General features: G+C 64.8%; 33 protein-coding genes. 12 read left to right on the forward strand and 21 right to left on the reverse strand.

Translation table 11 applies throughout. The annotated features are described in order from the left end of the window. From F812_RS25380 to F812_RS0108175, 3 genes are all read right to left on the reverse strand, one after another. On the reverse strand, positions 1 to 4,642 hold a 4,642-nt coding region (locus F812_RS25380; RefSeq protein ID WP_020085477.1), incomplete at its 3' end, for an O-linked N-acetylglucosamine transferase family protein. 75 nt (positions 4,643 to 4,717) lie between these two features. Further along, positions 4,718 to 5,479, reverse strand: a complete 762-nt coding sequence (locus F812_RS0108170; RefSeq protein WP_020085478.1) for a cephalosporin hydroxylase family protein — start codon at positions 5,477 to 5,479, stop codon at positions 4,718 to 4,720. A 211-nt stretch (positions 5,480 to 5,690) separates the two neighbouring features. Next, positions 5,691 to 23,618, reverse strand: a complete 17,928-nt coding sequence (locus F812_RS0108175; protein ID WP_020085479.1) for a beta strand repeat-containing protein — start codon at positions 23,616 to 23,618, stop codon at positions 5,691 to 5,693. 541 nt (positions 23,619 to 24,159) lie between these two features. On the opposite strand from F812_RS0108175, the gene F812_RS23115 reads away from it, so the two are divergent. The 7 genes from F812_RS23115 to F812_RS23125 are packed head-to-tail and all read left to right on the forward strand — an operon-like array spanning position 24,160 to position 31,826. After that, positions 24,160 to 25,869, forward strand: a complete 1,710-nt coding sequence (locus tag F812_RS23115) for a type I secretion system permease/ATPase (RefSeq protein ID WP_020085480.1) — start codon at positions 24,160 to 24,162, stop codon at positions 25,867 to 25,869. After that, positions 25,866 to 27,308, forward strand: a complete 1,443-nt coding sequence (locus F812_RS0108185; protein ID WP_083929126.1) for an HlyD family type I secretion periplasmic adaptor subunit — start codon at positions 25,866 to 25,868, stop codon at positions 27,306 to 27,308. Before F812_RS23115 ends, F812_RS0108185 begins: the two co-directional genes overlap by 4 nt. Positions 27,309 to 27,351: 43 nt before the next feature. Beyond that, positions 27,352 to 28,134 carry a sugar phosphate nucleotidyltransferase gene (locus F812_RS0108190; RefSeq protein ID WP_020085482.1) on the forward strand — a complete coding sequence of 261 codons (783 nt, stop codon included), beginning with the start codon at positions 27,352 to 27,354 and terminating at the stop codon, positions 28,132 to 28,134. Between the two features lie 4 nt (positions 28,135 to 28,138). Next, the gene (gene rfbG / locus F812_RS0108195) at positions 28,139 to 29,215 is read left to right on the forward strand and encodes a CDP-glucose 4,6-dehydratase (protein WP_020085483.1); all 1,077 of its coding nucleotides are present in this window, start codon (positions 28,139 to 28,141) and stop codon (positions 29,213 to 29,215) included. Beyond that, positions 29,208 to 30,455 carry a class I SAM-dependent methyltransferase gene (locus F812_RS0108200; RefSeq protein ID WP_026867952.1) on the forward strand — a complete coding sequence of 416 codons (1,248 nt, stop codon included), beginning with the start codon at positions 29,208 to 29,210 and terminating at the stop codon, positions 30,453 to 30,455. The genes rfbG and F812_RS0108200 overlap by 8 nt, the downstream gene beginning before the upstream one ends. Then, a complete protein-coding gene (gene rfbC / locus F812_RS23120) occupies positions 30,452 to 31,012 on the forward strand; it encodes a dTDP-4-dehydrorhamnose 3,5-epimerase (RefSeq protein ID WP_020085485.1) in 561 nt (186 codons plus the stop codon). Before F812_RS0108200 ends, rfbC begins: the two co-directional genes overlap by 4 nt. Next, positions 31,005 to 31,826, forward strand: a complete 822-nt coding sequence (locus F812_RS23125) for an NAD-dependent epimerase/dehydratase family protein (RefSeq protein ID WP_020085486.1) — start codon at positions 31,005 to 31,007, stop codon at positions 31,824 to 31,826. The genes rfbC and F812_RS23125 overlap by 8 nt, the downstream gene beginning before the upstream one ends. A 17-nt stretch (positions 31,827 to 31,843) precedes the next feature. Here F812_RS23125 and F812_RS0108215 read toward each other — a convergent pair whose 3' ends face one another. From F812_RS0108215 to F812_RS0108230, 4 genes are all read right to left on the reverse strand, one after another. Next, positions 31,844 to 32,302, reverse strand: a complete 459-nt coding sequence (locus tag F812_RS0108215; protein ID WP_020085487.1) for a DUF1178 family protein — start codon at positions 32,300 to 32,302, stop codon at positions 31,844 to 31,846. Beyond that, positions 32,299 to 33,171 (reverse strand): carbon-nitrogen hydrolase family protein, encoded by an 873-nt coding sequence (locus F812_RS0108220; RefSeq protein ID WP_040498113.1) that lies wholly within the window; start codon positions 33,169 to 33,171, stop codon positions 32,299 to 32,301. Before F812_RS0108220 ends, F812_RS0108215 begins: the two co-directional genes overlap by 4 nt. 39 nt (positions 33,172 to 33,210) lie before the next feature. Beyond that, complete coding sequence (gene grxC, locus F812_RS0108225; protein ID WP_020085489.1) at positions 33,211 to 33,474, reverse strand: glutaredoxin 3; 264 nt, start codon at positions 33,472 to 33,474, stop codon at positions 33,211 to 33,213. A gap of 130 nt (positions 33,475 to 33,604) precedes the next feature. Continuing rightward, on the reverse strand, positions 33,605 to 34,414 hold the full coding sequence (locus tag F812_RS0108230; RefSeq protein ID WP_020085490.1) for a ComF family protein: 810 nt from the start codon (positions 34,412 to 34,414) through the stop codon (positions 33,605 to 33,607). A 131-nt stretch (positions 34,415 to 34,545) separates the two neighbouring features. Here F812_RS0108230 and F812_RS0108235 point away from each other — a divergent pair, with 131 nt between their 5' ends. Beyond that, positions 34,546 to 35,433: a methyltransferase domain-containing protein gene (locus F812_RS0108235; RefSeq protein WP_020085491.1), complete on the forward strand. Its 888-nt coding sequence runs from the start codon at positions 34,546 to 34,548 to the stop codon at positions 35,431 to 35,433. On the opposite strand, the gene F812_RS0108240 is transcribed toward F812_RS0108235, so the two are convergent. Together F812_RS0108240 and mutT are read right to left on the reverse strand one after the other, a co-directional pair. Further along, a complete protein-coding gene (locus tag F812_RS0108240; protein ID WP_020085492.1) occupies positions 35,430 to 35,939 on the reverse strand; it encodes a GNAT family N-acetyltransferase in 510 nt (169 codons plus the stop codon). The two genes, F812_RS0108235 and F812_RS0108240, sit on opposite strands and share 4 nt — an antisense overlap. A gap of 10 nt (positions 35,940 to 35,949) precedes the next feature. Next, positions 35,950 to 36,357, reverse strand: coding sequence for an 8-oxo-dGTP diphosphatase MutT (gene mutT / locus F812_RS0108245; protein ID WP_020085493.1), 408 nt, complete (start codon positions 36,355 to 36,357; stop codon positions 35,950 to 35,952). A 50-nt stretch (positions 36,358 to 36,407) separates the two neighbouring features. Between mutT and F812_RS0108250 the strand changes: the two genes are divergently transcribed. Beyond that, positions 36,408 to 37,385: a beta-ketoacyl-ACP synthase III gene (locus F812_RS0108250; protein WP_020085494.1), complete on the forward strand. Its 978-nt coding sequence runs from the start codon at positions 36,408 to 36,410 to the stop codon at positions 37,383 to 37,385. 218 nt (positions 37,386 to 37,603) lie between these two features. On the opposite strand, the gene F812_RS0108255 is transcribed toward F812_RS0108250, so the two are convergent. The 3 genes from F812_RS0108255 to F812_RS23130 form a co-directional block, all read right to left on the reverse strand. Continuing rightward, positions 37,604 to 40,081, reverse strand: coding sequence for a transglycosylase domain-containing protein (locus F812_RS0108255; RefSeq protein ID WP_020085495.1), 2,478 nt, complete (start codon positions 40,079 to 40,081; stop codon positions 37,604 to 37,606). 707 nt (positions 40,082 to 40,788) lie between these two features. After that, complete coding sequence (locus tag F812_RS0108260) at positions 40,789 to 44,166, reverse strand: helicase HerA-like domain-containing protein (protein WP_020085496.1); 3,378 nt, start codon at positions 44,164 to 44,166, stop codon at positions 40,789 to 40,791. A gap of 40 nt (positions 44,167 to 44,206) precedes the next feature. Then, positions 44,207 to 45,379, reverse strand: a complete 1,173-nt coding sequence (locus F812_RS23130) for a hypothetical protein (protein ID WP_020085497.1) — start codon at positions 45,377 to 45,379, stop codon at positions 44,207 to 44,209. A 483-nt stretch (positions 45,380 to 45,862) separates the two neighbouring features. Here F812_RS23130 and F812_RS0108270 point away from each other — a divergent pair, with 483 nt between their 5' ends. Beyond that, a complete protein-coding gene (locus F812_RS0108270) occupies positions 45,863 to 46,546 on the forward strand; it encodes a CAP domain-containing protein (protein WP_020085498.1) in 684 nt (227 codons plus the stop codon). 561 nt (positions 46,547 to 47,107) lie between these two features. Here F812_RS0108270 and F812_RS23135 read toward each other — a convergent pair. The 5 genes from F812_RS23135 to F812_RS0108295 all read right to left on the reverse strand — a co-directional run bounded on the left by F812_RS23135 (position 47,108) and on the right by F812_RS0108295 (position 52,290). After that, positions 47,108 to 48,163, reverse strand: a complete 1,056-nt coding sequence (locus tag F812_RS23135) for an esterase-like activity of phytase family protein (RefSeq protein WP_020085499.1) — start codon at positions 48,161 to 48,163, stop codon at positions 47,108 to 47,110. Positions 48,164 to 48,247: 84 nt separating this feature from the next. Next, the gene (gene cobT / locus F812_RS0108280; protein ID WP_020085500.1) at positions 48,248 to 50,137 is read right to left on the reverse strand and encodes a cobaltochelatase subunit CobT; all 1,890 of its coding nucleotides are present in this window, start codon (positions 50,135 to 50,137) and stop codon (positions 48,248 to 48,250) included. Between the two features lie 6 nt (positions 50,138 to 50,143). Further along, positions 50,144 to 50,458, reverse strand: coding sequence for a hypothetical protein (locus tag F812_RS0108285; RefSeq protein WP_156827327.1), 315 nt, complete (start codon positions 50,456 to 50,458; stop codon positions 50,144 to 50,146). A gap of 25 nt (positions 50,459 to 50,483) precedes the next feature. Continuing rightward, a complete protein-coding gene (gene cobS / locus F812_RS0108290; RefSeq protein WP_020085502.1) occupies positions 50,484 to 51,485 on the reverse strand; it encodes a cobaltochelatase subunit CobS in 1,002 nt (333 codons plus the stop codon). A 169-nt stretch (positions 51,486 to 51,654) separates the two neighbouring features. Beyond that, positions 51,655 to 52,290, reverse strand: a complete 636-nt coding sequence (locus tag F812_RS0108295; RefSeq protein ID WP_020085503.1) for a J domain-containing protein — start codon at positions 52,288 to 52,290, stop codon at positions 51,655 to 51,657. Positions 52,291 to 52,394: 104 nt separating this feature from the next. Here F812_RS0108295 and F812_RS0108300 point away from each other — a divergent pair, with 104 nt between their 5' ends. Beyond that, positions 52,395 to 52,670 carry a BolA family protein gene (locus F812_RS0108300; RefSeq protein ID WP_020085504.1) on the forward strand — a complete coding sequence of 92 codons (276 nt, stop codon included), beginning with the start codon at positions 52,395 to 52,397 and terminating at the stop codon, positions 52,668 to 52,670. Here F812_RS0108300 and F812_RS0108305 read toward each other — a convergent pair. From F812_RS0108305 to F812_RS27215, 4 genes are all read right to left on the reverse strand, one after another. Continuing rightward, entirely contained in the window at positions 52,643 to 53,806 is a 1,164-nt protein-coding gene (locus tag F812_RS0108305) for an NAD(P)/FAD-dependent oxidoreductase (protein ID WP_020085505.1), read from the reverse strand. The genes F812_RS0108300 and F812_RS0108305 overlap by 28 nt on opposite strands. 101 nt (positions 53,807 to 53,907) lie before the next feature. Then, positions 53,908 to 55,221 (reverse strand): HlyC/CorC family transporter, encoded by a 1,314-nt coding sequence (locus tag F812_RS0108310; protein ID WP_020085506.1) that lies wholly within the window; start codon positions 55,219 to 55,221, stop codon positions 53,908 to 53,910. Between the two features lie 96 nt (positions 55,222 to 55,317). Then, the gene (gene aroB, locus F812_RS27210) at positions 55,318 to 56,469 is read right to left on the reverse strand and encodes a 3-dehydroquinate synthase (protein ID WP_020085507.1); all 1,152 of its coding nucleotides are present in this window, start codon (positions 56,467 to 56,469) and stop codon (positions 55,318 to 55,320) included. A 48-nt stretch (positions 56,470 to 56,517) separates the two neighbouring features. Beyond that, positions 56,518 to 57,099, reverse strand: coding sequence for a shikimate kinase (locus tag F812_RS27215; protein WP_020085508.1), 582 nt, complete (start codon positions 57,097 to 57,099; stop codon positions 56,518 to 56,520). 302 nt (positions 57,100 to 57,401) lie between these two features. On the opposite strand from F812_RS27215, the gene F812_RS26795 reads away from it, so the two are divergent. Further along, positions 57,402 to 57,551: a hypothetical protein gene (locus F812_RS26795; protein WP_020085509.1), complete on the forward strand. Its 150-nt coding sequence runs from the start codon at positions 57,402 to 57,404 to the stop codon at positions 57,549 to 57,551. Positions 57,552 to 57,671: the final 120 nt, after the last annotated feature.

The following is a 57,671-nucleotide window of genomic DNA, read 5'->3' on the forward strand; positions in this document are numbered from 1 at the left end:
TCACCTCACGCGGCATATGCGGACGGGCATGGGCCGCGTCGAACCGCTCGTACTCCGCGAAGATCTCCTCAGCGCTCCGGTCAGGATGGTAGTTCAGGCAGAACAACAGGTTCGCATGAGCCAACGCGTAATCAGGCTTCAAAGACAAAGCCCGACGGAACAAAGACTCGGATTCGCTGTACAATGAGAGGTCTTGCAACAGCAGGGCCTGATTGCCGAGCGCGCGCCAATTGTTGGCGATGGCGTCCTTCACACCGAGATAGACCTTCACCGCCGCGACGGGCTCTCCCTTCTGACGGAGGAGCTGGGCGAGATTATCGTGAATGTCGCCGTCGTTCGGCATCAACTCGGCGGCCTTGCGCAGCACCACCTCGGCCTCCGAGGCCTTGAGCTGGCGCATAAGGCAGAGCCCGAGATTGCGGAGGATCTGCGGATCGTTCGGCGCGGCGGTACAGGCTTTGCGCAGCTCGCTCTCGGCTTCCGCCAGCCTGCCGCGGCCAGCGAGAAGGTTACCGAGATTTCCATGCGCGTTGGCAAATCCAGGCGCGCGGGCGATGGCCTCGCGATAGGCGGCTTCGGCTTCCGCATTGCGGCCCGCCGCGCGGTAGGCCGCGCCGAGGTTCGACATCGTATCCGCGCGGTGGCTGCGTTTCGCCGCTTCCTGGAACAGCTCGATGGCGCGCTCTATGTTGCCGCGCCCATAAGCCCAGCCCGCTGCGCGCTGCAGCGTTTCGACAGCCTCCTCGCGGTCCACATAGCGCAGCCACAGGCGCTCGTACACGCGCTCGAGCTCGGTGGCGAGACCGCGCGCATCGCAGAGCGGGGACGCGGCCATGCGCGCGCGAAGTCCGGCGCGCAGGGCGGCGAGCGCTTCGATATCGGTCGCGCGGGCGATAGCCTTGGCGATGTATTCCTCACGCGAGATCGCGACCCAGTCCGAGAGGCCCAGCGAGCCCATGATGGTGGCGCCGAAGCAGCCGACGGAGGGCCGCGTCTTGAGGCAGATGGACGGCACGCCGAGCCAGGCCGCTTCGATGGTGGTGGTGCCGCCGTTGTGCGGGAACGGATCGAGCGCGATGTCGATGGTGCCGTAAGCTTCCCATGTCTTGGGCTGTGGCGTCGTGAAGACGAGGTCGATGCGATCTGCCGAAATGCCGTGGCCGGCAAAGAGGTCTCGGTAGCGGCGGCAGACCTCCTCGTCGACGAATGCCACGGTGTTGAGCACGAGGCGCGACCTCGGCACCCTCTTCAGGATCTCGCTCCAGGTGGCGATGACCTCGTCGTTGAGGCGTACCGCGCGGCCGAAGTTGCCGAAGGTGACATAGCCGTTGGCGAGCGCGGGCAGCGCCGTGACGTCCGGCATACCTTGCGGCGGCTGATAGGCCACCGGCATGCGGGGCAGGCGCTCGACGGGCTCGGAGAAAAGGTGATCGGAGCCCGGCGGGGCCAGCTCGTCGTCCGCCAGGAACGCATCCATCACCGAGAGGCCGGACGTATATCCATGCCCCAGGAAATGCGCGACCTGCACGGGCGCGGGCTTGCGGGCGAAAGTGAGCAGGCGGTTGCGCGCCGTATGACCGCCGAGATCGACCAGCACGTCGATGGCATCGCGGCGAATGAGATTGGCCAGCTCGTCGTCCGACAATCCGACTGTGCCGCGCCAATGCTCCGCGAGCGCCTTCAGGCGATGCGTTTCGGCGTCGGGGGCCGGTACTTCCGCATAGCAGAAGATCTCGACCTTGCTGCGGTCATGCCCCACCAGGATCGGCTCGATGAAGTGGCGCGAGGACTTGGTGGCGAAATCGGGGGAGACGTAGCCGACGCGCAGCCTTCGGCCCGGCGTCCGGTCATTCGGCCAGACGCAGTTCTTGGGCGCGTGACGATCGGCGTGCACCTCGCTCCAGCGGCGGAACTCCGCGAAGATCTGATCGCCGGTGAGGCCCGGGTGATAGGTCACCGCGAACAGCATCATGCCGTGGCCCTTGGGATGGCCGGGCGCTTTCGCGAGCGTTGCCTGGAAAATCTCGATGGCTTCGGCGACACGCCCCTGATCCTGAAGCGAGTTGGCCAGATTGAAGCCGATCTCAGTCAGATCCGGTCTAAGCGCGAGGGCCTGGCGCAGATCGCGCTCGGCGGCGACGAGCTGGCCGCGGCGCATGAGGACGAGCGCGCGGTTGTTGAAGGCCTCGGCGTGATCGGGCTTGGCCGCGATCGCCTCGCTGAAGGCATCCTCTGCCTCGCGCAATCGCTGCTGGGCGGAAAGAGCGTTGCCGAGCGCATTGTTGGCTGCGGCGTGCCTGGGCTTTGCTTTGAGGACAGCGCGTGCGGTCGCTTCCGCATCGGTGAGGCGCCCAAGGCGGCGCTGGACATCGGAGAGATAGCAGCCGCTGTCGATGTCCGCAGGATCTTCGGACAAATGCTTGACGATGCAGGCCGCCGCATCGGCGAGACGTCCGGCGGCCTCGAGGCGAGCGATCTCACGGGTGGCCGCGGCGCGGCGCTGGAGAACGGGCTCGCGGTTCGTCTGAGGCGCCTTGGGAGCCGCTTCCCCGCACCATTCTTTCCAGAGTTTACGGAATGCGGTCTCGAGGTCCCGGGCGAGGCCGGGGCCGTCGGCGAGCGGAGAGGCTTCCACGCGCGCCCGCAGGCCCGCTCGCAGCGCCGCCAGCGACGCGACGTCGGACGCCTTCGCAGCCGCCAGAGCCACGTACGACGCGACGTCTCCCGCAACCCAGTCGCGAAGGCCCACCGCGCCCAGGTTGCTCGCCCCGAACCGGCCAACCGAAGGACGGTCCGCAACCGACACAACCGGAACACCCAGCCACAGCGCCTCGATCGTCGTCGTCCCCGCATTGTGCGGGAACGGATCCAGCGCGATGTCCACTTCTCCGTACGCCGCCCACGTTTTGGGCTGTGGGCTCGTGTAAACAAGCACAAGCCGATCCCGGCCCACTCCGTGCACCGCGAACCGCGACGCCATCAGATCCGAGAACGCAGCCTCTGAGAACGCCTTCGAGTTCAGCATCAGGCGGCTGTTCGGCACCCGTAGCAGGATCTCCGACCACGCCTTCACAACCCGGTCGTTGATCCGCTCAGGACGGCCGAAGTAGCCGAACGTCACGTACCCGTTCCGCAACGCAGGCAGTGGCCCCACCTCCGGCATTCCCTCGGGCGGCTGATAGGCCACCGGGATGCGGGACAGGCGGACGATCTTCTCCGAGAACAGGTGCTCGCTGCCGACCGGTGCCATCTCGCCATCCGACAGGAACACGTCGATCGCCGACATGCCCGACGTGTAACCATGCCCAAGATGATGGGCCACCTGGATCGGGGCCGGCTTCCGCGCCATCGCCAGGATGCGGCTCGACGACGTGTGGCCGCCGAAGTCCACCAGGATGTCGATCTTGTCGGCCCTAATCTGGGCTGCCACCTCGTCGTCCGTGAGACCCACCGTCGAGCGCCAGGCGTTCGACATGGCCTTGAAGCTCTGGGTGACGTGGTCCTCGTTGGTCACCTCGGCGTAGCAGACGATCTCGAGCTTCTCCCGGTCCAGGTGCCGCAGCAGGGGATCGAGGAAGTGACGGGCGGCATGCTCGCGGAAGTCGGGCGATAGGAAGCCGACGCGCAGCTTGCGGTCCGGCGTCCGGTCGTTCGAAAAGGTCACCTCACGCGGCATATGCGGACGGGCATGGGCCACGTCGAACCGCTGGTACTCCGCGAAGATCTCCTCAGCGCTCCGGTCAGGATGGTAGTTCAAGCAGAACAACAGGTTCGCGTGAGCCAACGCGTAGTCCGGCTTCAAAGACAAAGCCCGGCGGAAGAGAGATTCGGATTCCGCGAATTGGGACAGATCTTTGCGGATGACGCCGAGATTGCTCACCCAACGCTGCTCATTGGGCGCAAGCTCCATGGCGCGCGCTGTCGCGTTCCCCGCGGCGACCATGTGCCCGATGCGAAGCTTCAAGGCGCCGAGATTGCCGAATGCGATTGCGGAGTTGGGATCGGTCGCGACGGCTTTGTCGAGGAGGGCCGAGGCTTCATTGAACTTCTGAAGCGCCATCGCGGTCGCGGCGAGATCGGACAGAATGTCCGCACGGTCCGGGCGCAACTCCGCCGCGCGTTCCAGTGCCTTCTCGGCTTCGGCCGGCTTGTTCTGGCGCTGGAGCGCGACGCCGAGGCCGTGCCAGGCTTCCGCATAGGACGGGTTCGACGCGACGGCGTTGCGATAGCTTGCCTCCGCCGCCACAAACTGCCCCGCATCGCGTGCGATGTTGCCGAGGTTGTTGTGGGCCGGCGCAAATTTGGGATCGGCTGCGAGCGCGGCGCGATAGGCTGCCGCGGCTTCGTCCGTTCGTCCTGCGGCGCGCAACACGACACCGAGATTGGCCTGGAAATCCGCCGCATCGGGTTTCAGCGCAACGGCGCGGCGCCCCGCAACGATGGCGGGCTCGATGGCGCCGCCGCGATGCAGGGCAAGGCTCAGGATTTCCCAGGCGAGCGCTTCATCCGGTGCGATCTCCGCCGCGCGCTGCGCATCAACGGCAGCGGACCTCACATCCCCGCGGTCGAGCGCTTCCATGGCACGCTGCAGCAGCGCCTGGCCGTCGCTCGTTTCTCGATTGGTGACCGGCTGGCGCTGCATGCGAGCCCTTTTGCCCTATCGTGCCTCGCGCGGACACGGGATGTCCGCAGCTCCGAAACCACGCAAAACACGTGATCAAACGCGCCTCAGGAATCCTTTCGGCCAGTACGTGACACGCTCCGTGACGACGCCCTCGTTGAAGGGGAACGCCGGCTCCTCGAGCACGAACTCGGGATGGCCCGCGGCAAATTCTGCCGCGGCATCGAGGGGATTGTTCCAGCTCCAGTCCGGCGCGGTGCGCGGCGCCCCCACGACCTCTTTCATGATGCCGTCGGTCGCGACGATGTAGGACCCCGGCGTCACCATCGGGCCGTACGCCTCGAGCTCGGCGAGCACATGGGCCTTGGTGTGGTTACTGTCGAGCAGCACCAGCACCGTCTCGCCCGGAGAGAGGAGGCCGCGAACCTGATCGACGACCTCGGGCGCAACCGAGCTGCCCTCGACGAGCGTGATCAGCGGCTTCATCTCGTGAGCTTCGATCGCCTGCCGATTGTGCGGGCGGATCTCGATGTCGATACCGATCACGCGGCCCTTGCCCATGGCCTTGAACAGGCTGGCGTAGAATATCAGCGAGCCGCCATGCGCCACGCCCGTCTCGATGATCACGTCGGGCTTTACCCGGTAGATCACCTCCTGGATGCGCAGCATATCCTCGGGAAGCTGGATGACGGGGCGGCCCATCCAACTGAAAGAATAGACATATTTTGTATCCCAGCCGCAGCGGACCCAGGCTTTCGAGATCAGACGAAACGCCTCCGGACTGTCCAGCTTGTGGACCGTCTCACCGTTCGCTCCCTCGGCGATCACGACGCCATTGACCTCATCGATTTTAAGCATGGAGATGAGCAGCCTTTCGCGCGGGACCCTTCGGATAAGACTCGAATGCGCGCGCCGGACTGACCAATCCAGCGCGATCACGGAGTCTCACTTGAGCTCCCATCTCCATGCGATTTGGCTTGCCCCAACCTGAACGCTGGGTTCGCCATTCGAACGCGAAACGGCCGCATCCCTGGGACGCGGCCGTTCGACTTGTATGTGGCGACGCTGACTAGACGTCGATGAACTTGGTGAAGTCGTAGGTCCAGGGCGTCGAGCCGTCGGTGGTGATCACACCGATCAGCGTGCCGCCAGAGGTGAAGTCGCCGTTCGTGCTGAAGTACAGCTGGCCGGTATCCTGCTGGTAGACGAAGCCACCCTTGCCGCCCGTCGCCAGGGTCGTCGAGAGGAGCGCCGCGCTGTTGGCAACAGCCTTGATGTTGCCGTTGTTGGTGAGCGAGCCGGTGGTGTCGTAGGTGTTGGTGTTCACCGTCGAGTTGGCGTCGGTGTCGAGGCCGATCCGGTCTGCGCCCGTGCCCATGTTCATGACGACCATGTGGCTGCCGGCCGAGTTCTGATCGAACACGAAGGTGTCCGCGCCGCTGCCGCCCGTCACGTGGTCGATGCCGCCGCCGCCGCGGATGTGGCTCGTGCCTGCCGTGACCGTGATAGTATCTGCACCCGCTCCGCCGATCACCGTCTCAACGTTCGCAACCGAGACCGTGTTGGCGAAGTCGCCGAGCGTGAGCTTGTCGGACGCGCCGCCAAGGTCGATCGAAGCGTTGGAGGCCTGGGCGCCAAGCGTGATCGTATCGACACCCGAGCCGCCGGCGATGGTTTCGACGTTGGAAACCGTCGCGGTGTTCGAGAAGTTGCCGAACGTCAGCTTGTCGCTGCCGCCGAGCAGATCGATGGAGCCGCCCGCCACCTGGGTGGTGTAGGTCACCGTGTCGCTGCCAGCGTTGCCGATCAGGTTCTCGACGTTCGCCACCGAGCCGACGTTGGTGAAGTTACCGAGCGTCAGGGTATCGACGTTGGCGCCGAGATCGACAGACATTCCGGTCGTGAGCGCCGAGCCCAGCGTGATGGTGTCGATGTTGCCGCCACCCACCAGAGTTTCGACGTTGGAGACCGTCGCCACGTTGGCGAAGTTGCCGAAGGTGAGCTTGTCGCTGCCCGCACCGAGATCGAAGAAGGCATCCACCGCGACCGTCGACAGCACAACCGTATCCGCGGCCGAACCACCAATCAGCGTCTCGACGTTCGAGACCGAGAGACCGGAGTTCACGAAGTCGCCGAGGGTCAGCTTGTCCGCGCCGTCGCCAAGGTTGATGTTGGCCTTGGTGATCTGCGTGGCAATGGTGAGGGTATCCGCATCGGCACCCGCCACGATCGTTTCCACGTTGCCCACCGTCACGGTGTTGACGTAGTCGCCGAGTGTCAGGGTATCGTTGCCGGCGCCCAGATCCACCGAGCCGTTGGAGACCTGCGAGCCGTAGGTGAGCGAGTCGGTTCCCGTTCCGCCGACGACCGATTCGACGTGGTAGACGGTTGCCGTGTTCGTGTAGTTGCCGAAGGTCAGCGAGTCTGCGCCGGCGCCGAGATCGATCATCACCCCGTTGACTGCCGAGGTGTAGGTGATCGTATCAGCAGCGGAGCCGCCAAGGACCGATTCAACGTTGGTCAGCGTTGCCGAGTTGGCGAAGTTGCCGAACACCAGGCTGTCGTAACCGGCGCCGAGGTCGATCAAGACGTTGGTTGCCTGGGTTGCGATCGTGATGCTGTCGGAGTCGCTGCCGCTCGTCAGGGTTTCAACGTTCGAGACCGAGCCGTAGTTCGCCGAGTCGCTCAGCACGAGCTTGTCGCTGCCTGCGCCGAGGTTGACCAGGTCGGAGGCACCGAGCGCGCTTGCCAGCGTGATGGTGTCGTTGCCCGATCCGCCGTTCAGCGTTTCGACATGAGCGACGGTCGCGGTGTTCGCGAAGTCGCCGAGCGTCAGCTTATCACCGCCGTCACCCAGATCGAAGGAGCCCTTCGAGACGATGTCCGTGATGGTGATCGTGTCAGCCAGCGCACCGCCGACGATCGTCTCGACGCCGGCGACCGAGCCGGTGTTGGTGAAGTCGCCGAGCTTCAGCGTGTCGTTGCCCGCACCGAGGTTGATGCTGTTCGAGGCGCCGAGCGCGCTGCCGAGCGTGATGCTGTCGGACGACGTGCCGCCAGCCAGCGTCTCTACTCCGGAGATCGTTGCGGTGTTCGCAAAGTTTCCGAGCGTCAGCGTGTCGTTGCCCACACCGAGATCGATGAGTGCATCGGACGCCGCGGCGCCGAGGGTGATCGTGTCGGCAGCAGAGCCGCCGGCGATCGATTCGACGTTCGAGACCGTCGCCGAGTTGGCGAAGTTGCCGAAGGTGAGTGCGTCGATACCGGCGCCAAGATCGAGCGAGGCGTTCACGGCCTGCGTCGCGATCGTGACGGTATCCGAGTCAGAGCCGCCGATCAGCGTCTCGACGTTGGACACGGAGCCCGTGTTCATGAAGTCGGACAGTGTCAGCTTATCGCTGCCGGCACCGAGGTTGATGCTGTCGGACACGTTGATCGCGGAGGCCAGCGTGATGGTGTCGTTGTCCGTTCCGCCGACCAGCGTCTCGATATGAGCAACCGTTGCCGAGTTGACGAAGTCGCCGAGGGTGAGCTTGTCCGCCCCGTCTCCGAGGTCGACCGAGCCCTTCGAGGCCTGCGTCGCGAGGGTGATGGTATCCGCGCCAGTTCCGCCGATGATCGTCTCCACGTTGGAGAGCGAGCCGGTGTTAGCGAAGTTGCCGAGCGTCAGCGTGTCGGCGCCGGCGCCGAGATCGATGGCGTTCGACGAGGCCATCGCGCTGCCCAGGGTCACGCTGTCGGCGAAGATGCCGCCGGTCAGCGTCTCGACTCCAGAGACCGTCAGGCTGTTCGCGAAGTTGCCGAGCGTCAGGACGTCGTTGCCAACACCGAGGTCGATGATGGTCTCGGACGTTCCCGCACCGAGCGATACTGTGTCCGCGGCGGATCCGCCAAGGACCGACTCCGCATTAGAGATGGTCGCGGTGTTGGCGAAGTTGCCGAGGGTGAGGCTGTCAGCACCGGCGCCGAGGTTGATCGCGGCATCCGACACCTGTGTGGCGAAGGTGATGGTGTCGACATCCGCGCCGCCGACCAGGGTCTCGACGTTGGAGACCGAGCCGGTGTTGGCGAAGTCGCCGAGCGTCAGCTTGTCGAGGCCCGCGCCGAGGTTGATGAGGCTCGAGGAGGTGAGAGCCGCACCGAGCGTGATGGTATCCACCGACGTGCCGCCGATCAGGGTCTCGACGTTCGAGATCGTCGCCGTGTTGGCGAAGTCGCCGAGCGTCAGGCTGTCTGCGCCGTCACCGAGGTCCACGGCAGCCTTGGAGATCTGCGTCGAGACGGTGATGGTGTCGGCGGCGGAGCCACCGATGATGGTTTCCGTGTTGGCGACGGTCGCGCTGTTCGCGAAATCGCCGAAGGTCACCGAGTCGGACGAGGCACCGAGATCGATCGAGCCGTTCGACACCTGCGCATTGAAGGCGATGATGTCGGTGCTCGTTCCGCCGGTGACGGTCTCGACGCTGCCGAGGGTCGCGACGTTGGCGAAGTTGCCGAGCGTCAGGATATCGGCGCCCGAGCCGAGGTTGATGACCGCGTTGGAGGCAGCCGCCCGTAGCGTGATCACGTCGGCCAGCGAGCCACCGAGGATGCTCTCGGCGTTCGAGATGGTCGCGGTGTTCGCGAAGTCGCCGAGCGTCAGGCTATCGGTGCCCTCCGCCAGGTCGATCGAGCCGTTCGACACCTGGGTTGTGACGGTGATGGTGTCGCTGTCCGCGCCGCCGACCAGCGTCTCGACGTTCGAGACCGAGCCGGTGTTGACGAAGTTGCCGAGCGTCAGCTTGTCGCTGCCAGAACCGAGGTCGACGCTGTCGGACGCACCGAGAGCCGATCCCAGGGTGATCGTGTCGGCCAGCGAGCCGCCGACCACGGTTTCCGCGCCGGAGATGGTCGCAGAGTTCGCGAAGTCTCCCAGGGTGACCGAGTCGGAGCCTGCGCCGAGGTTGAGCAGGGCCTTGGACAGGAGCGTTGCGACCGTGATGGTGTCGGCCGCGCTGCCGCCATTGAGCGTTTCGACGTTGGAGATCGTGCCTTCGTTGGCGACGTCAGCCAGGGTCAGGGTGTCAGCACCCGCGCCGAGGTTGATGTTAGCCGAGCTCACGAGCGCCGTGCCGAGCGTGATGGTGTCGGTAGATCCGCCGCCGACCAGGCTCTCCACGTTCGAGATCGTGCCGTTGTTGGCGAAGTTTCCGAGGGTCAGGACATCCGCGCCCGAGCCGAGGTCGATGACGCCATCGACGAGCTGGGTGGAGATTGTGATGGTGTCGGCATCGCTGCCGCCGAGGATGCTCTCGACGCTCGAGACCGTCGCCGTGTTGGCGAAGTCGCCGAAGGTGACGCTGTCGTTGCCGCCGCCGAGATTGACCGAGCCGTTCGAGAGCTGTGTCGCGAAGGTGATCGTGTCGGCGCCCGAGCCGCCAACCAGGCTCTCCACGTTGGAAAGCGAGCCGGTGTTGGTGAAGTCGCCTAGCGTCAGCTTGTCGTTGCCAGCACCGAGGTCGATCGAGTTGCTTGCACCCAGAGCCGATCCGAGGGTCAGCGTATCCGCGGCGCTGCCGCCGACGATCGTCTCGACATCCGAGATGGTCGCCACGTTGGCGTAGTCGCCGAGGTTCAGCGTATCAGCGCCGTTTCCGAGGCTGATCAGACCCTTGGAGATCAGGGTTGCGACCGTAATGGTGTCCGCATCCGTGCCGCCGAGCAGGGTCTCGACGTTCGAGACAGTTCCGGTGTTGGCCGCATTGGCGAGGATAAGCGTGTCGCTTCCGGCGCCGAGGTTGATGCTTTCGGTGCCAGCCAGCGCGCCACTCAGCGTGATGGTGTCGTTGTCCGCGCCACCCGTGATGCTTTCCGCGCCGGAAACCGTCGCCACGTTGACGAAGTTGCCGAGCGTGAGCTTGTCGCTACCCGTGCCCAGATCGATCGAGGCATTGCTGAGCTCGGACGCGATGGTGATGCTGTCCGCACCCGTGCCGCTGATGATCGTCTCGACGTTGGAGACGGTCGCAACGTTGTCGAAGTCGCCGAGCGTCAGCTTGTCGAGGCCCGCACCCAGATCGACGGCGCCCTTCGAGAGGAGCGTCGAGAAGGTGATGGTGTCGGCACCCGTGCCGCCGACCAGGGTTTCGACGTTCGAGACGGAGCCGGTGTTGGCAAAGTTTCCGAGCACGAGCTTGTCGCTACCGGCATCGAGATCGATGCTGTTGCTGCCCGAGAGAGCGGTGCCAAGAGTGACAGTATCGCTTACCGAGCCGCCCGCGATCGTCTGAACGTTCGAGACCGTCGCCGAGTTGGTGAAGTTTCCGAAGGTCAGCTTGTTGCTGCCGGCTCCAAGGTCGATCGAGCCGTCGGTGATGCCGGTCGCAAGCGTGATTACGTCAGCGCCGGTGCCGCCAATGATCGACTCGACGTTGGAGACCGTGCCGGTGTTGGCAAAGTTTCCGAGCGTGAGGCTATCGACGCCCGCGCCGAGGTTGATGGTGTCGGAGGTCGTCAGTGCAGCGCCCAGCGTGATGAAGTCGCTGGTGGAGCCGCCGACCAGGCTCTCGACGTTGGAGACCGTCGCGGTGTTCACGAAGTTGCCGAGCACGAGCTTGTCGTTGTCGGCACCCAGGTTGATGGTCGCATTCGACAGGGCGGTGCTGACCGTGACCGTATCCGCATCGCTGCCGCCGAGCAGAGATTCGACGTTGGCGATGGAGAGCACGTTCGCGAAGTTGCCGAGCGTGACAGTGTCCGTGCCGTCGCCCAGGTCAACATAGCCCTTGGAGACGAGCGTTCCGAAGGTGATGCTGTCGGCACCCGCGTTGCCTACGACCGTCTCGACGTTCGACAGCGTGCCGGTATTGGCGAAGTTGCCGAGCACGAGCTTGTCGTTGCCGACCCCGAGGTCGATGTTGTTCGAGGTGGTCAGAGCCGTAGCAAGTGTAACTGTATCGGCACCCGTGCCGCCGACGACGCTTTCAACGTTCGCAAGCGTGACCTGGTTCGCGAAGTCACCGAGCGTCAGCTTGTCGGTTCCCGCTCCGAGGTTGACGTAGGCATCGTTGGCAAGCGTGGCGAGGGCGATCGTATCCGCACCGCTGCCGCCAAGGATGCTCTCGACGTTCGAGACGGTTCCGGTGTTGGTGAAGTCGCCGAGAATCAGCGTGTCGCTGCTTCCGCCGAGGTCGACCGTGGCGCCGGAGAGCTGATCACCGAGGGTCACCGTATCGATATCCGCGCCGCCGATCAGGGTTTCGACACCCGAGACCGTAAGCTTGTTGGCGAAGTCGCCGAGGACGAGCTTGTCGCTACCGGAGCCGAGGTTGACCGATGCGTTCGAGGCCGCGGTTCCCAGCGTCATGGTGTCTGCAGCGGAGCCGCCGACGATCGTCTCGACGTTCAGCAGGGTGGCGTTGTTGGCGAAGTTGCCGAACGTAACCTGATCTGCGGCGTTGCCGAGGTCGATCTGGCCGTTCGAGATCTGGCTCGTGAAGGTGATCGTATCGATACCCGAGTTGCCGGTGAGCGTCTCGACGTTCGCAACCGAGCCGGTGTTGGCGAAGGCGGCGAGCGAGAGCTGGTCGAGGCCGGCGCCGAGATCGACGCTGTTCGAGGTCGTCAGGGCCTTCGCCAGAGTGACGCTGTCGGCACCCGAGCCGCCCACGATGGTCTCGACGTTGGAGATCGTGACAATGTTGGTGTAGTCGCCCAGCGTAACCTTGTCGGTGCCGTCGCCCAGATCGATGGTGTTGTTGTTGTCGAGCGCCGCACCGATGGTGACGGTGTCGTTGGCCGATCCGCCGATCAGCGTCTCGACGTTGGAGACCGTCACGGTGTTGGCGAAGTTGCCGAGCGTCAGCTTGTCGGAATCCGCGCCGAGATCGATCTTGGCGTTCGAAACCTGGGCCGACATCGTGATGGTGTCGGCGAGGCCGCCACCGATCAGGGTCTGCACGTTGGCGATGGATGCGACGTTCGCATAGTCGCCGAGCGTGAGCTTGTCGTTACCCGAAACGAGGTCCACCGAGCCCTTGAACAGGAGCGATCCGACCGTGATGGTGTCGTCGCTCGTGCCGCCGACGATGGTCTCGACGTTCGAGACCGTGCCGGAGTTGGCGAAGTTGCCAAGGGTCAGGGTGTCGGCGCCGCTGCCGAGATCGACAACCGCGTTCGACATCTGGGTCGAGATGGTGATTGCATCCGCGCCGTTGCCGCCGAGGATCGATTCCACGTTGGCGACGGAGCCGGCGTTCGAGAAGTTGCCGAGCGTGAGGCTATCCGTGCCCGCGCCGAGGTCGACGATGCTCGAGCTCGTGAGGACGGTCCCCAGCGTGATGACGTCGCTTGCGCTGCCGCCCGTGACGGTTTCGACGTTGGACACCGTGGCGGTGTTGTCGAAATTGCCGAGTACGAGCTTGTCGACGCCGGTCTTGAGGTCGATGCTGGCCGCAACCGACAGGGCCGTGGTGATGGTGATTGTGTCGGCACCAGTGCCCGCAGAGATGGTTTCGACGTTGGCGACCGTGGCCGTGTTGTTGAAGTTACCGAAGGTCAGCGTGTCGTCGCCGGTTCCGAGATCCACGGACGCGTTGGAGGCTTCCGCGGTGTAGGTGATCGTATCTGCATCGGCGCCGCCGACCAGTGTCTCGATGTTGGCGACCGAGCCGACGTTCGCCGTGTCGGCGAGCGTGAGCTTGTCGTTGCCAGCGGCGAGATCGATCAGGTTCTTGGATACCATCGCGCTGCCGAGCGTGATGGTGTCGGTCGTGCTGCCGCCGGTCACGGTCTCCACGTTGGAGATCGTCGCGGTGTTGACGAAATCGCCGAGCGTGAGCTTGTCGTTACCCGCACCGAGGTCGACCGAGCCATCCGAGAGCTGGGTGGCGACGGTGATGGTATCGGTAACGGCGCCACCGACGATGGTCTCGACGTTCGAGACCGAGCCCGTGTTGGTGACATCCGACAGCGTGAGCGTGTCGCTGCCAGCGCCAAGGTTGATCGAGGCCGAGGTCGTCAGCGCCGATCCGAGGGCGATGGTATCGGCATCGCTGCCGCCAATGATCGTCTCGATGTTCGAGAGCGTACCGGCGTTCACGAAGTCGCCGAGCGTCAGCTTGTCGTTGCCGGCGCCGAGGTTGATGTTGCTCGTGACCGACAGGGCGGTTGCGAGCTGCAGGGTGTCGATGCCCGTGCCGCCGACCACGCTTTCCACGTTGGACAGCGTCGCGGAGTTGGTGAAGTTGCCGAGTACGAGCTTGTCCTCACCATCGCCCAGGTCGACCGAGCCGTTGGAGACCTGCGTACCGATGGTGATGGTGTCGGTATCGATGCCGCCGATCACCGTCTCTGCGTTGGAGACGAGGCCGGTGTTCGCGAAGTCGCCGAGCACGAGCTTGTCGTTGCCAGCGCCGAGGTTGATGCTATCGCCGTTCACCATCGCGGTGGCAAGGGTGATGGTGTCCGCATCGGAGCCGCCGACGAACGATTCGACGTTCGAGAGCGTCGCGTTGTTGGCGAAGTCGCCGAACGTGAGCTTGTCGGAGCCGGCGCCGAGATCGATCGAGCCGTCGGACACCTGCGTGCCGATGGTAACCGTATCCGCTGCGGAGCCGCCGCTCAGGCTCTCGACGTTGTCCACCGTCACGGTGTTCGCGAAGTTGCCGAGTGCCAGGCTGTCGATGCCCGCGCCCAGATCGACCGATCCCTTCACGATCGCGCTTCCGATCGTGATCGTGTCCGCATCGCTGCCGCCGATGATGGTTTCAGCGTTGGAGACGCTTGCCGTATTGGCGGTGTTGCCGAAGGTGATCTTGTCGTTGCCCGCGCCGAGATCGATGACCTCGCTGCCGGTGAGCTCACCCACCGTGATGGTGTCGGCCGACGATCCGCCGATCAGCGTCTCGAAGCCTGCAACCGTCGCGCTGTTCGTGAAGTCGCCCAGCGTGACCTTATCGGATCCCGCGCCGAGATCGATCGAGCCGTTGGAGATCTGGGTCGAGTAAGTGATGGTGTCGTCGTTCGTGCCGCCGATCAGGGTCTCGACGTTCGAGATAGAGCCGGTGTTGGCAAAGTCGCCCAGCGTCAAGGTATCAGCGCCCGCACCGAGGTCGATGCTGTTCGCTCCGCTCAGGGCCGAGCCGATCGTCACCTTGTCGGCCGCGGTCCCGCCGATCAGGGTCTCCACGTTCGAAACCGTGACGACGTTGGCGAAGTTGCCAAGGGTGAGGGTGTCGCTGCCCGAGCCGAGGTTGATGGAGGCTTCCGAGCCGATTGCGCCGAGGGTCACCGTATCGGCGTCCGTTCCGCCGAGGACGGTTTCCACGTTCGAAACGGTGAGCGTGTTGGTGAAGTTGCCGAGCGTCAGTACGTCGAAGCCGTCGCCCAGGTCGACCGATCCGCTGGAGGCCTGCGTCGCCAGGGTGATGGTGTCGGAATCCGAGCCGCCGACAATGGTCTCAACGTGTGAGACAGAGCCCACGTTGAGGAAGTCTCCGAGCGTGAGCTTGTCCTTGCCGTCGCCGAGGTCGATCTTCTGGCCGGTGGTCAGGATCTCGCTCAGCGTGACCGTATCGCTATCCGTGCCGCCGAGGACGGTCTCGACATTCGAAACCGAGACCACGTTGACGAAGTTTCCGAGGGTCAGGGTGTCGTTGCCGCTGGCGAGATCGATCGAGCCGTTGGAGACAGCCGTTCCGAGCGTCACGCTATCGGCCGCAGCTCCGCCGTTGATGGTCTCGACGCTCGAGATCGTAACCGTGTTGGCGAGGTCTGCCAGGGTTACGACGTCCGCACCCGAGCCGAGGTTGATGGTCGCGTTCGAAAGTTGCGTTGCAAAGGTGACGGTGTCAGCCGCGCTGCCGCCCTGCACACTCTCGACATTCGAGAGCGTGATGGTGTTGGCGAAATCACCCATGATGAGGGCGTCCGTGCCGCTGCCGAGATCGACCGACATGGCCGAGGCCTGCGTGGCCAGCGTCAGCGTGTCTGCGTCCGAGCCGCCGAGGATCGATTCCACGTTCGAGATGGTCGCCGAGTTGACGAAGTCGCCGAGCGTCAGGCTATCGACATCCGCGCCGAGGTTGATCGATGCGCCCGAGAGCTGCGACACGATCGTGATTTCATCGGTGCTGGAGCCACCGAGCAGGGTCTCGACGTTTCCGACCGATCCGCTGTTGGCGAAGTTGCCGAGGGTCAGCTTGTCGGCGCCGGCCCCGAGGTCGATGCTGTTCGAGCCGTCGAGCGCTGCGCTGACGGTGATGACGTCGGCTTCCGAGCCGCCGACCAGCGTCTCGATGTTGGCGACGGTCGCGGTGTTGGCGAAGTTGCCGAGCATGAGCTTGTCGGCGCCCGCCCCGAGATCCACGGAGGCGTTCGAGAGCTGCGTTGCAACGGTCACCGTGTCGTTATCGCCGCCGCCGGTCAGGGTCTCGATGCTGGATGCCGTCAGCGTGTTCACAGCGTCGGCGAGCGTCAGCTTGTCGGCACCGGAGCCGAGATCAACTGCGCCGTTCGAGATCTGCGTGGCGAGCGTGATGACGTCCGCACCCGTACCGCCGGTCAGCGTCTCTATGCCGCTCACCGTGCCGGTGTTGGCGAAGTCGCCCAGCGTCAGGCGGTTCGCGCCCGAGCCTAGGTCCACCTGCGTGCTGGTGGTGAGGGCCGTCGCGAGCGTGATAGCATCGCTGCCCGAGCCGCCGATGATGGTTTCGACGTTCGAGACGGTCGCGACGTTGCTCGCGTCGGCGAGCGTGATCGAATCCGAGCCGGACCCGAGATTGATCGTCGCTCCAGTCAGCGCGTTGGCGAAGGTAAGGGCATCGGCACCCGAGCCGCCGAGAACGCTCTCGATGTTTCCGAGCGTGGCGGTGTTGGCGAAGTTGCCGAGCGTCAGCGCGTCGGTTCCGCCGCCGAGATCGATCGAGGCATCGGAAACCTGAGCGGAGAAGGCAATCGAATCGTTGCCGGAGCCCGCGGTCATGGTCTCGACGTTTGCAACCGTCACAACGTTGGCGAAGTCGCCGAGAGCGAGGATATCGCTGCCCGCGCCGAGATTGACGCTCGCGTTGGAGACGAGCGAGGACATGGTGACATGGTCGGCCAGCGATCCGCCGATGATGGTCTCGACGCCAGACGCGGTCAGCGTGTTGTCGAAGTCGCCGAGCGTCAGCTTGTCGGCGCCGGAGGCCAGGTCCACCGAGCCGTTCGAGACCTGCGTCGAGAAGGTGATGACGTCAGCACCGGTTCCGCCGACGAGGATCTCGACGTTGGACACTGAGCCCGTGTTCGCGCCGTTGGCGAGGGTCAGCTTGTCGGCGCCCGCACCCAGATCGATGCTATTGGACGTGGTGATGACCGAGCCGAGCGTGATCGTATCGGCTTCCGAGCCGCCGATCAGGCTTTCGACGTTCGTGATCGTGCCGTTGTTGGCGAAGTCGCCGAGTGTCAGCTTGTCGGAGCCGGCGCCCAGGTCGATCAACGTCTTGTTGAGCTGCGTGGCGACGGTCACCGTATCGGCGTCCGAGCCGCCGACGACGGTCTCGATGTTCGAGAGCGTGGCCTCGTTGACGAAATCTCCGAGCACGAGCTTGTCCGCACCGACCCCGAGATCGATGGATACGGAGCCCGTGGCTTGAGCCCCCAGCGTGACGGTGTCGGCATTGGAGCCGCCGGAGATGCTTTCGACGTTAGAGACGGTGACGTTGTTCAGGAAGTTGCCGAGCGCCAGCTTGTCTTCGCCGGCACCAAGGTCCACCTGGCCGGTCGCGATCGACGTGAAGGTGATGGTATCTGCATCCGAACCGCCAATCAGGGTCTCGACGAAGGAGACCGAGCCGGTGTTCACGAAGTCGCCGAGCACGAGCTTATCGGATCCCACGTTGAGATCGATGGTCGTTCCGGTGGTGAGCGCGCTTGCGAGCGTGATCGTATCGTTGCCCGTGCCTGCGACGAGCGTTTCGACGTTTGCGATGGTGGCGACGTTGTTGCCGCTCTTCAGCGTCAGGACGTCCGCGCCGGATCCGAGATCGACCGATGCGTTCGACAGAACGGTCATCATGGTCAGGGTGTCGTTGGCGGTTCCGCCAACCAGCGTCTCGACGTTGCCGACGCTGCCGATGTTGGCAAAGTTGCCGAGGGTCAGGCTATCCGCGCCCGAACCAAGATCGACCGAGCCTCTGGTGAACACGCTGCCAAGCGAGATGGTGTCGGCGTCGCTGCCGCCAAGCAGCGTCTCGACACCGAGCACGGTGCCCGAGTTGACGAAGTTTCCGAGAGTGAGGGTATCGGCGCCCGCACCGAGGTTCAGAGATCCGCTCGAGAGCTGGCTTGCGAACGTGATGGTGTCCGCGCCGCTTCCGAACGAGACGGTCTCGACGTTCGCAATGGTGGCGACGTTGGTGAAGTTGCCGAAAGCGAGCGTGTCATCGCCGGCGCCGAGATCGATCGATCCCTTTATGACGGCCGAGTTGAGCGTGACGGTATCCGAGTCCGATCCGCCGACGACAGTCTCGATGTTCGAAACCGTGGCGGTGTTGACGAAGTCGCCCAGCGTCAGGGTATCGTTACCCTGAGCGAGGTCGATCGAGCCGTTGGAGACGGCCGTACCAAGGGTGATGGCGTCAGCGCTGGTCGCGCCGATGATCGTTTCGACGTTGGAGACAGAGCCGGTGTTGGTGGCGCTTGCGGCGCCGAGGATCAGCTTGTCGGCGCCCGCGCCCAGATCGATGGAGCTCGAGGTCGTCAGAGCCGACTCCAGCGTCACGGTATCGGCGGCCGATCCGCCGACCAGGGTCTCCACGTTGGAAACCTCGATGGAGTTGGCGAAATCACCCAGCGTCAGCTTGTCGGCGCCAGATCCGAGATCGACCGAGCCGTTAGAGATCTGGGTCGCAAGCGTGATCGTGTCGGCATCGGAGCCACCGACGACGGTCTCCACGTTCGACACGGAGCCCGTGTTGGCGACGTTGGCCAGGGTAAGGGTGTCGTTTCCGGAGCCGAGGTTGATGTTGGTGGAGGTGGTCAGGGCCGAGGCCAGGCTGACCGTATCCAGACCCGTGCCGCCGACCAGCGACTCGACGTTGGAAACCGTGACGGTGTTCGAGAAGTTGCCGAGCGTCAGCTTGTCGCTGCCCGCGCCGAGATCGACCGAGGCCTTCGACAGGATGGTCTGAACCGTGATCGTGTCGGCATCGGAGCCACCGACGATCGTCTCGATGTCGGAGACCGAGGCCGTGTTGGCAAAGTTTCCGAGCGTCAGCTTGTCGTTGCCTGCATCGAGGTCGATCGAACCGTTCGACACCTGGGTTGCATACGTGATGGTGTCGTCGAGGGTCGAGCCGATCAGCGTCTCGACGTTGGAGACCGAGCCCGTATTGGCAAACTTGCCGAGGTTGAGGATGTCCTTTCCGGCGCCAAGGTCGATCGAGCTCGACGAGGTGAGCGCCGCGGTCAGGGTGATGGTGTCAGCCAGCGAGCCGCCGACCAGCGTTTCGACGTTCGCAATGCTCGCGACGTTCACGAAATCGCCGAGCGTCAGCGTATCACTTCCGCTGCCGAGGTCGATCAGGCCCTTCGAGACCTGGGTGGTCAGCGTCACGGTATCGGCACCTGCCACGCCGATCACGGTCTCGACGTTCGAGAGCGAGCCGGTGTTGGCGAAGTTTCCGAGCGTCAGCTTGTCCGCGCCCGCGCCGAGGTTGATGTTCTGGCCGGCCGTGAGGGCGCTGCCCAGCGTCACGCTGTCGTTCGCGCTGCCGCCCACGATGGTTTCGATGTTCGAAACAGTGGCGGTGTTGCCGGAATTGGCGAACACGAGCTTGTCGGAGCCCGCGCCGAGGTCGATCGATGCGTTTGCGGCGGCGGTTCCGAGCGTGATGGTATCGGTGGTCGAGCCGCCGACGATGCTCTCGACATTCGAGAACGTACCGACGTTGGCGAAATCACCCAGCGTCAGCTTGTCCGCGCCGACTCCGAGATCCGCGGAGCCATTCGACACCTGCGTCGCGATCGTGAGGACGTCCGCACCGGTGCCACCGACGATGGTCTCGATGCTGGTGAGGGTGCCTGTGTTGCTGGCGAAGCTACCGAGCGTCAGCTTGTCGTTTCCGGCGCCAAGGTCGATTGCCTGCGCCGTGGTGAGGGCAGCACCCAGCGTCATGGTGTCTGCCGCGGTGCCACCCGTGAGGGTCTCGATGTTGGAGACCGTCGCAACGTTTGCGAAGTTGCCGAGAACGAGCTTGTCGCTGCCAGCGCCAAGATCGATAGACGCGTTGGAGACGACCGTTCCAGCCGTGATGGTGTCTGCGAGCGATCCACCGATCAGGGTCTCGACGCTGTTAGCCGATCCGGTGTTGACGAAGTTACCGAGGATGAGCTTGTCTGCGCCCGCACCGAGGTCGATGATGGTGCCGCCGGTCAGCGCGCTGCCCAGCGTGATGGTGTCGGAGGTCGAGCCACCGGTCAGAGTTTCAACGTTCGAAACCGTGGCGACATTGACGTAGTTGCCGAGGATGAGCTTGTCCGTGCCAGCACCGAGATCGACCGACGCGTTGGACGCCAGCGTGCCGAACGTAATGGTGTTGTTGGCCGAGCCACCGACCAGGGTCTCGATATTGGCGACGGTCGCCGTGTTGACGCTGTTGCTGAGCGTCAGCTTGTCGGCTCCGAGGCCGAGGTCGATCGAGCCATTCGACACCTGCGTGGCAATGGTGATGACGTCGGCGCCCGTGCCGCCGGTGATGGTTTCGACGTTCGAGACGGTGCCGGTGTTGCTTGCGAAGTTGCCGAGCGCCAGCTTGTCCGCACCCGCGCCAAGATCGAGCGACGTTCCCGTGGTGAGCGCAGTTCCGAGCGTGATGGTATCGGCGCCTGTGCCGCCGGCCAGGCTCTCGACGTTGGACACGGTTACGGAGTTCGCGAAGTTGCCAAGCGCGAAGCTGTCGACGCCGGCGCCCAAGTTGACTGTGGCGTTGGTGAGCTGCGTCGCGGACGTGATCGTGTCGACGCCGGTGCCACCGAGCAGGCTATCGACGCCTGAAATGGTGCCGGTGTTGGTGAAGTTGCCGAGCGTCAGAGCGTCCGTTCCCGCGCCGAGATTGATGCTGTTAGACGCGCCGAGCGCGGTGCCGAGCGTGATCTTGTCCGCGCCCGCGTTGCCGACGATGGTTTCCGTGTTCGAGACGGTTGCGGTGTTGGTGAAGTTGCCGAGCGTCAGCTTGTCCGATCCTGCGCCGAGGTCGATCGAAGCGTTGGATACGGGCGCGCCAAGGGTAATGGTGTTGTTGGCCGAGCCGCCGACGATTGTCTCGACGTTCGAAATCGTAGCAGAGTTGGCGAAGTTGCCGAGCGTCAGCTTATCGGCGCCGAGGCCGAGATCGATCGAGCCGTTGAGGATCGCCGTGCCAAGCGTGATGGTGTCGGCGCCCGTTCCGCCGACGATGGTCTCCACGTTGGAGAGCGTGCCGGTGTTGGCGAAGTTGCCAAGCGTAAGCTTGTCATTTCCTGCCGCAAGATCAATGGCGTGTGCAGTCGTGAGCGCAGAGGCGAGATTGATCGTGTCGGCGCCCGTGCCGGCCGTAATACTCTCGACATTCGAGATGGTCGCGGTGTTGGCGAAGTTGCCGAGCGTCACCTTGTCGGTGCCGCCGCCGAGATCGATCACGCCCTTCGAAACGACGGTCGAGAAGGCGATGGTGTCGGTGTTGGAGCCGCCGACGAGCGTTTCTACGTTGGCAATCGTGCCGGAGTTCGCAAACGCGCCGAGGGTCAGCTTGTCGTTGCCAACCCCGAGATCGATGTTGTGGCTGTTCGTGAGCGCGGTGCCGAGCGTGACCGCGTCATTCACCGAGCCGCCGACGATGGTCTCGACGTTGGACACCGTGACCGTGGACGGCAAGCGCGAGAGAACCAGCTTGTCGCTGCCGGCCCCGAGGTCGATCGAGGCGTTCGTCAGCGTGGATCCGATGGTGATGGTGTTGTTGGCCGATCCGCCGATGATGGTCTCGACGTTGGAGATGGTGGCGGAGTTGGCGCCTGTCCCCGAAAGCACGACCTTGTCGGCGCCCGCGCCGAGATCGATAGAGCCGTTCACGATCTGAGTCGCGAACGTGATGGTGTCGGCACCGGTGCCCGCGGTCACCGTCTCGATATTCGAGAGGGTGCCAGCGTTGGCGAAGTTTCCGAGGGTCAGCCTGTCGTTTCCGCCGCCGAGATCGATGGTCTGCGCGCTGGTCAGTGCCGCGCCGAGGCTGACGGTGTCGGTCAGGTTGTTGCCGAGCACGCTCTCGATGTTGGACACCGAGAGCGTGTTCACGAAGTTTCCGAGCGTGATCTTGTCCGTACCAGCGCCGAGATCGACGGAGCCGTTTGCGATCTGACCGGTGAACACGAGCGTGTCGGCGGCCGTGCCGCCGACGATGGTCTCCACATTGGCGACGGAGCCGGTGTTGGCGAAGTTACCAAGCGTCAGCTTATCGGAACCCGCACCAAGGTTGATGGTCGTGGCGGACGTCAGCGCATTGGTAAGCGTGATCGTGTCAGCCGCGGTGTTGCCCAGGATCGATTCGGTGTTGGCAACCGTCAGCGTGTTGGCGAACTTGCCGAGAACGAGCGTGTCGACGCCAGCGCCAAGATCGATCGAGCCCTTGGACGCGCCCTGGGCGAGAGTGATGGTGTTGTTTGCCGAGCCGCCGATGATGGTCTCGACGTTCGAAATCGTGGCGGAGTTTGCGAAGTTTCCGAGCGTCAGCTTGTCGTTGCCGGCGCCGAGATCGATCGAGCCGTTGACGATCTGCGAGCCGAGCGTGATGGTGTCGGCGCCCGTGCTGCCGATGAGCGTCTCAGCGCCAGACACTGTGCCGGTGTTGTTGAACTTGCCGAGCGTCAGCGTGTCCGAGCCCGCACCAAGATCGATCGAGTGCGAGGTCGTCAACGCCGCGTTCAGCGTCACGAGATCGACGCCGGTTCCGCCCTGAAGGCTTTCGACATTGGTGGCGGTGACGGTGTTCGCGAAATTACCGAGCTTCAGCGAGTCGACGCCCGCGCCGAGATCGATCGAGCCTTTGGAAACCTGGGCCGCGAACGTCAGAGCATCGGCCAGGCTTCCGCCGAGGATGGTTTCGACGTTTGCGACGGTGCCCGTGTTGGCAAAGTTGCCGAGGGTCAGCTTGTCGGCGCCCGCGCCGAGGTTGATGCTCGAGGAGCTCGTGAGAGCCGAAGCGAGATTGATGGTGTCGATGCCGGTTCCGCCGACGATGGTCTCGGTGTTGGCAACCGTGGCGGTGTTCGCAAAGTTGCCCAGCGTCAACTTGTCGGCGCCCGCGCCGAGGTTGATCGACGCCTTGGAGGCAATGCTGCTCAGCGTGATCGTATTGTTGATCGCGCCGCCCATGATGGTTTCGACGTTCGCAACGGTCGCGGAGTTCGCGCCCGCGTCGGAGAACGTCAACTTGTCGAGACCCGCGCCGAGATCGACGGAGCCGTTCACCATCTGAGTGGAGATGGTGATGGTGTCCGCGCCGGTGCCGCTGACGATGGTCTCGACGTTGGAAATCGAGCCGGTGTTGACGAAGTTGCCGAGCGTCAGCTTGTCCGCGCCCGCGCCGAGGTTGATCGAGTTGGTGTTAACGAGGGCCGAGCCCAGCGTGACGGTATCCGCGCCCGTGCCGCCGACGAGCGTCTCGACGTTGGTTACGGTCAGCGTGTTCGCGAAGTTGCCGAGCGTCAGCTTGTCGTTGCCCGCTCCCAGGTTGATCGAGGTCTTCGCCGCCGCGGACCCCAGGGTGATGGTGTCGGTCCCGTTGCCGCCGATCACCGTCTCGGTATTCGAGACTGTCACCGTATTGGTCGCATTCGCGAGCGTCAGCTTATCGGCGCCTCCCGCGAGGTCGATGCTCCCGCTCGCAATACCGCCCGTGATTTGGACGGTATCCACTGCCGCACCACCAATCAGCGTATCGACACTTGCGGCCGTATACAGATTAGCCGTGTTCTTGTTCGGCAAGTTGACGACAGCCATTTGAGAGACCCCGAATTAACGTTTCCCGCTCACCGCAAACACGGTTGTTCAAAACAACGCACCCCGCCGGTGACCGTCCCCCACTAATTCGTCGTCAGCGCATCCGATATCTTGTCGACTTGCAGCTACTTTTTGAATTAGTCAGAAACACCCTTTACGGGATTTTTCACCGTACTCTTCTCATTAAATGCGCCGTTATTGTTTCTATTTGGTAAATTACGAGAAATAGTCGTAAATCACACCATCAATAAAACTGCTAATTGAAACCAGCTAGTTCGCAACGCTGTGCAATCAGTTTATGCTGCTCTTGCATCTATATGACTCCACTGCCTATTTTTGTTGCCTACGCAAGCAGCTCAAAATGCAAAAAAACGACATTTCGAGTTGAATATGAATCTCTTCATTTCGGGATCTATTTCCCGGATATCGACGGCCGGATGAGCATCTTCAGCGCGCTCATTTCAGTCCGACATAAAACACGGTAGCGTTCGTTGCGTTTGCGTCAGTGATTCGCCCCATTGGATGAGCATGCTTCGAACAGATGACGCGCGCCCTCTCGCCTGTATTCAGGTCCGGCCTGTCCGGCTATAAACGCTTCCTTATGTGGGCGGCGGTTTTCAGCGTTTTCGTGAACACGCTGACGCTTTCAATCCCACTTTATACAATACAGGTTTTCGACAGGGTGCTTCCCAGCGGAAGCGGCGCGACCTTGCTCGTGCTGACCGTGGCGGTTCTTGGGGGAATTGCAGCAGCAAGCGCCCTCGAGGAAATCCGCGCACGACTGCTCGTCGCCCTGGGCGTGCAATTCGATGCGCAACTGTCCACGCAGGTCTTCGAGCGGCTGGTGGAGCGTGATGGCGAGACGTCGAACGCCACGAAGGGCGGGGCTGTCCGCGATCTGGATACGGTTCGCCACGCGCTGACGGGCAGCGCCATCATTTCGCTGTTCGATCTGCCCTGGACGCCGCTTTTTCTCTGCGCCTGCTTCTATCTTCACCCCGTTCTCGGCGTCATCTCGCTTGTCGGCGCGCTGACGGTGATGGGGCTCGCCGTACTCAACCAGATCCTGGTCGGTCAAAAGATCGGAACCTCCGGCAAGCTCACGGACGAGAGCTACCGGCTCACCGAGGGCGTGATCGGCAACGCCGAAACCGTGCGTGCCATGGGAATGCTGCCGCAGCTGTCGCGCCGCTGGGCCGACATCCGCGTGCGCGCAATCGGCATGCAGGCCGAGGCCAGCGCCCGTAACTCCGCAGTTTCGAGCGTTATCAAGTTCGTTCGCTACGCGTTACAGGTGATCATCATGGGCGCCGGCGCCTGGCTCGCGGTGGGGCGCGAGATCTCGCCGGGCTCGCTGTTCGCCGCGTCCCTCATCTGCACGCGCGCGCTTATGCCCATCGACCAGCTTGTCGGCGTTTGGCGGCAGATCCTCTCGGCTTGGGCGGCGCTTGGCCGCGTCGAGGAGGTTCTTGCCGTGCCGCTTCGCCCCAAGACGATGGAGTTGCCGGTTCCGGAGGGGCGGCTCTCGGTCGAAGGCCTCTCCTACACTGTTCCCGGCGCCCGCGCCGCAACTCTCAACGACATCTCGTTCTCGGTGAACCCCGGCGAAGCCCTTGGCATCGTGGGCCCCAGCGCGGCCGGAAAATCCACGCTCGCGCGCCTGATCGTCGGCGCAATTAAGCCGGGCGCGGGCAGCGTGCGGCTCGACGGCGCGGAAGTCTGGTCGTGGGGGCGCGCACAGTTCGGCTCCTTCACCGGCTACGTCTCCCAGAACATCGAGCTTTTCGAAGGCACCATTGCCGAGAACATCGCCCGCTTCCAGAAGGCGGATGCGGCCTCGATCGTGACGGCCGCGCGGCTCGCCGGCGTGCACGACATGATCCTCGGCTTCCCGAAGGGCTACGACACGCCGCTGCTGGCATCAGGTGTTCCGCTTTCTGGCGGACAACGCCAACGCATCGCGCTGGCGCGGGCCGTGTTCGGGGATCCGAAGCTCGTCGTTCTCGACGAGCCCAACTCGAATCTCGACAGCGACGGCGAAGCGGCCCTGCACAAACTGCTCGTCGCCCTCAAGGCACGGGGCACCACGGTCGTGATGATCGCACATCGCCCTAGCATTCTGGTTTCGCTTGATAAAGTTCTGGTTCTTACCAACGGCACGGTGGCCGAGTTCGGCCCCGTCGAGCGTGTCATGCCACGCATCGCGCCGGGCTTCCCGGTCGGTCAGAGACGCATCGGGGAGCGCGCATGAGACACGCCTTGGCCAAGCTCGAGCTGCTTCGGACGGAATACGCGCAGACCATCGCCTCGGATGCCTCCGCCGCGTCGCAAAAGGGCGATTCTCCTGCCGCGCCTCCGGCCGCACCGGCGGCGCCTGCCTCTCCGCACGCCGCGCTCGGCGCCGATTTCCGTGATGCGGGCCGCCTGATCAACGCCGGCCTTCTCATCGTCCTCGGCTTTTTCGGCTTTCTGGGCGGATGGGCTGCGTTGAGCTCGATCGAAAGCGCTGCCATCACCTATGGCGTTGTCGGCGCGGACGGAAACCGCAAGGCGGTGCAGCACATGGACGGCGGCATCGTGAGCGCCATCCTCGTGAAGGAGGGCGATCTGGTAAGCGCTGGCCAGGAGCTAATCAGGCTCGACCAGTTGCAGCCCCGGGCCGCCCTTGAAATCCAGAGCGCCGCCGTCGTGACGCAGTCGGCCGTGCTGGCGCGGCTCGAAGCAGAATCAGCTGGCCTTCCCCGCATCAACTTCCCGGCTTCTCTGACCGACCGGCGAAACGAGCCTGCCATCGAGCAGCTTCTGGTGTCCCAGGAACAGATTCTCGAAGCCCGGCGCAGTGCGAACGCGACGCAGGTTGGCACCATCCGCGAGCAGATCAAGCAGGCCCGCAGCCAAATCGACATCTTCAAGGCCCAGTCGACGGCGGTCGCCGAGCAGTACCGTATGATCCAGGAGGAGCTTGGCCCCAAGCAGATGCTCTACGACAAGGGCTACGCGACGAACTCGCCGGTGCTGCAGCTCAAGCGCGCCGCCGCAGCGCTTCAGGGGCAGCAGCAGGAGTATCAGGGCCACGTCACGCGTCTCGAGCATCTGATCGGTCAGCTCGAGAACCAAATCGTTCAAATCGAACGCGATTTTCGCGTGAAGATCGCACAGGAGCTCGAGGATGCGCGCACCAAGATTGCGGACGCGACCGAGCGGGAGCGGGTCGCCAATGACGTGCTGACACGCACGGTCATCCGCGCGCCGGTCAGCGGCCATGTGCTCGGTCTCTCCGTCAACACGGTGGGCGGTGTCATCGGAAAAGGGGAGCGCCTGCTGGAGATCGTGCCGGCCGAATCCGGGATCGTCATCAAGGCCCAGCTCCGTCCGAGCGACGCGCTCGACGTGCACGAGGGCATGCGGGCGGAGCTCAGGGTTCTGACTGCCCAGGGCCGCAAACTTCCGGTCGTACACGGCACGGTGCGCAACCGCTCGGCGGACGCGCGGCCTGATGCCGAAGGGCACGCGCTACTGTTCGACGTCAGCATCGACGTCGACCCAGCCGAGCTGAAGGCGCTCGGCGAGCTCAAGCTGACGCCCGGAACGCCGGTCGAAGTGATCATCCCGACAGGCTCGCGCACGGTTCTTGAGTACATGCTCGACCCCGTATCGCAATCCATGCGTCACGGACTGCGCGAGAAATAACGACAGCGACCCGAACTCGAAGAGACCAGGTGGGGACAGACCGATGGAAGCACTGATACTTTGCGGCGGGCTCGGCACGCGCCTGCGCGAGGAGACGGAATTCAAGCCGAAGCCGATGGTCGAGGTCGGCGGCAAGCCGATGCTCTGGCACATCATGATGCACTATCGCCATCATGGCGTCGGGCGCTTCGTGCTCTGCCTCGGCTACAAGGGCGATGCGATCCGCGATTATTTCGTGAACTATCACCATCGCGCGCACGATCTCGAGATCGACATCCGCACGGGCGGCATCTACGCGCGGCGCACCTCGAACTCGGAGCTTCTGGACGCGCGCGTCGTGCTGGCGGAAACCGGTCTCGAAAGCCTCACAGGGCGGCGCATCCTGAAGGCTCTCCCGCATATCGAGGGCGATACCTTCCTCGCCACCTACGGCGACGCAGTGGCTGACGTCGACATCGACGACCTGATCGCCACGCACAAGCGCATGGGCCGCCTCGCGACCGTGACGGCCGTTCACCCCTCCTCGCGCTTCGGCGAGCTTGCCATCGACGACGGCATGATCACCAGCTTCGCAGAGAAGCCGCAGGTAACGCAGGGCTGGATCAACGGCGGGTACTTCGTTTTCAACCGCCGCGCGTTCGATCTCCTCGATCCGGACCTCAACGAGCCGCTGGAGACGGGGCTTCTGGAGCGCCTCGCCAAGATGGGCGAGCTTGCCGTGCATCAGCATGGCGGCTTCTGGCAGTGCATGGACACCTATCGCGAGATGCAGCTCCTCAACGACATGTGGTCGTCGGGCAAGGCGCCGTGGCGGGTGTGGAACTAAACGGATGAGCACGGCGCCGCTGTCGCACACATTCTGGGCCGGGCGCCGCGTCTTCGTCACTGGCCATACCGGTTTCAAGGGCGGCTGGCTGATGGGCGTGCTCCGCCGTCTCGGCGCGGAGCCGTCGGGCTATGCGCTCGCTCCGCCTTCGAGCCCCAATCTCTTCGACGTGGCTGGCGTCGGCTCGCTCGGCGGCTCGACGATCGGCGATATTCGCGATGGGGCGCGCCTCAACGCGGCCATGGCGGCGGCCGATCCCGAGATCGTGTTGCATCTCGCCGCGCAAGCCTTGGTGAGACCTGCCCGGGCCGAGCCGGTCGAGACCTTCTCGACGAACGTGGTCGGCACAGCGCAGGTGCTGGACGCCGTGCGGCAGACGCCGGGCGTCAAAGCCTGCGTCGTGATCACCAGCGACAAGGTCTACGACAATGTCGAGTGGCCGTGGGCCTATCGGGAGCCGGACCGGCTGGGCGGCAAGGAGCCCTATGGCGCAAGCAAGGCCTGCACAGAGATCGTGGTCGAGTCCTATCGCGCCTCCTATTTCTCGGGCGACGGACATCGCGCAGCGCTGGCCACCGCGCGCGCGGGTAACGTGATCGGCGGCGGCGATTGGGCCGAGGACAGGCTGATCCCCGACGCGGTACGTGCCTTTACGGCGGGCGAAGCGCTTCTCATCCGCAATCCGTCCTCGGTGCGCCCCTGGCAGCACGTGCTGGAGCCGCTTTCGGGCTATCTGCGGCTAGCGGAGGCCCTGTTCGAGGCCAGCAAGCTTCCCCAGCCGCTGGCGTTCAATTTTGGACCGGCCCAAGACGATGCGGTGCCCGTACGCGTGATCGCCGACGAGATCTCCGCTCGCTGGGCCGATGGCGCCCACTGGCGGCACGACACGCGCTACCAGCCTTACGAAGCCCGCCTGCTCGAGGTCGACAGCGCGAAGGCCCGCTCCGCCCTCTCCTGGCGGCCGCGATGGCGCCTTTCCGAGGCGCTCGACCGGACCATAGACTGGTACAAGGCCTACACGGGCGGGCAAGATATGCGCGCTTTCACCCTTCGGCAGATCGACGAGTATCTCAATGGCTGACACGACCCGCACCCTGCCCTGCCGTGCGTGTGGCACGCCGCTCCGGCACGTGTTCGTGGATCTCGGGATGTCACCAGTCTCGAACGCCATGCGGCTTCCGGCGGAGGCGCATCTGGCTGAGGCCTTCTATCCGCTGCGCACGTTCGTGTGCGAAGCCTGCAAGCTCGTGCAGATCGAGGACGTGCAACCGGCCGAGACGCACTTCCACGGCTCCTACACCTATTTTTCCTCCTACTCGAAATCCTGGCTCGAGCACGCGCGGCGCTATGCCGAGATGATGACATCGCGGTTCGGGCTTGGCCCCTCGTCGAAGGTTGTCGAGGTCGCGAGCAACGACGGCTATCTGCTGCAATACTTCAAGGCGCAGGGTATCCCGGTGCTCGGCATCGATCCGGCCGCCAACTGCGCGGAGGTGGCGGAGCGCGAGCGCGGCATCCCGACGCTCGTGCGCTTCTTCGGCGCGGCGACGGCACGAGAGGTTGCGGAGAGCGGGAAGGCGGACGTGATCGCGGGCAACAACGTGCTGGCGCACGTGCCCGACATCAACGACTTCGTCAGCGGGCTCAAGCTGCTGCTGAAAGACAGCGGCGTGATCACCATCGAATTTCCGCACCTCCTGCGGCTGATCGAAGCCAAGTACTTCGATACCATCTATCACGAGCACTATTCCTACCTGTCGCTTCTGGCCGTCGAGCGGTTGTTCGCGCGTCACGGGCTCACGGTGTTCGACGTGGAGGAATTGCCGACGCATGGCGGAAGCCTACGCATCTTCGCGGGCCACACGGGCGCTACTCCCGCGGCCTCGGACCGGCTCATCGCATTCCGAGGCCGCGAGGCCAATGCCGGGCTCGACGATCTCGCGAGCTACGGCTCGTTCGCGGCCGAAGTGCGCCATGCCAAGCGGGCACTTCTCAGCACGCTCATCAGCCTCAAGGAGAAGGGCGCGCGGATCGTCGCCTATGGCGCGGCCGCGAAGGGCAACACGCTGCTCAACTACTGCGGTATTCGCGGCGATTTTCTCGACTATGCGGTGGATGCCAGCCCGCACAAGCAGGGGCTTCTGCTGCCCGGCACGGCGCTTCCCGTCCACGCACCCGAGCGGATCTTCGAAACGAAGCCCGACTACGTGCTGATCCTGCCCTGGAACCTCAAGGACGAGATCATCGGGCAGATGGCGGGCATTCGCGCCTGGGGCGGCCAATTCATCGTGCCCCTGCCCGAGCCGCAGATCATCCCATGATCTTCGAAGCGACCCCGCTCGACGGCGCCTTCGTGATCGTGCCGGAGCCGATCGCCGATACCCGCGGGTTCTTTGCGCGCCTCTTTTGTGCGACGGCATTCCGCGAGCGCGGTCTCGACCCGCACCTCGACCAGATCAGCATCTCCCACAACGTCGAAACCGGCACGGTGCGCGGGATGCATCTGCAGCGCCCGCCCGCCGCCGAGACGAAACTCGTGCGCGTGACGGCTGGGGCCATCTTCGACGTCATCGTGGATGTGCGGGCCGGCTCCGCCACCTACGGACGCTGGTTCGGAACGGAGCTTTCGGCCGCGAACCGCAAGCAGTTGTACATTCCCAAGGGCTTCGCGCACGGCTTCCAGACGCTCGCGCCCGCGACGGAGGTCACCTATCACATCTCCTGCGGCTATGCGCCCGAGCACGCCACGGGGCTCTGCTACGACGATCCGGACCTCGCCATCACGTGGCCACTCGGCCAAGCGGCGGTGATCTCGGATCGCGATCTCGCGTGGGCGCCGTTCCGCGATTTCTCTCCCGTTGCGGCCAGCCATGACTGACGCAGCCCGCCCGAGAGCCACCGTTTTCGGCGCCAATGGATTCGTAGGACGCGCGCTCGTCGATCACCTCACGCGCGCGGGCTACGACGTGCGCGCGCTCGTGCGCGGGGATGCATCCTGGCGCGGCGCGGAGCTGGGCCACGCCTTCTACACCATCGGCCTCACCGCGGACTTCCGCTCTCGCCCGTTCGAGACCATAGACGCGCACGTGAGCCTGCTCACTGAGATCCTGCGCGGCTGCCGGTTCCAGTCGTTTGTCTATACGTCCTCGACGCGCGTCTATGGCCCGGCAGCCTCAACGGACGAGCTGGCGCCGATCCCCGCTTCGCCCGCCAATCCGGATCATCTCTACAATCTCTCGAAGCTGATGGGGGAGGCGGCCTGCCTCGGGTCCGGCCTCGCGACTGCGCGCGTCGCCCGGCTCTCGAACGTGTTCGGGGCCGATCTCGCGTCGCAGAACTTCCTGACATCGGTGCTGCGCGAAGCGGCCGAGACGGGCTCCGTTCACCTCAAGACCAGCCTCGCCTCGGCGAAGGACTACGTCTGGGTGGGCGATGTGGTACGCGCGCTCGAAGCGATCGCGGTGCGCGGCAGCGAGCCGATCACCAATGTCGCGTTCGGGCGCAACATAACGCATCGGGAAATCATGGAGCGGATCGAGGCCGAGACGGGTACCGCGATCTCTGTGGCGCCAAACGCGCCGACCGTCACCTTTCCCGAGATCGAGACGCGCCGTCTCGACGCGCTCGGCATCACCGGGCGAAGGCCGCTCGTCTCCATGATCGGGGAGCTTGCGGCAGCCTTCAAAGGCTAGACTAAGGCTGTCGCAGTCTAATTCCTGTCTTCCGGCAGCGGCGGAAGCGGGAAGAAGGGGATGCCGTCCTCGGCCAACTCCTTTGCCTCCTCAGCGGAGGCTTCGCCATAGATGCCGCGGGCCGGGCTCTCGTCGAAGTGGATGCGGCGCGCCTCCTCGGCAAATCGCCCGCCGACGTACTCGGCCTTGGCGTGCACCTCCTCGCGGATCCTGCGCATCATCTGCTGCAGCTCGGCGGGTGGAAACTGCGCGTTCGACAAGGGGGCGGCCGGCGCGGGCGTCACCGGTGTTGCGTTGGCCTTCTCGGATTTGCGCGTGTTGACGGCGGGAGCCATGATGGCCTTGTCGACGGACGTGCTGCCGCAGGTGGGGCACACGATCTCAGCCCGGGCTGCTTGCTTCTCGTAGGCTGCGCCGCTCTTGAACCATCCTTCGAACTCGTGGCCGTCCTGGCACACGAGGCTGAACTTGATCATGACGCGACCTCAGCGGCCTTTCCATCCGCATGAACGACGTCGAACTTCCTGTCGTGCCGCAAAGACGGCACGCGTGACCGGACGTCCGCGATCATGGCCAAGTCTACATCCGCGAAAATGACCGAGGGGTGAACGCCGCCCTCGGCGAGCACCTGCCCCCAGGGGGAAACCACGAGGCTATGGCCGAAGGTTTCGCGGCCATGCTCGTGCAGGCCGCCCTGGGCGGCAGCGAAGACGAAGCATTGGGCCTCGATGGCGCGGGCGCGCAGCAGGGTGACCCAATGGGCCTCTCCCGTAAGACGCGTGAAGGCGGCCGGCACGGCCAGGAACGAGGCACCGGCGTGTGCGAGCGCGCGGTAGAGATAGGGGAAGCGCAGATCATAGCAGATCGAGAAGCCGATGCCGCCCCACGGCAGATCCGCGACGACGGCTTTGGTGCCGGGCTCGTAGTTGGCGCTTTCGCGGTAGACCTCGCCGTTCGGCAGGTCCACGTCGAACATATGGATCTTGTCGTAGCGCGCCGTCACCTCGCCCTTGGGCGAGATCAGGTATCCGCGGTTGGCGAGCTTGGCGTCGCTCGCCTTGATCACCATGGAGCCAACATGCAGCCAGATCGACAGCTCCTTGGCCAGATCGGCGAGCTGGCGGAGCCCGGCATTGGCGCTCTCCGGCTCGGCCACGGCGAACAGGCGCTCGCGGTCGAGCTCCATCAGGTTGGTGACCTCGGGGGTCTGGACGTAACCAGCCCCGCCACTTGCGGCCTCCCGGATGAGCGCGGCGGCATCGCGCAGGTTGCGCGCCACATCCCGCCCAGAACACATCTGGACCAGCCCTACCCGAAAGGACTTCGCGAGATTTGCCGTCGTCATATGCCCCGAGCCTTCGATCATTCGTGCCTTTAGAGCACTTTAGTGGCTCGCGCAGAGGAGGGGATCAAGCTTGCCGTTGCGCTCGAGGCACATCAGATCGTCGCAGCCGCCCACGTGCTGATCGCCGATCCAGATCTGCGGGACGGTGGTGCGCCCGCCGGCCTTGCTGGTCATCTCCGCCCGGAGCGTCGCCTTGCCCGTTACGTCGACCTCCTCGAAGGCCACGCATTTGGCGCGCAGCAGCTCTTTTGCCATGTGGCAATAGGGGCAAAGGATCGTGGTGTAGATCGTAACTCTGGCCATGTCTTCCAACGTTCCTCGACGGCCAACCTGGGTTGCACTCGGACGTTGCGTCTCTCTCGACGGGCGCGATACGCAGCCGACACCCATTTCGCAACGATTTGCGGCATTTTTCCAGCGTTGAGAACGGCTTTCAAGAGGGAATGACGCCCCTATCCGTCACCAAAGCGAGCGCCAGCACATCCACACGCGAAGCGCCAGCCCGTTTCAACGCCCGCGCGCAGGCGCCGACGGTCGAGCCGGTGGTGATAACGTCATCAATGAGCAGGATCTTGCGGCCCCGCACGCGATCCTCAAGCCTCCGAGGCACGGCGAAAGCGCCCGCCACGTTGCGCTGGCGCGCGGCCCGGGTGAGGCCGACCTGGCTCAAGGTCGCGCGCCTGCGCTCCAGCGCGAGCGGCTCATAGCCGAGCCCCGTCAGCCGGGCCACCTCCTGGGCCAGGATCGCGGCCTGGTTGAAACGGCGCACGAGCAGCCGGCGGCGCGCAAGAGGGACGGGCACGACCGTCTCACACTCGCCCACCACGTCGCGTCCGGCCTCCACCAGCCATTTGCCAAGCAGACGGCGCACGTCATGGCGATCGTGAAACTTGAGGGCGTGCACCAGGGCTCGCATGGAGCCGGTATGGGCCGCGATCGCCCGCGCCCGGTCGTAGGGAGGCGGATCCGCCGCGGCGGCTGCAGAAATCATGACACCGCCGGTGTCGAACGGCATGGGCAGGCCCAGGCGGTCGCAGAGGGGCGGGCGAATGAAGTCGATGTCGCGCCAGCAGCCCGCACACAGCGCGTCGTGGTCTCCAATCGGCGTCCGGCAGACCAGGCACACCGGCGGCATCAGGAGATCGGAGATCGCCGCCAGGACGCGCCGCAGCATTCCAGGCTCCCGCGCGGGGGCAGCGCCAGGCGGGCGCTCGCTCTCCTCATCCAGGCCTGCTTCCGACATGACCGGCCTTCCAAACCTCTGTCCCCGAGCGGACTGTGCGTCAGATTGGGCAAACTTGATAGGTCGCTGTTCTGATAGATTGAACGGGATATCACGGTGCAACCGCCCCAACGAAGGCTCCTTTCACGCGCATGCCCGACGACGCCCCCATCTTCGATACTCGCCTGCTCACGGAGCGGCGCAACCGGGCCGCCGCCTCGGCTCGCGCGCATGACTTTCTACTGCGCCGCGTCGCGGAGGACTTCGCCGAGCGGCTGGCCATCGTGCGGCGCTCCTTCCCCGTGGCGCTCGATCTCGGGTGCCATCACGGCGTGCTGGGGCGGGAGATCGGGGCCGCGGCGTCCGTCGGCCGGCTCATCTCGCTCGATCCGTCGGAAGCCATGCTGGCCCAGGCGGCCCCGCCGCGCGTCGCCGGGCAGCTCGATGCCCTGCCGTTCGCGGAGGGCTCGCTCGACCTCGTCGTGTCGGGCCTGTCGCTCCATTTCGTGGACGACCTTCCCGGAGCGCTGATCCAGATCCGCCGCGCGTTGAAACCGGACGGGTTGCTGCTCGCCGCGCTGCTCGGCGGTCGGACGCTCCATGAGCTGCGCGAGGCTTGGCTTCTCGCGGAGGACGAGGTCGCAGGCGGCGCATCGCCCCGCGTGGCTCCGTTCGCGGACGTGCGCGACCTGGGCGGCCTCCTGCAACGCGCGGGGTTTGCGCTGCCCGTCTCGGATTCGGACGTTGTCTCGGTGACCTACTCCGACCCGCTGGCCTTGATGCGCGACATCAAGGGCATGGGCGCGGCCAACATGCTGACCGCGCGGCGGCGCGTTCCGGTAACGCGGCGGCTCCTGATGCGAGCTTGCGAGATCTACGTCGAGCGCTTCGGTCTCGACAACGGCCGCGTGCCGGCGACGTTCGAGATCCTGACGCTGACGGCGTGGACGCCACACGAGAGCCAGCAGAAGCCCTTGAAACCCGGCTCAGCGAAGACACGGCTCGCGGACGTGCTCGGCGTGCCGGAGCGAAAGGTCTAGAGCCTGCGCACCATGAAGCGCGCCTCGTCGTCGTAGCTCTTGAGCTTCGCATCGAGTGCGGGATCGGCAACGATCTCGAATCCGAAGCGGCTCCAGAACGGGCCAGAGCCGTTCACAGCGACCAGCGACACGTTGGAAAATCCGCTCTCCCTCGCATGGTCGAGGACGGCTTTGGCAATGGCGGACCCGGCGCCGGATCCGCGTGTCTCCGGCAGCAACGCGAAGTCGTGGATGTAGTACGTCGTCGGGCTCTCGGGCAGCGCCTCCAGCATGACGTTGAGCGCGGGCGGCTTTCCGTAGTGCCAGGGATGCGTAATCGCGTAGGCCGTGGCGTTGCCGTCCTGCTCCAGGATGGCGCATCCGGCGGGATAGAGCGCGAGACGCTCGGACAGCACCGCATCGTCCTCCGGATAATCCACATGCACCCGGTCGGCGATGGCGACGACGGCGGGCACGTCTGCTTCCGTCATCGGGCGCCACACACCCCGCTCGAGCTTTACGCGCATCGTCACTCTCCTATCCCAAGAGATCGCGCAGCCAGGGAACCAACGGGGCATCGGCCGGCGGCATCGGATAATCCGCGAGGCGCTTTGCCCGCACCCACGCGACCTCCTGTCCCTCGCGAGGGGTGATCTCGCCGTCCCAATTGCGGCAGAGGAACAGCGGCATCAGCAGATGGAAGTCCTTGTAGGCGTGGCTCGCGAAGGTGAAGGGCGCAAGGCACGTCTCGCAGACCTCGATGCCAAGCTCCTCCATCAACTCACGGCGAAGCGCCTGCTCCGGCGTCTCGCCCGCATCAACCTTACCGCCCGGAAACTCCCAAAGGCCCGCGAGCTGCTTGCCCTCCGGGCGCTTGCAGATGAGGACGCGATTGTCAGGGTCGACCAGTGCGGCCGCGGCCACGAGCAGAATTGGTTTCGTCATGAGGTGATTTGGACCTTGTGCGGGCACCGCCGCAGCCTATAGAGGAGGGCATGGGATCGACACTTCTTGCGCTCGGACACTATGCGCCCGAGCGGCGCGTGACAAATGCGGAAATCGAAGCGCGGCTCGGCGTCGAGACCGGCTGGAGCGAGCGGCGCACGGGGATTCGCGAACGCCGGTTCGCCGCGCCTGACGAGGCCTTGTCGGACCTCGCGGTGAAGGCCGGCGAGATGGCCCTGGCGAAGGCCGATTTCGACCGGGCGAGCCTGGGCCTCGTCGTGCTGGCGACTTCTACGCCGGATCATCTTCTGCCCCCATCGGCTCCCCTGGTCGCACATCGGCTCGGCGCGACCGGAGCCGGAGCTATCGACATGGCGGGTGCCTGCGGCGGGTTTCTCTACGCGCTCACATTCGCGGACAGCTTCGTCAAGCTGCATCAGGCGCCTGCGCTCGTCATCGCGGGCAATATCCTATCGCGCCGCCTGAACCTCGACGATCCGACCAGCGCGCTGCTGTTCGGAGACGGCGCGGGGGCGGCGCTGCTCGCTCCTTCGGCACGGGCAACGTCCGGCGTCCGCGGCGTGCACCTCGCGTCCGACGGTTCTGCCTACGACCTGATCAAGATTCCCGCTGGGGGAAGCCGGCGGCCGTTTGCCGATGGTCTGGAGCCAGCCGCGACGCTGATGCAAATCAGCGACGGGCGCGCGGTATTCACACGTGCGGTGAAGATCATGACTGAGGCTTCGAACACAGCGCTCACGCGCGCCGGGCTTGCCATCGGCGACATCGACTACTTCGTGCCGCATCAGGCGAACGCGCGCATTATCGGCGCGGCCCAGCGGCAGCTCGGCGTACCGGACGAGAAACTGATCTCGACCGTTGCGCTCTACGGCAACAGCTCGGCGGCCACCATCCCGCTCTCGCTTTCGATCGCCGCGGAGGAGCGTGCGTTCCAGCCCGGCGAGCTGCTGCTGCTCGCGGCGGCAGGCGCGGGCCTCACGGGCGGCGCCGTCGTGTTCGAGGTTTAGAGCGCGATCATTTTCAATTGCATGAGGATCGCGCTCTCAGGTTTTACCGAGACCGATGATTCACGCTCCGGACTGATAGGGTCGGAAGCGATCATGGGTTTTCTTTGTTAGACTGATGATTCACGCTTCGGACTGATAGGGTCCGAAGCGATCATGGGTTTTCTTTGTTAGACTGATGATTCACGCTTCGGACTGATAGGGTCCGAAGCGATCATGGTCTAGCGAAGCCGGCGCAGATTGAGAGCGCGGGTCAACGCGTCGGAGGCGGTCTCGTCGTTGGTTGCCACAGGCCGTGGTGCAGGTTTCGGCGGCAGGAGCCCCGGCATCGGATTTTCGCGAGCGTGGGCTGCGAGGTCCTCAAGCAAGATTTCGAGCAGCGGCGCGGCAACATCCGCCGCGTGGACCTTCGTCGCCCACGGCTCGGAGCCCGAGCCGGTGCCGACCAGCACCACATACGAGTAGGCTGCGCCGTTGGCGAACTGGAGGCCCCCGGTGGTCCAGACGTCCACCGTCGCGTTGGGATCGGCGGTCACCTGCGTTCCGGTTTTCGCAAAGTGGAGGCGCAGGCCAGCGCGCCGCGCCGCGCACCAGGACGACAGGGATTTGAGCGTGCCCGCCGGCACGCCGCCGGCCGTGTAGCAGAGCGGCGCCGAGAGCAGGGATCGGAGCAGCGGCACGGCGCGGCGCTGAATCAGACGGTTCGGGATAATCGGCTCGCGCACATCTCCGTGCGCCACAGGCTCGTTCTCCACGCTCGTGTAATCGTAGCTCCGGACCAGCGTCGGCTCGCGCACCGGCGTGGCGCCGCGGCCGAGAAGCGACGCGAGGATCACCGCCGACATGTGATGCACCTTGCGCGGCGAGCCGGAAATCTGCCCCAGCACGACGGCCGTTGACGGAGGCGTTCCGTGACCGGACGCATCGGACGGCGGCATGGTGAAGCCGAAGCCTTCAATGAGCTTTCGCACGCGCTCCTGGCCTGCAAGCGCCGTGCGGTTGATGAGAGGGGCGTTGAGCGAGCAGGCAAAGCTCACGATGGCGCGGCGGCCGAAGCGGCCGTTGCCCTTGGCGCACGTTTCGAGCCCGCGCTGCGGCGCCTCCGTATCGACGTAGAGGGAGTTCGTGGTGTCGCGCCCGCTGTTGGCGATGGCGATGGCCGCGATCATCTTTCCGGTGGAGGCAATCATGCGCGGATCGCGGCCGGGATCGTAGAGGCCGGTTGCCGCGTCGCGTGCGGCTGGCGCCCCGAAATAGGGAGCCGTCTCACCCGCCTCGTAGTAGCGCACGATCTCACCCTTTGCGTTGGCGGCGACGACCGTGATGGTGGGCTGCCTGCGATCGGGACCGGCGCGTGCGGGATCGAGGGTGTAGCCCGGATTGAGCTTCGGCTGCACGGCCGCATCGATGCGTGTAAGGCCCGCCTTGATCTTGTCGTGAAACGCGAGGTTGCCCGCCGCATCGAAAGTGGTGGTGACGCCGCGCACATGGTCGCGCCAGCCGAAGCCGTAGATCTCCTTCATCTCCTCGCGGAGGCCGAAGCGGGCCGCGGGCATCAAGGCGTTGGCGCGCGCAACGGGATTGGCCCGGGCGCGTTTCGCCTGGTCTGGAGCGTAGCGATCGAGCGCGGCCTGGAGCTTCGGCTTCACCTTGGGATCGGGCGGCCCTCCCGCCATGGCGATCAGCTCGAACAGAACGTTCTTCTTCTGCTCCTCGTCCTCGATGAGACTCTCCGCGCAGATGCGTGCGCGCACCTCGACGATGAAGCGCCAGCGGTCGAGGCGCACCTCGTTCAAGCGCTCGTCGCCTTTGAGCAGGATGATCGGCTTATTGACGGCCGAGGCCAGCACGAACTGCTCCGCGATGGAGAGCTCCGCCGAATCCTTGCCGAACACGACACGGCTCGTCAGCTCGACGCCATGCAGAGGCGCGCCGCCCGTGCGCTGCGCAAGCCAGAGGTGGTTCGCCGCCCACTGCTTGAGCAGCGACGGGTCTCCCCCGCGTGTCAGCTCGTGATAGATGACAGGCGCCAGCCACCACTCCGCCAGCTTGCGCGAGAGCTTTGTCATGGCGCTCTCATTGCTGTGCGGCGGGGTGTTGTAGATCACGCGCACGAGCTGCATGGGCAGGGTCGACCCGCCGACGCCGAGGCTCGGCCGATGCAGCGCCAGGGACCGGCGCACCGACGAATACGGGATCTTGAGAACGCCCGCGAGGTCGATGCCGAACGGGTTCAGCCAGGTGCCGATGTAGCGGTCCTCGTGATGGACCAGGCATTGCCAGTAATAGGGCGGTACGTCGCGGACCGGGATCGACTTGTGGTCCGGGTTGGCGGTGTAGTCGCCGACGTCGATGGCGGCGTCGGTGTAGTTGACGTCGCGCTGGCTGTCGAGACGCGCATCGAAGGTGCCGGCGAAGCTTCCATTGGCGTCATAGATGGCGGTGGCGAGCCAGCGCTCGGCGTCGTAGCGGAGCTTCTCGCCGAGCAGATAGTGTCCCGCGATGCCCCGCAGCGGCGCGACCACATAGACCAGCACCACGGCGAACAGCACATAGGCCGAGGCTGCAACGGCGACGTAGCGCAGGGGGCCGAGACGGGGATTGAAGGCGATCCATTCGCTGAATAGGCTCGCGATCCGCATGGGAATGCTGATCACGAGCTCGCGCATATGGGCGAGAAGGCGAAGGATGAAAAGCATGACGCAACAGCGAGCTCACGGCGCACGGGCTCACTGTCGTACGGACCATTTATGGCGGAAGCTCGGGGGAAATGGGGCGCCGCTGCCGCTCAGCGAACGGCCGAGGATTGTACGAATGCGACATCACGCGGCTCCGATGGAGCAACGGACCACATTCCGAAACTGTCGGCTATTGCAGTTGAAAAGACCCGCCTTAGAGCCGGCTTCTTACATCGTATTGAGGAGGACGAAGAGTCCAACTCCGACGGCCGGGCCCAACAAGGTGGCCACAACAAGCATCAAGAATGATCTACCAAGCATAACACGACAAACCCCGCACTCAACTCGCCCACCCGCGAAGCCGCCCACTCCTCGCCGGTGTCTTCCGTGTTTCGCGATGACCCCTCAACCGCGAAACAAGAAGATAATACAACAACAGAAAAATTCCCTCACCCCTTAAGCCAAATTTTGCCACAATGTTATCTCGCGGCGGCGAGGTTGATTTGCTGCAATGCAATGCAGACGCTTTCTGCAGAGCTTTTCTTTTAATTTTTCAAATTATTGGGTGCAGCTACGGCAGGTGCCAGCACGCGCAAAAAAGCCAGTGGATCGCTCTTTGAACGCTCCGCTGGCCGAAAACTGACGTCTATCGTGATCTTTCTGCAACAGGTCTTTAGTCGAGGTTTTGTGCAAATGCGGGATATCTCGGGGATAACCCGGTGGATCCCTCAAGACGTACGGCGAGCACCCGACGAGCGCCCCAAAGCATCGAACAGGCGAAGCTGACGCTCGTCCTGCCCCTTCGTCTCGTGGGCAAGTTGCTCGATGCGATCGAAGGGCACCTGCTCGGCCTCGATGAGCGAGCGCTGCGCCTTCATGCTGCGCACCAAGCCTTCCTGCACGAGATGGAACTCGCCGACGGTCTGGCCGGGCAGAACCGCTGCGGGGTCCAACCCGCTCTCGCTCTGGAACGCAGCCTTGAGCTTCCTCAGCGCCGTGTCCTCGCGAACGCGGCCGATGAACCAGCTCGTGATCTGGTCGCGCGATTTGTAATCGAGGTCGCCCGGCGACTGAGTGGCCAGCATCAGGCCGAGACCTGCGGAGCGGGCGCGCTTCAGCAAGCTTTGCAGCGGCTCGGCCGTCGCGGGCTTGGCGTTGGCCGGGATGTAAAGATCCGCCTCGTCGAACATGACGACGGCCTGCAACTCGTCGTTCGGGTTGCGCTGGCAGAAGCGTAGCGCTTCCGAGAGGAACTGCGAGACCCAGAACAGGATGTTCTCATTGTCGCCGAGGAAGCCCGTGTAGATGATCGAAAGCCGCGTGCGGCCGTCGCGGGCGAAGGGTCCGATGCCGAGCAGGCTGTCCATGCGCAGGCTTTCGCCGCCGCCCTCGAAGAGCGCCGCGTTGCGATGGCGGAGGCTGTCGAGCTGTGCGACGAGGTCGCGGCGGATCTTGCCCGACGGATCCATGCGCTGCGTGAGGTCGGTCAGCTCCGCATCCTCATCCTCGAGCAGCGCAATGAGATCGGCCAGCGTCACCTCGCGGCTGTGGCGGGAGCCCAGGATGCGCAGTGCGACCGACAGCGTTCCCGACTGCTTCTGGTGGGTCGCCGAGTTCTTGAGATGCAGCATGTCGCCGAGAGCGGCGGCCGACAGGTTCGCAAGCAACTGCTGCTCGTGGTCGGGCAGCTCGTTGATGCCGTTGGGCAAAAGCGTGATCGAGATCGGCCGGCCGGAGGAGCGGCCCGGCGTATAGACCGCAACGTCGATGGCATCGGCCAGACGCTCGCGCTCGCCGCGGCGCTCACCGAACTCGTCGTCGTTGGCCCGCCAAACGTCCGGGTTCGCGTAGCTGCAAAGATCGCCCTTACGGTCGATCAGGACGGCCGGAATGCCCTTCAGGAGAAGCTGCTCGATGAGACACAGCGCGAGCGTGGTCTTACCGGAGCCGGAGCCGCCGAGCACGGCCGCGTGCCGCTTCAGCACGTTCATGTTGAGTGTCACGGGCTTGCCGCGGGCACCGATCTCACGTCCTGCGAAGATGCTGGTGCCGTTGGTGCCGGTCTCGTCCAGGATGACGGAAAGCGGCAGCTCGTCGTCGTTGGCGGGAAGCGGCTCGGCCTCGCCGGTGAGAGACCACGGCGGCGGGAGCGCGGGATCGGCGGCGCGCGGCTCGGCGCGCGCGGTCACCGCTGCATCGGCCACGGGCTCGACCTCGCGGGCAATGCGCGGGAGCGTTCGGCCGAGCAGATCGAGGCGCAGCACGCTGATAATGGAGATGATGTTCGAGAGCAGCTTGGCGTCCTCGAACCAGGCTTGGAAGCCGGGGTCGTTCTTGTAGTGGGCGTAGAACTCGCGCACCATCATCATCCGCTCCCACTCGGGGATCGGGATGGTGAACAAGCGCCCGCCGCCCTCGCGGAACTTGCGGAAGGCCTGAGCCGTCTGGTTCTTCTTGTTCGGCGGATAGTCGCTGGCGCGCAGCATCACGCAGCTCTTGCCCGCCGTCATCGGCAGCACCTTGTCGAGCTGACGCTTGAGGCCACCGCCCTGGGTGGTGCGGTTACACAGGAACACGCGCGTCTCGCTCATGTGGCCCGACTTGTGGCTCACGCGGAGATCGACGGCCGGCACCTCGTCCGAGATTTCGAGACGGCCTACGGCGAGCTTGATGGCGCCGCCCCACTCGTCCTTGGCGAGCGCGAGCGAGGTCGCGAACACGTCCATCAGCTCGTTCTCGTCGGACGGGATCTCGGCTTCCGAAGCTGCCTGGAAACGCTCCCACGCATCGCGATAATCGACGGACGGCGACAAGGGCCGCGCGGTGTCGCCCTCTGCGCCGCCGAAGATGCCGCCGAGCACGGACGCGAGCGTCGACGTCCAGGAGCCTGACGGATCGGCCTGATCCTCATCGCCTTCCGGCGCGGTCTTGTCGCGCAGGCGGCTCTGGGCGTGCTCCAGAAGACGGCGCGTGGAAAGACCGCCGAACTCCTCGAAGAAGTCGGGGCCGAAATACTGCGCGGGATCGGGGAAATCCAATCCGGCGCCCTGCTCCGCGATATGCTCGAGGCGCTTTGCGATGATGAGGCGCGCCTCCTCCGGCGTGCGGCTTTCGAGCAGCGGCACGGGACCAGACTTCTCGATGCGATCCACGTAGGACTGCGCGAGAACCCCGCGCACCTGTCCGTAGAAATCCTCGAGGCAGGAAATGATGATGATGGCGTTCGGGAGCCGGTTGGCGATCTGGATGAGATCGCGGGCGGCGCGCTGGAAACGCTCCTCCGCGTCATCGAAGAAGCGCAGATCCTCGACCTGGTCGATGGAGAACACGAGGGCTGCCCGCTCTACCGTCCACATCAAGGTGCCGAGCGCGGTGATGATCTCGAACGCACGATCCTCGCCCGTGTTGGGATCGAGGGCAGCGACAGCCTCACGTGCCAGCGGCGTCAACTGCCGCGCGAACAGGTACTGGCGGATGCGCTGATCGATGCGCGGGTCCTTGCGCTCGAGATAGAGAAGCGCGCGGACGATGTTGATGTCGAGTTCGAGGTCGCGGAACTTGGGGCTCGCCACGATCTCGTCGGCGAGGCGCAGCACGAGGCTCGCCAGCTCCTCGTCGGAGAGGGCGCCTTCGGTCAGCTCTTTGAGGCTCGCCTTGGGCAACACCTCGGAGTCGTTGACGAGGTGCGCGGTCAGACGCGCAAGGCCGCTGATCCCCTCGTTGTCGGGATCATAAGGCTTCTCCAGCGAGTGGATGAGGCGGCGCAAATAGTAGTCAGCGTAATTCGACACGTCGGGCGTCATCTGGGCATAGCCGAAGTAGGCCTTGCCTTCGCGATGCGCGGTTGTGCGGAGCGCACGCAGGAGATGCGTCTTGCCGGCACCGGACTGGCCGTGGAACAGCAGGATGCGCGATTGCGTGGCCGCGCCGTTGCGGCCGGTCGTAACCTGAGACAGGAGGTCTGCGAACTTGCGGCGCGCCTTGACATGCACCTCGGGAACGTCGACGGGATCGGCCCGCCAGATGTCTTCCTCCCAGGTGATGCTGTGCTCAAAGGCCTGAGACAGCTTGTCCACGGCCCCGGCCTCGACGGCTTCCTGATGCATGCGTCAACGGTCTCCAACAACGCAAATCGGTGACGGCGGGCTACTCTTCCACCCGCACGAAATGCCAGACAGTATTCTTGTAGGGAACAGCCGAGCTCTCGAGATCCGGGATGCTCTTCTTGTCCTTGAGATCGGCGTTGGCGAGCACGAGCGCACCCAGACGATGCGCCTCCGCCAACATGCATTTGAACTCGATCTCGGAAACCTGCCACGAGGGCTGGCTCGCGCGAATCGCATCCCACACGTGCGAGATAAAGGCCTTACGGCTGCCTGGCCAGCCCTCGGCGCGCGCAGCGGCCGCCTTCTTCACCGCCCGCGCGAACTCTGTGAGATCCGGACGAGAGGACGGCACGACCTTCGGCGCAACGGCCGCAGGCGCCACATCGTTCGCCACCTCAGCCAGCGCGGGCGCCGGCTCCGTCACGCGGACGGGCATGGACGCGCGCTCGGCGTCAGGCGTCGGAATTTCAGCCGACCCCGCTTCCAGCGCACGGGCGCCGAGGCCTCTCAGCACGCCGGTGCGGAGACCTTCGAGCGTGGATTCCTTTGCGCCCGCATATTCGGCCGCAAGCTCCGAGATGAGCTTGGCGTCGGTCGTGAACGCGCGCGGGCTCTGCGACAGCTGGCCGGCGAGCAAGCGCCCCGCCTTGGCGGAGAGCGCGGAGCCCTTGCCGAAGCCCGCCTTGATGCGGTTGCCGAACGCCCGCTCCAGAGCCACGACTGCGAGCTGCGCGCGGAGCTTGGTGGGCGGCGGGTTCTTCTTCACCGAGAGCCCGAAGGCCTTCTGTACGATGATGGTGCGCAAGCCCTCCACGCGCGCCAGCGGCTTGAGGCGGGCCGCCGTCTCCTTTTCGAGACCGAGGCCCTTGGCAACCAGCATCACATCGCGAAGCTCGGACCAGGGTGCCGGCTGAAGGCTCTTCTGGCCGAGATAGCGGGCGGCTGCGAGCGTGCCGATCTCCGTCGGCGCGAGACGGTTCTTGGTCTCGGCGAGCAGGCCATTGGCGATGAGCTGGCCGATCTCCTTCTCGGCGAGACGGCGCCAATCGGCAGGCGAGAGCTTGTGCGTGAAGAACGGGGCGAGATCGGAGGCAACCTCGGCGCGCGTTGCGCCGCCGGAAGCCGCCGTGCGGACGAGAACGAGGTGTCCGACCGCCGTCGCGCCTCCGCGCCGCGGCCCTGCGAGGGGAGCACCGCTGCCAAGCGCCGACATTTCGCACGCCTCCTTATGGGCCTCAGGTTGCAAGATGCCGTACGCGCGAATCAGCGGCCTGATTCCGACAGTTTGTCGGAGAGCGCCTTGAGTTCCAAGGGATTCAGGGGCACCCATCGCTCATTTTTGCCGAGTTGTAGCCCCCAATCCTCGCCCCTGGGGCCGCTCACCCCGCAAGTGGCTCGCGAGGCTCGACAACATCTGCCTTTCGCCGCGCCGCTGCCCAATTGGCGTCACCTTCATTGGCAAAATAGCGGATGGATTTCGGGGGATGCACGGAGGCTCTGGGATGCTCCGTTGATGGGGCAACTCAAAGGCGACGTGGGTGGGACACGAGCCGGCTTTTTCTCGTCCGGCCACGATCACCGTCATTCCCCTGAGCACCTAACCGGGTAAACCCCGTCTTAGTGTTAACGGCGAGTTAACTCCTTACTGCGATGTTGGCTCCTCAGTACCGCGCGTCCACTTGCGGGAGTTACGGGAATGTATCGCGTCGCCCTATTTGCCGTTCTCGCGGCCTCACTCGGTCTCGGAGCTTGCAGCCTCAACACGGCTGGCATCTCCTCGGGTTATAACGATCTCGGCACAACAGCTTCGCTCGATCCCTCCAGCGGATCGCGCAAGTCGACCACCACCGGCTCCATCGACCGCAGCTCCCGCTCCTCGCTCAGCGGCGGCACCCAGGTTGCAGCTCTCGCTCCCGACAAGGCGCCCAAGGGCTCCTACGAAAAGGCCCCCGTTGGCGCGCTCGCTGACCGCGACTACTCGGCGACGGCGCTCGACGCCGAGAAAGCACGCGATCTGATCAACCAGTACCGGAAGGACAACGGCCTCAAGCCGCTACAACTCAACGCGTCGCTCACCGATGCCGCGAAGGAGCACAGCCGCGACCTCGCGAAGTGGGACCGGATCTCGCACTACGGCTCCGACGGCTCTAACCCGTGGGACCGCGTCAAGCGGACAGGCTACAAGCCGCGGCTCGCCGCCGAGAACGTCGGCACGGGGCAGATCTCGTTCAACGAGGTGCTCAAGGGCTGGAAGGAAAGTCCTGGTCACAACAAGAACCTGTTGCTGACCGATGCGCGCGAGATGGGCCTCGCGCTGGTTCAGGATCCCAAGACGGAATTCAAGTCGTTCTGGACGCTGGTAATCGGCACGTCGATGTAGCGCGCCGCGCCTCCGCCCAGTCGCAAAAAAACAACCTCGACTTCTGGCGTGTCTAGGTCCCGGCCTTCGCCGGGATGACGTTTGTTTTGTAGAACCCCACGGCCCAAACTCAACGTCACCCCGATGAAGATCGGGGTCCAGGCAAGCATCCACCGGCTCAACAAGCGGACGCGCGCCTACCTCGAAACGTGTCGTGGGTGCCGGCCTTCGCCCAGTCGCAAAAAAACAACCTCGACTTCTGGCGTGTCTAGATCCCGGCCTTCGCCGGGATGACGTTTGTTTTGTAGAACCCCACGGCCCAAACTCAACGTCACCCCGATGAAGATCAGGGTCCAGGCAAGCATCCACCGGCTCAACAAGCGGACGCGCGCCTACCTCGAAACGTGTTGTGGGTGCCGGCCTTCGCCGGGATGAGGTCAAAGTTCTGGGCACTCCACTTTAGGAACGGCGTTACGGCGAAGCCGTGCTGTGCACGGACGACGGCCGGGGTCCAGACACGGGCCGGTCGTGAAGAGAGCTATCGCGAGTTTGCCACACGCGACCTCTCCCGACGCAAGTCGATCAGGGGCGCTTGGCGGCCAGCGTGTCGTCCTTCAGCGTGAACTGCAGGAGTAGCGTGCGCTGAAGGAAGCGGTTGAAGTTGTCGTCCGACAGCAAAGTAACGACCGTCTCTCCGCGCGATCCCTGGGTGACAGCGAGCGCTTCGAGGTTGTCGATCTCCTTCGAGCTGTCCGCCTCCAGCAGCACCTCGCCAGCAGCCGTTCCACTTGGCTTCAGGCCTTCGGCCGCCAGGTGGCGCAGGCGAATCCGGACACCGTCGAACCAGCGGAAGCGGCGCTCCAGGATCAGCACACTACCATCGGCGAGACTTGCGGCGTCCGTGATGCCGTAGTCGCCGATGCCGGGCACCTTGAAGGTCTGCGGCTGCCCGCCGATCCAGATCCATCCGCGGTGCTGCTTCTCGCCCGGTAGCGGGTTCTCCGAGAAGGCGATCAGCGCACCCTTGTGCGGACCGCCGTCCAGAACCGTGATGCCCTCGATGCCGTCGCGGCGCATCCGTTTGGCGTCCGCCGGCATGGTGAGATAGCGCACCGGCGCGCCGATGCCGTTCTTGTCGAGGGGAAACTCGCCGATGCGATCGTTCTGCTCGAAAGCGATGTAGGCGGTGCCTTTCGCGGAGGTACCACTTGCGAGCGTGAGCGCTTCCGCATCGCGATCCCGGTTCTTGCGCAGCGGCTTTCCCTTGAGCGCCTTGAGAGCGCCGAGCCGCACGGACTTGAGCGCCTGAGGACGATCTCCGTCATAGGCGAGCGTGCCCGTGATCCAGGTTCCTGAATCCGAGACGGCGACGAGGCTCTTGCCGTCCTTGCCGAGGATGAGGCCCGACAGTCCGCCGAAATGCTCGGACGGCGAGGTGAGCACCAGACCGCCGCGCCATTCGAGGTAGCGGTTGCTCATCGGCTCGCCGTTCTTGGCGAAGGTCGCGATGGGCTTGGCCTGCACCTCTATCGGGTGTGGAGAGAGGGTGGCGGTATCAGGCTTCACTTGAGCCGACGCGGACGCCGCGGCGAGCAGCAGCGCGGCAGCGGCGAAAGCCAAAGCAGACGCGGATTTCATGCGTTGCATTTTTCCGAACCTGCCTTGGGTCATGGTGTTTGCCGGTGTGAGGCGGCTTCCTGGCTTCGCGCGCGACGCAGCTAGTTAGTGCGCGCGGCGATTCCTCGGACGCCCGTGCTGTCCCGCGGGGACCATTTTGGGCTCCTCCTCGAACAGCTCGACCAGTTTGTCGGTCATGGCACCGGCAAGCTCGCTCGGATCGGAGATGGTGACGGCGCGCGAGTAGTAGCGCGTCACGTCATGGCCGATGCCGATGGCGATGAGCTCCACCGGCGAGCGGGTCTCGATCTCGTCGATCACCTTGCGCAAGTGCTGCTCCAGATAGCTTCCCGAGTTCACGGACAGAGTCGAGTCGTCGACGGGGGCACCATCGGAGATCATCATGAGAATGCGGCGCTGCTCGGGCCGCGCCATCAGCCGATGATGAGCCCAGGCCAGCGCTTCGCCGTCGATGTTCTCTTTCAAGAGGCCTTCGCGCATCATGAGCGCAAGCGAGCGCTTGGCGCGGCGCCAGGGCGCGTCGGCCGTCTTGTAGATGATGTGCCGGAGATCGTTGAGACGGCCCGGCATGGGCGGCTTTCCGGCCGCGAGCCAATCCTCGCGTGCCTGCCCGCCCTTCCAGGCTCGGGTGGTGAAGCCCAGGATCTCGACCTTGACGCCGCACCGTTCCAGCGTGCGCGCGAGAATGTCGGCGCAGCATGCCGCGACCATGATGGGCCTGCCGCGCATGGAGCCCGAGTTGTCGAGCAGCAGCGTCACGACGGTGTCGCGGAAATCTGTGTCGCGCTCGCGCTTGAACGAGAGCGGGTGCATGGGGTCGGTGACGATGCGCGTCAGGCGCGCAGCGTCGAGCGCGCCTTCCTCGAGATCGAAATCCCAGGCGCGGTTCTGCTGGGCGAGCAGACGGCGCTGCAAGCGATTGGCCAAGCGCGCAACGACACTCGCGAGCGCTTTCAGCTCCTTGTCGAGGAAGGTGCGCAGACGCTCCAGCTCCTCGGGAGAGGAGATATCCTCGGCGTCGACCTCCTCGTCGTAGGCGCGCGTATAGACCTTGTAGCCAAAGGGTTCCGGGTTATCGAGCACGGAGACGTTGGGCCGCCAGGGCTCGGCGGTCTCCATGCCGTCCTGATCCTCGGCCTCGCTCTCGTAATCGTCCTGGTCCGGCGTCTCGATGGCTTCGGTCGCGTCACCGGTCTCGCCTTCGGAGCGTTCCTGCTCGCGCTCCTGCTCCCCGCCCTCGTCGCCTTCGTCCTCGCTCTCGGCCTCGGCTTCGCCGCCGTCCGGAGTCTCTTCGGCCATCTCCTCGGTCTCGTCGGTCTGGCCTTCGGCAAACTCGTCCGCCAGCTCGAGCGACGTCAGGAGATCGCGCACAAGGCGGCCGAATGCCTCCTGATTTTCAGCCAGAGCTTTCATCTGGCTCAGGGCATCCTCGCCGCGCTCGTCGATATGAGACCGCCACAGGTCGACCAGCGCGCGAGCGGATACGGGCGGGGCGCGCCCGGTGAGGCGCTCGCGCACCATCAACGCCAGCGCGCTGCCGATCGGCGCGTCGGCACGATCCGAAACGCGCTCGAAACGTCCGTGGCCATATTCGTCCTCGCATTTGGCGGCGAGGTTTTCCGCCATGCCGCTCATGCGATTCGCGCCAAGCGCCTCCACGCGGGCGCGCTCGAGCGCCTCGAACACGTCGCGGGCGGCGCCTGAAGCGGGCGCGAGCTTGCGATGCAGGCTTTCGTCGTGACAGGCGGCCGTCAGCGCCAAGCTGTCGGCCCACCCGCGCAACACCGCGATCTCGCCCGCCGACGGCACGCGCGACGGCTCGGACAAGCGCACGAGCTTGCCTTCTAGCGCAGGCTTGGCGGCGCCATACGTGACCTCGATCTCGGGATTAGCCGCGATCGCGCGCACGGTGAGACCGATTACACGCTTCAGTGGCTCGGAGGGCGCTTCGCGGCGTTTCGGATTTTGGGTCATCGTGCGTTATCTGCCGTGCTGCCGCCGGAGGTGGCGGCGCCATTCCTTATCCTCGACCTGCTCCAGCGCCTCGAGGTTGCCCTGGCGAACCTTGAACGCGGCGATCAGCGCCAGGAGAACGGCACCGGCCGCAGCGCCGATTGCGGTGCTCATGGTCTCGGAGGAGCCCGGAACGAGTGCGTTCCAGATGATTGCAATCACCACCGAGCCCACCGCGCCGCCGACGAGTGCCATCAATGCGCAAAAGAGAAACGCGCCGCGCAGGCTGGTATAGCCCGCGGCGGTCAACGCGTCCCTGTGCTTGGCGTCGTCTTCACCCATGACGGCAAGGCTCGCTGGTCCCATATCAGGCGAGCGCGACGTTGGCCGCGCTCTCCGGCAGCTCCTCTCCGAACGCACGCTGATAGAACTCGGCGACCAGAGGCCGCTCGAGCTCATCGCACTTGTTGAGGAAGGTGAGCCGGAACGCGAAACCGACATCGCCGAAGATCTCGGCGTTCTCGGCCCAGGTCATCACGGTACGCGGGCTCATCACCGTCGACAGGTCGCCGTTGATGAAGGCCTGGCGGGTAAGATCCGCCACGCGCACCATGTTGGAGACGACCTTGCGCTTTGCATCGGTCTTGCTCCAGCTCTTCACCTTGGAGAGAACGATGCGCGCCTCGTCGTCATGCGGCAGATAGTTCAGGGTCGCGACGATCGACCAGCGGTCCATCTGACCCTGGTTGATCTGCTGCGTGCCGTGATAGAGGCCGGAGGTGTCGCCGAGGCCGATGGTGTTGGTCGTCGCGAACAGGCGGAACGCCTGATGCGGGCGGATCACCTTCGACTGATCGAGCAGCGTCAGCTTGCCCGAGACTTCGAGCACGCGCTGGATCACGAACATCACGTCGGGGCGCCCGGCGTCGTACTCATCGAAGACGAGGGCGGTGTTGGTCTGCAGCGCGTAGGGCAGAATGCCCTCGCGGAATTCCGTCACCTGCTTGCCGTCCTTCAGGACGATGGCGTCCTTGCCGACGAGGTCGATGCGCGAGACGTGGCTGTCGAGGTTGACGCGGATGCACGGCCAGTTGAGGCGCGCGGCCACCTGCTCGATGTGGGTCGACTTGCCAGTGCCGTGATAGCCCTGCACCATGACGCGACGGTTGTATTTAAACCCCGCGAGAATGGCGAGCGTGACCTCCCGATTGAAGAGATAATCGGCATCGAGATCGGGGACGTGCTCGTCCCGCTGGGAATAGGCGGGCACCTCGAGATCGGAGTCGATCCCGAACACCTGGCGGACCGAGAGCTTCATATCGGGAAGGCCGGGTGTCTGTGCCGTGGCAGTGCTGGTTTGCGCGCGCATTGAGACCTGTTTCAGGAAAAGTGGTCGCGAGGCTTGCCCTCCCCGGGCGCAGCCCGTTTTTGGGCTGGCTACGGCCGAGGCTCGGACAAAACCGGCTTTGTGAAGATAGTTATAGACTTGCAGACGGCCAGTCCAGCCGACAGGGGGCGCGTGCTGCGCTCGGCCGCGCTCAAACCAGGCCGGATCGCTTCAAATAATTGTAAGCTTGAATGATCTCGCGCAGCGTGTCCTCCGACCGCGTGTCGCCGCCGTTGGAATCGGGATGGTGGCGCTTCACCAACTCCTTGAAGCGGGATTTGATTTCCTGCTTCGATGCGGTTTCCGGTAGATGAAGCGCCTCCAGCGACTTGCGCTCGATCGGCTTCAGGGTGCGCCGGCGTTCTACGGGCTCCTCACGGGCCTCACGCGCACGCTCGGCAAAAAAACCATGCGGATCGTGCGGGCGGAAGCCAGCCGTGCCGTGGGTGCCCGCGCTCGCCGCGCCGGCGTTGGTGCCATGCGCCCAGGAGTTCGCGCCTACCTTCCAGGTGGGGCGATGTCCGGTCATCGCATCCTTCTGGAAATCGGTCACTTCGGCGTCGCTCATGCCGTCGAAGTAGTTGTAGGAGGCGTTGTACTCGCGCACGTGGTCGACGCAGAACGAGAAATACTCGCCGTCGCGCCCGCGACCTTTCGGCGCGCGGTGGGGCGCAGGACGGCCACACCCCTTCCATTGGCAGGCGGGATGCTTCTTCTTCTCGGATTCGCTCGCTTCGCGCTTCGGAGCGACACGGATCGAATCAAAGTATTTCGAGTTGAGTTTCATGCGTTAGATTATGATCCGCCGGTCGCAGCCAGACAAGATGAACTCTTCTGCGGGACTGCCGCAGGGCTTACGCCGCTCCCCAAAAACAACACGGAGAACGCGATATGACGGCGGAAACCCGCTTGCGCGAAAAGCTCATGATCGCTCTCGAGCCGACGCGGCTCGACATCATCAACGAAAGCGAGCTGCACGCAGGACACCGCTCTTCGCCCGGAACCGGCGAGAGCCATTTCCGTATTCTCATCGTGTCACCCATGTTCACGGGAGTTTCGCGCGTCGGTCGTCACCGGATGGTAAATGATGCCATCGCCGAGGAACTCAAGGGCGGCATCCATGCCCTGGCGCTCCAGACCTATGCGCCAGGCGAAGCCTTGGGATAAGGGCCGCCGGGCGCCTGAGCCTCCCTGCGGAGCCTGGCCTCGAACTCGGCGAAACTCACGCCGCCAGCTCCGCGGCGGTGGAAATACATGTGCTGCGCCAGCCAGCGCATCGGCGGCAGGCCGAGCGCGGCATCGAGCATCCAGTTGGGCGGTGCGAGATCGAGGGCGGACCGCGTGATCTTCTTGATCGCAAATCCTGGCAGCTCGGGTGCGAGCGCAACGGCGGGCGGCGGCCCGAGATCCATCAGGTGATCGGCAATGACCTGGGCGGAGCGCCGCCCCAGCTCGAAGGCGAGCTTGATGCCGCCTCCCGTCGCTGGCGACACCTGGCCGGCTGCATCGCCAACGAGCATGACCCCGTCCGTTGCCCAGCGCGGCAGGAGACCGCCCGCCGGAATGCGCCCCGACCGCCGCTCTACGGCGCGCGCGTCCGTGTATCCGAAGATCGGCTCGGTGGCGGCGAGGAACGCCTTGAGGTCCGGTTTGCGTCCGGGGCCGACCGCGAGGCCCGCCTGTGTGACGACGGGGCCCGGGGCCACCCATCCGAGGTATCCGGGCGCAAGCTTCGAATCCAGAAAGCAATGCAGGAATCGCGGATCGGCGCCTGCCAAGCCTTCGTATTCGATCTCGAGCCCCGTTAGAAACTTCTCGTTCACGCTGAGCCCGAACGCGCGGGCGACAGCCGAGCGCGCGCCATCGGCGCCGAGGATGTAGCGGGAGGCGATGTTGAGGCCGCGGAAGCGGAAGAGCCCACCCTCGCGATCCGCACCCTCGAAGCGCGCGCGATAGAGGATCTTCGCACCGGCCCGCAGAGCCTCGGCTGACAGCCAGCGCAGCACATTGGCGGTGTCGGTAGTGAGGAAGAAGTATCCGGGCGCGAAGAGATCGATGAAGCGATGGCTCGGCGCATAAAGGCGCACACCATGCACGCGGCGCGTGAGCGTGTGCGGGATATCGATCTCCTCGGCGGCTTCCTTCACCAGGATGCCCGTGGTGGCGACGCGGTGGCCTGCCTCCGGCTTCGCCTCCAAGACCGCCACCTTAAGGCCGCGCATCGCCGCCGTCCGCGCGGCCACCAGGCCGGCGAAGGATGCGCCGACGATGACGAGATCATAGGGGCGGATGGCTTCGGACATCGCTCACTCCGAACTGGATGGATCGTCTCGAACACTGCCGCTCGAATGTGGCGGCCTCGCGCCTGCCGCACGCCCACATCGGGGCGTTTGCGATCATTTCGTCAGTGTGTCGCCCGCTTCGAAATCTGCGGCCGTGTACCGGCGTCCTTGCCGTCGAGGCGCTTGATGCGGACGGCCGCGATCTTGTTGCGGGTGCGGCGCAGGATCTCCATGCGGTAGCCGTAGAAGGTGAACACCTGTCCGGGCTCGGGGATCATCTGCGCCTCGTGCACGACGAGCCCGGCGATGGTCGTCGCCTCGTCGTCGGGCAGGTCCCAGTCCATGTGGCGGTTGAGATCGCGGATCGGCACGGTGCCGTCGACGTTGACCGTGCCATCGGTCTGCGGGCGGATATGCAGCTCGGTCGTGTCGTGCTCGTCCGTTATCTGACCGACGATCTCCTCCAGGATGTCCTCGAGCGTGATCAGGCCCTGCACCTCGCCGTACTCGTCGATCACGAGGGCCATCTGGGCCTTGTTCTTCAGGAACTGATTGAGCTGATCCTTGAGGGTCGTCGTATCCGGCACGAACCACGGCTTGGCGGCGATGCTCATGATGTCGAGCTTGGAGACGTCCCAGTTCGACCTTGAGAGCGCGCCCAAGAGATCCTTCGTGTTCAGGATGCCGACGATGTTCTCCGGCTCGTCCTTCCAGATCGGCACGCGCGTATACTGCGAGCGCAGAACCTCATCGATGATCTCCTGCGGCGCCTCGTTGGCGTCGAAGGTCTCCATCTTGGTACGATGGACCATGATGTCGGAGATCTGCAGCTCCCGGAGATCGAGCACACCTCCCAGCATCTTGGCATCGTGGCGGGCAACCGCGCCCTCCTTGGTCTGCAGATCGATGGCGCCGCGGATCTCGGCGTGCGCCGCCAGGATGTTGGCCTCGTCATCCTTAGTGGTGGGCGTGAAGGCCAGGATCCAGCGGACGATCAACTCGATGAAGCGCGTGGCAGGGCCGAACACCACAATCAGCACGCGCATGATGGGCGCCACGAACAGCGCTACGCGATCGGAGAAGGCCAGCGCGTAGGTCTTGGGCAGGACGGCCGCGAAGATCACGATCAGCAGGGTGACGATGGCGGTCGCGTAGACCACGCCGACCTCACCCACGAGGCGAATGGCGAGGGTGGATGCCAGGCCCGCCGCGAGCACGTCCACCAGCGTATTGCCGAGCAAGACCGCGCCGATCATCTTCTCCGGCTCGGAGAGAAGGCGGTTCACCAGCTTCGCCTTGACGTTCCCTTCCTGGTCGAGCGCGTGCATGCGGGCGCGCGAGGCTGCGGTGAGCCCGGTCTCGCTCATGTTGAAGAACGCGCTCATGGCGATCAACAGGATGATCGCCCCGATCAGGAGGCCGATTTCGAGTGTCATGGATCTACCAAAGCATCTGCCCGTACACGGGTATATACGCGCCCACCGGAAAAATCGAAGCGCGCGATGCCGGGCGTTCCCAGAAAATTCCGGCCGTTAGGCGCCGTTGATCTCGCGCTCCAGGAAGCCTTGGACGGTGGCCTCGTCCACATCCCGCGAGACGAACGCCTCGCCGATGTTGCGGACGAGAATGAACGTCAAGCGGCCGTCCTTCACCTTCTTGTCCTGGCCCATGAGGCGCACGAGCTCGGCCGCGTCCGCCTTGCCGCCCGGAATGTCGGACAGCTTCGTCGGAAGGCCGGTGGCGGCGATGTGGCGGGAGACGCGTTCGGCCGTGCCGCCAGGGCAGAGCCCCAGGCTCTCTGAAAAGCGAAACGCGAGGCACATGCCGATGGCCACGCCCTCGCCGTGAAGGAGGCGGTCGGAATAGCCGGTCCAGGCTTCGAGCGCGTGGCCGAAGGTGTGACCGAGGTTCAGAAGCGCGCGGTCTCCGGTCTCGTGCTCGTCTCGCGCGACGATGGCCGCCTTGGCCTTGACGCTGGTCTCGATGGCCGCAACAAGCGTTTCCTGCTCGTAGCTGAAGATCCCGTCGTGGGCCTGCTCCAGCCAGGCGAAGAACCCAGCATCGCCAAGCAGGCCGTACTTTACCACCTCCGCATAGCCCGCGCGCATCTCGCGGGGAGGAAGGGTTTTCAGAGTATCGGTGTCGGCGATGACGAGAGACGGCTGATGGAACACGCCGATCAGGTTCTTGCCCTGGGGCGTGTTGATGCCGGTCTTGCCGCCGACGGAGCTGTCCACCTGCGCAAGCAGGGTCGTCGGGATCTGAACAAAACGAATGCCTCGGCGGAGGATACCCGCGGCGAAGCCCGCGAGGTCGCCGATGACGCCGCCGCCGAAGGCCACCACGAGATCGCCGCGCTCGAGGCCTAGCTCGAGGAGGCGCTCGCAGAGAGGTCCGAGCTCGCGAAAGCTCTTGGTCGGCTCGCCGGGCTTCAGGACGATGGAGCCCTTGAGGCGGCCTTCCGCCCGCAGGCTCGCCTCCAGCGTGGCGAGGTGATGCTTGGCCACGTTCTCGTCGGTGACGATGCCGCAGCGGGCCTTGCCCAAGCGGCCGGCAATGAGGCGTCCGGCCTCCGCCAGCAGATCCGGTCCGATCAGGACGTCGTAGGCACGCCCGCCGAGTGGAACGTTGACCGTGCGGCTCGCTCGGGTGGTGGCTGCCAGGGAATGGGCGAGTGTCGGCATTGCTGTGTCTTCTTCTCAGGATCGGGCTACGGCGCGGCGCCACAGGTATCAGATCGGGGTCGCTTGCGCCAACTGAGGGTGCTTCGAAAGGGCCTCAATGATCTCGGTCACGATGCTGTCGTGAGGCACATCGCGGCTTTCGACGGTGAGATCGGCTTCGGCGTAGACCGGATAGCGGGCATCCATCAGCTTGCGCATGACAGCTTCCGGATCACCGGCCTTGAGCAGCGGGCGGGTGTCGCGCTTGCCGACGCGGCGCATGAGGACCGGCAGCTCGGCGCGGAGCCAGATCGAAATCCCGGTCTCGCCGATCTTCGCGCGCGTGCCCTCGGTGATGAAGGCGCCGCCGCCGGTCGCGAGCACCTGCGGGCCGTTGGCCAGGAGACGGGAAATGACCTTGCTTTCCCGGTCGCGGAAGAACGCCTCGCCGTGATCGGCGAAGATCTCGCTGATGGACTTCTGCGCCACCCGCTCGATCTCCTCGTCGGCATCGATGAACGGAAGGCCGAGCTTGACCGCCAGCCGCTTGCCGATCGACGACTTGCCGCAGCCCATCAGGCCGACGAGCACCAGCGAGCGCGTTCCCAGCGCCCGGCGGACCCTCTCGGCTGTGTCTTTTTCCGGCTCCATCTCACTCCGGCGGCTTCAAAACTATCGGGTCATCCGTTCCTCGACGCGCTCTACGCGCAGCCCCTTAGGGCTCACTCCGGATCGACCTCCATGGCGGGGAAACTCATACTGCAACTTGGGGGGCCGAGGCGAGCCGCTTGCGCCCCCGCGGTCATATTCTTTCCCCTCGGTAAGGAATCATCAGCCATATTCGCGCCACCTTAGGTCCGGAAATACCGTAACGTCATTGCGTGCGTCCCCCTCATTCCGAGGATCCTGCCTCGTTCCCTCGGCCGACGTTTTCACCTGGGCGACATCCATCAATGCCAAGCCTTTTTCGCTTCCTCGTCACGGTCGGATCGCTGGTGGCAGTGGTCTCAGGGGGACTGTACATTCTCGCCCACCAATTCGAGCCCGATCGCCACGAGGTGGTTAAGGTGGTGCCCGGTGTCAAAATTCGCAACAAGCCCTGACCTTTTCCTCGTGACCTCAACCTCGTGACCGGCCGGCCGATGCGCGCGCTCAGCCTCACTCGATCGCTTCACCGCCTATCGGCGCCTCGCCTCCTCACGCTCTTCGCTGTCTCGGCGCTG

The sequence above is a fragment of the Hyphomicrobium zavarzinii ATCC 27496 genome (genome assembly GCF_000383415.1).
Lineage (GTDB): Bacteria > Pseudomonadota > Alphaproteobacteria > Rhizobiales > Hyphomicrobiaceae > Hyphomicrobium_C > Hyphomicrobium_C zavarzinii.

Excerpts from the sequence above, each read along its gene's own strand:
- F812_RS0108185 (WP_083929126.1), top strand. The coding sequence starts at position 25,866 with ATGAGACACGCCTTGGCCAAGCTCGAGCTGCTTCGGACGGAATACGCG.
- F812_RS0108285 (WP_156827327.1), bottom strand. The coding sequence starts at position 50,458 with ATGGGTGAAGACGACGCCAAGCACAGGGACGCGTTGACCGCCGCGGGC.
- F812_RS0108215 (WP_020085487.1), bottom strand. The coding sequence starts at position 32,302 with ATGATCAAGTTCAGCCTCGTGTGCCAGGACGGCCACGAGTTCGAAGGA.
- cobS (WP_020085502.1), bottom strand. The coding sequence starts at position 51,485 with ATGCGCGCGCAAACCAGCACTGCCACGGCACAGACACCCGGCCTTCCC.
- F812_RS0108230 (WP_020085490.1), bottom strand. The coding sequence starts at position 34,414 with ATGTCGGAAGCAGGCCTGGATGAGGAGAGCGAGCGCCCGCCTGGCGCT.
- F812_RS23115 (WP_020085480.1), top strand. The coding sequence starts at position 24,160 with ATGACGCGCGCCCTCTCGCCTGTATTCAGGTCCGGCCTGTCCGGCTAT.
- mutT (WP_020085493.1), bottom strand. The coding sequence starts at position 36,357 with ATGACGAAACCAATTCTGCTCGTGGCCGCGGCCGCACTGGTCGACCCT.
- F812_RS23125 (WP_020085486.1), top strand. The coding sequence starts at position 31,005 with ATGACTGACGCAGCCCGCCCGAGAGCCACCGTTTTCGGCGCCAATGGA.
- rfbG (WP_020085483.1), top strand. The coding sequence starts at position 28,139 with ATGAGCACGGCGCCGCTGTCGCACACATTCTGGGCCGGGCGCCGCGTC.
- F812_RS0108260 (WP_020085496.1), bottom strand. The coding sequence starts at position 44,166 with ATGCATCAGGAAGCCGTCGAGGCCGGGGCCGTGGACAAGCTGTCTCAG.
- F812_RS0108240 (WP_020085492.1), bottom strand. The coding sequence starts at position 35,939 with ATGCGCGTAAAGCTCGAGCGGGGTGTGTGGCGCCCGATGACGGAAGCA.
- rfbC (WP_020085485.1), top strand. The coding sequence starts at position 30,452 with ATGATCTTCGAAGCGACCCCGCTCGACGGCGCCTTCGTGATCGTGCCG.
- F812_RS0108175 (WP_020085479.1), bottom strand. The coding sequence starts at position 23,618 with ATGGCTGTCGTCAACTTGCCGAACAAGAACACGGCTAATCTGTATACG.
- F812_RS26795 (WP_020085509.1), top strand. The coding sequence starts at position 57,402 with ATGCCAAGCCTTTTTCGCTTCCTCGTCACGGTCGGATCGCTGGTGGCA.
- aroB (WP_020085507.1), bottom strand. The coding sequence starts at position 56,469 with ATGCCGACACTCGCCCATTCCCTGGCAGCCACCACCCGAGCGAGCCGC.
- F812_RS0108250 (WP_020085494.1), top strand. The coding sequence starts at position 36,408 with ATGGGATCGACACTTCTTGCGCTCGGACACTATGCGCCCGAGCGGCGC.
- F812_RS0108220 (WP_040498113.1), bottom strand. The coding sequence starts at position 33,171 with ATGACGACGGCAAATCTCGCGAAGTCCTTTCGGGTAGGGCTGGTCCAG.
- F812_RS0108305 (WP_020085505.1), bottom strand. The coding sequence starts at position 53,806 with ATGTCCGAAGCCATCCGCCCCTATGATCTCGTCATCGTCGGCGCATCC.
- F812_RS0108270 (WP_020085498.1), top strand. The coding sequence starts at position 45,863 with ATGTATCGCGTCGCCCTATTTGCCGTTCTCGCGGCCTCACTCGGTCTC.
- grxC (WP_020085489.1), bottom strand. The coding sequence starts at position 33,474 with ATGGCCAGAGTTACGATCTACACCACGATCCTTTGCCCCTATTGCCAC.
- F812_RS23130 (WP_020085497.1), bottom strand. The coding sequence starts at position 45,379 with ATGTCGGCGCTTGGCAGCGGTGCTCCCCTCGCAGGGCCGCGGCGCGGA.
- cobT (WP_020085500.1), bottom strand. The coding sequence starts at position 50,137 with ATGACCCAAAATCCGAAACGCCGCGAAGCGCCCTCCGAGCCACTGAAG.
- F812_RS0108310 (WP_020085506.1), bottom strand. The coding sequence starts at position 55,221 with ATGACACTCGAAATCGGCCTCCTGATCGGGGCGATCATCCTGTTGATC.
- F812_RS0108295 (WP_020085503.1), bottom strand. The coding sequence starts at position 52,290 with ATGAAACTCAACTCGAAATACTTTGATTCGATCCGTGTCGCTCCGAAG.
- F812_RS0108255 (WP_020085495.1), bottom strand. The coding sequence starts at position 40,081 with ATGCTTTTCATCCTTCGCCTTCTCGCCCATATGCGCGAGCTCGTGATC.
- F812_RS23135 (WP_020085499.1), bottom strand. The coding sequence starts at position 48,163 with ATGAAATCCGCGTCTGCTTTGGCTTTCGCCGCTGCCGCGCTGCTGCTC.
- F812_RS27215 (WP_020085508.1), bottom strand. The coding sequence starts at position 57,099 with ATGGAGCCGGAAAAAGACACAGCCGAGAGGGTCCGCCGGGCGCTGGGA.
- F812_RS0108300 (WP_020085504.1), top strand. The coding sequence starts at position 52,395 with ATGACGGCGGAAACCCGCTTGCGCGAAAAGCTCATGATCGCTCTCGAG.
- F812_RS0108235 (WP_020085491.1), top strand. The coding sequence starts at position 34,546 with ATGCCCGACGACGCCCCCATCTTCGATACTCGCCTGCTCACGGAGCGG.
- F812_RS0108170 (WP_020085478.1), bottom strand. The coding sequence starts at position 5,479 with ATGCTTAAAATCGATGAGGTCAATGGCGTCGTGATCGCCGAGGGAGCG.
- F812_RS0108200 (WP_026867952.1), top strand. The coding sequence starts at position 29,208 with ATGGCTGACACGACCCGCACCCTGCCCTGCCGTGCGTGTGGCACGCCG.
- F812_RS0108190 (WP_020085482.1), top strand. The coding sequence starts at position 27,352 with ATGGAAGCACTGATACTTTGCGGCGGGCTCGGCACGCGCCTGCGCGAG.